Below are 57,671 nucleotides of genomic sequence, written 5' to 3'. Positions count from 1 at the left end.
CCCGCCACGATCCGGGTCTCGCCGCAGATCTCGCCGTTCAGGTAGACGTTCTGGATCTCCTTGCCCATCCACGTGTGGTTGAGCACCCCGTGCGGCACACCGGCCCGGGCGTGGTAGCCGGCGAAGCAGGCGGCGTCCAAGCCGGCGACGAGGCCCTGCCCCATGCGGTGCGGCTTGCCCGGACCCCTGATCAGGGTGGCCCGCTCGTCCAGCAGGTCGATCCTGAGGTTCTTGGTGGACCCGTGGGCGTCGTTCACCAGCACGGACGCGGCTCCCGCGTCGAAGGCGCCCTGGATCACCGCGTTGGCGTCCCCCGTCATCATCTCGCAGCCGCGCTCGTAGCCGCGGCCGCCGTGGTGCATCTCCTCGGGGTCGGTCAGCCCGGTGACCCCCTCCATGTCCACCGACAGGTAAATCTTCATCGTGACCCCCACGTCTCCACCCGGCGTGCCTCGTCCTCCGTCATCAGCCCGATGTTCTCATCGACGTACGCCTCGACCCGGGCGCGCCAGGGCTCGGGGATCTCCCGGAGCGCGGGCGGATAGCAGTGCTCCAGCCACCGTACGGACTCGGGCGTCGCCCGAAGATACTCCGCCGCCTTGGCGAAGGGGGTGTCCTCGATGCCCGGGACGTGCGCGCACCCGTACTCGATGGTCTCCTGGCCACCGTACGGCGGGGGCTCCTGCCACTTGCGTGCGGCGGGCATCGCGGCGGTGATCGGCGTGTCGAGAGGCCGCCGCTCCACGGCCGCCAGGATCAACTCCTTGCGCAGGCACTTCGCGCACTTCGCGCAGGGGCCGTCCATGTCCCCCCGCAGGCACCAGCGGACCAGATGCGCGAGGTCGGACTCCATGGCCATCCGCATGGTCACGGGCTCGCTCAGGCCGCCGACGGGGAGGACCATCGCGACCCCGGCCGCGGCGAACAGGCGGCCCCACGGACCGTCGGCCGCCCACATGGGGTTGTCCGGGCTGTAGCGGTGGGTGTAGCGCTCGCCGCCCAGCCAGCGCGACCCCAGCTCGTGTCCGAAGGCGACGCCGCCGAGGTCGAGGTCGTCGGCGAGCAGGAGCGCGCCCGCCGTCACCGCGTGGTGCTCGGGGAAACCCGGCCGGGGCCGGCTCAGCACGAACTCCAGGTCCGACTGGACGACGTGGACCTCCCGTCCGGTCTTGTGGACGAGCTGTGCGAGCACCTCGGATCGGTAGTGCGTCCACCGGTTGGGCACCCGGGGGTGGCTCACCCGCTGGAAGTGCACGAACGGCGCGTCGGGGAACATCGCGGCCACGGCCATCGAGTCCGCGCCCCCGCTGTAGGAGACGGCCAGACGGGTGCCGCTCCTGGCGTCCGCCCCGACCGGCCCGGCGTCCACTCCCCACCCCGTACGCACGCGCCTCGGCGAGCCCGGCGGAGATCGGCCGGTCGAACGTCACCCGCCGCCTGACCCACGGCGCGACGACGGTCCACGCGGCGACGGCGAGCAGGTCGGGATGCGGGGACGCACCGGCGTCCCCGGTCCGGATGTGGCAGGAGTTGGTACGCAACTCGATGGGGTGGCCGTCGGTGCAGGCCCCCGTGGTCTCGTCCTCCGCGTCGAGCAGGAAGACCAGCCGCCAGACGTCCGCGTCACGCGTCCACCGCACCCGCACGACCGGTCACCCCGCCCGTCCGGGAGCGCCCACCCGCGCCGACAGATCGTCGATCGCCTGCCAGATGCGCATCTCGTTCTGCAGCAGCGTGTCCACCGCCTCCGCGGTCTCGGTCGCCAGCCGGTGCGCCTCGGCCGCCTTCGGGTCCGCCGTCACCCGGGGCTCCGGCGCCGCCTTGACGGGCGTCACGGTCGCCCGCCGCAGCCGGTCGACCTCGCCACGCAGCGCCACGATCTCCCGGCGGAGCATCTGGACCTCCCAGAGGGCGTCCTTCAGATCCTGCCGATGGTCGGGCTTGGTGACGTATCGAGAGTCGAGCCGGGACAGCAGCGCCCGGCGCAGCCGTGACAGGCCCAGCACTCGCAACCGCATCATGAGCCGCCACGATAGCGGCATTTTCGAGCGATTCTTGACGCAAAGTACAGAGTTGCTCAAAGGTCGCTGAGAAACGGCCCTCCGTCCCTCTCCCGGGACGGGGACGTCGGACGCGACCTAATCACGCAATACAGTCTGCGGTTGTGCTTTACGGCAGATCGGCGGAAATGGCCGCAATCGACGACCTGATCGATCGGGCCGGGAAAGGCTCCGGGGGCGCGCTGGTGCTGCGCGGTGAGGCCGGTGCCGGCAAGACGGCGCTGCTCGACCTGGCGGCCTCCCGGGGTGGGCCCATGCGGGTGCTGCGGACCACCGGGGTCGAGGCGGAGGCCGATCTGGCGTTCGCCGCCCTGCACCAGTTGCTGCTGCCGGTGACCGGGCTGCTCGACGCGCTGCCGGAACCGCAGGCCGAGGCCGTGTGCGGCGCGCTCGGGCTGGCCCCGGCCGGTTCCGGCGATCGGTTCCTGCTGGCGGCAGGAGTGCTGTCGCTGCTGGCCGAGGCCGCCGCGCCGGACGGCCTGATCTGCGTGGTCGACGATTTCCAATGGGTGGACCGGCCTTCGGCCGACGCCCTGCTGTTCGCCGCCAGGCGGCTCGGCACGGAGCCGATCGCGATGCCGCTGGCCGTACGCGGCGACATGCCGGTGAAGGGCCTGCCCTCGCTGGAGATCGCCGGGCTGGCCGAACCGGCCGCCGCGGAACTGCTCGACGCCGGCTTCACGCTCGCGGCGCCGGTCAGGCGAGACCTCGTGACACTGACCGGGGGCAATCCACTGGCGCTGCGCGAGTCGGCCCGGCTGCTCACCCCCGCCCAGCGGGCCGGCCGGGAACCGCTGCCCGACCCCCTGCCGGGCGGGAACCGGCTCTTCGGCGACCGGGTGGCCGCGCTGTCCGAAGGGGCACGGCTGACGGCCCTGCTGGCGGCGGTCGAGAGCGATCTCGGCCTGGTGCTGCGGGCCGCCGACCGGCTGGGCGCGGGTGAAGCGGCGCTGCCCGAGCTCGAGTCCGCCGGGCTCGCGGGCGTGGCCGGGACGCACGTGCGGTTCCGCCATCCGCTGATCCGGTCCGCCGTGTACGAGGCGGGCTCCCCCGCCCAACGCCGCGAAGCCCACGCGGTGCTGGCCGAGCTGTCCGACGGGGACCGGCGAGCCTGGCACTTGGCCGGGGCCGCGCTCGGACAGGACGAATCGGTCGCCGCCGCGCTCGCGCGGGCCGCGGAGCTGGACCGGGACCGGGGCGGATACGGCGCCGCCGCCACCGCCCTCACCAGGGCCGCCGAGCTCACCCCGGAACCGCTCGTGCGCGCCCGGCGGCTCAAGGACGCCGCCGTGGCCGCCTGGCTCGGGGGGCGCCCCGGCCAGGCGGAGTCCCTGCTGGCCGAGGCCTGCGAGTTCGCGGGGGCGGACGCCGCGCTGCACATGGAGATCGCCCAGCTACGTGGGCGGTTCGAGCTGAACTCGGGCGACGCAGCCGAGGCCGTACGGATCCTCGCGTCCGGCGACACCCTGGAGATGCTGGCCGACGCCTCGGAGGCGGCGGCGTACGTCGGCGACACGGAGGCCATCATCGAGATCGGGCGGCGGGCGGCCGCCTTCCCCGAGGGGTTCCTGCGCGACGTGGTCGCCGGCATCGGCGCGGCGCTCGCCGACGGCAGCGGGCACGACCTGCTCAGGCGGGCCCTCGGCCGCACGGGCGAGCTGCGCGAGGCGGCCGAGTTCCTGTGGGCGGCTGCGGCGGCCAGCCAACTGGGCGAGGTGGACCTGTCCGCCGAGCTGGCCGAGCGGGCCGGGCGGGTGGCCAGGGTTTCCGGGATGACGGGCCAGCTGCCCGTGGTGCTGGAGTTCGTCGCCACCGCGGAACGGCTGGCCGGGCGCCTCGCGGAGAGCCGGGCCGTCTCCGAGGAGGCGCTGGAGCTGGCTCGCGAGGCCGGATACGCCAACACCGTGGCCGCGCATCTGGCCAACCTCGCGGCCGTGGCGGCCCTGCGCGGCGAGGAGGAGGTCTGCGCTCAGTACGCCAGGGAGGCGCTGGCCATCGCCGTGCCGCACCGGGTGGGGCTGCGCGCCGGGGTCGCGGCGTACGCCCTGGCCATGCTCGACCTGTGCCTGGGCCGGTTCGCCGCGGCGCACGACCGGTTCACCGCGATCGCCTCGGCGGGGCCGGGCGCCGGGCATCCGGCGGTGGTCTGGCGGACCACGCCGACCGGATCGAGGCCGCCGTGGGGCGCCGGCGACCCGGACGCCGCGCGCAGGGCGCTGGAGGCGTACGAACGCTGGTCGGCCCACGCGGGGACGGCCGAGTCCCGGGCACTGCTCGCCCGGTGCCGCGGCCTGGTCCTGCCGGACGACCAGGCGGTCGAGGCGCTCCTGGAGGCGTCGCGGCTGCACGCCAACCCGTTCGAGGCGGCCAGGACGGGGCTGCTGCTGGGCGAGCGGCTGCGCCGTACGCACCGGCCGGGTGAGGCCAGGGCGCACCTGCGCGCGGCGTTCGAGACGTTCCATCGGGCGGGAGCCGCGCCGTGGGCGCGGCGCGCCCACGGGGAGCTGCGCGCGGCGGGCGAGAGCATGCGAACGGGCGCGGACGCGGCCGCGGTTCCCGAGGCGATCCCCGACGTAGGGGGGACGGCGCTGGACACGCTCACCCCGCAGGAGCTGCGCATCGCCACCCTGGTGGCGGGCGGCGCGACCAGCAAGGAGATCGCCGCCCGGCTGTTCCTCAGCCCGCGCACGGTCGAATACCACCTGTACAAGATCTATCCGAAGCTCGGCATCACCTCACGTACGGAACTGGCGCGACTGGTGGTTCTGCAGGCCCAGTAGTTCTACGGAAGGCGGCGGCGACCGCGGACGACATGCTTTAGCCCATGCCAAACATCTGGAGTGAAGAGTTCGGGGCCGCGGCCGACGCGCCGATCGTGCTGGTGATGGGTTCGATGTCGCAGGGGATCCTGTGGCCCGACGAGTTCGTGGGCCGGCTCGCCGCCGGCGGCCGGCGCGTGATCCGCTACGACCACCGCGACACCGGGATGTCCGACGTCATCGACTTCTCGAAGGATCCGTACACATGGGACGACATCAAGAACGACGTGCTGCGGGTGATGGACGCGCACGGGCTGGACAGCGCACATCTGGTCGGCCATTCGGCGGGCGGGCTGCTCGGGCAGCTGATCGCGGTGGAGCGGCCGGAGCGCGTGCGGACGCTCACCGTCATCGGCTCATCGCCGCTCGGCGGCGGTGAGGGCGCGGTGCTCATGCGGGCGCTGATGGGCGAGCCGCAGCCCGAGGGCAGCCTGCCCGAGCCCACGCCGGAGTTCGTCGCGTTCTACCGCGAGCTGATCGCCGCGCCGCCGCCGCGCGACCGGCGGGAGCGGATCGAGCGCATGATCGCGGAGGACCGCGTGCTGCACGGCACCGGGCTGCCGTTCGACGAGGACGCCTCGCGCAGGCTGCAGGAACGCCTGTACGACCGGGCGCGTGACCTCGACGCGGCGGCCAACCACCGGCTCGCCGCGGCGGCGAAGCCGGACTTCGAACCGGTGGGCGTCCTGCACCGGATCAAGGCGCCCACCCTGGTCGTCGAGGGCACGCACGAACCCGCCAAGCCGGGCCACGGCGCCCTCATCGCCGAGCAGATCCCCGGCGCCCGGCTGGTGACGGTCAAGGGCATGGGCCACACCCTGCCGCCCGAGGTGCACGCGGAACTGGCCGACGTCATCCTCGCCCACACGGCCTGACCCGCGAGGGGCGCGGCCGTGTCTGGACTGAGGAGCGCCCGCAGCGAGGAACGAGCGAGCACGCACCGAGGGAAGACAGGGCCTTTGGGCGCCCCGAGCCGCCGCGCCGAAGGCGCGGCAAATCAACACAGGGAGGCGCGGCGATGTCACTGGCCCGTGAATTTGGGGCGGCGCTTCTCGGCGAAGGCCGTCATGCCCTCCCGGGCGTCCTGCGTGGCGAACAGGCCGGAGAACTGGAGCCGCTCGATCTCCAGGCCGGTGTCCAGGTCGGTCTCGAGGCCGTGGTCGATCGCGAGCTTGGCCGCCCGGACCGCGGCGACCGGCCCCTCGGCGAACGTCGCGGCGAGTTCGAGCGCCGCCGTGTAGACCTCGCCGTCGGGCACCACCCGGTCGACCAGGCCGATGGCGAGCGCCTCGGCGGCGTCCACGTGCCGCCCGGTGAAGATCAGGTCCTTGGCCCGGGCGGGCCCGACGAGCCGGGGCAGGCGCTGGGTCCCGCCCGCGCCGGGGATGATCCCGAGGGTGATCTCCGGCTGGCCGAGCTTCGCGCTCTCTCCGGCCACCCGGAAGTCGGCGCACAGCGCGAGCTCGCAGCCGCCCCCCAGGGCGTACCCGGTGATCGCCGCGATCACCGGCTTGCCGATCCGCGCGACGGCGGTGAAGCACTCCTGCAGAGTGCGCGAGTGCACGGCCATGTCGGCGTAGGACATGACCGCCATCTCCTTGATGTCGGCGCCGGCCGCGAAGACGCGCTCGCCGCCATAGACGATGACCGCGTGCGTGTTCGGATCGGCGTCCACGAGCCGCGCGGCCTCCGCGATCTCCTCCTGGACCTGCCGGTTCAGCGCGTTCATCTTCGGCCGGTCGAGCCGGATCGTGGCGATGTGCTCGGAGATCTCCACCCTGACGAATTCACCCATGGCCCCACGATAGAGGGGAGATCAGCGGCGGACCTGGAGGGGCCGCCGGGGAGCGGCCGGCGTCGCGGCCGTGACGCCGTGGTAGACCTGCTCGTAACCCTCGACCATCACGGGCACGTCGAAGTGCCGGACCACGCGGTCGCGCACCGCGTGCGGGTCGAGGGCGGAGACCGCCTCGATCGCGGCGGGAAGCTCGTCGGGCGTGTCGCGGACGTAGCCGGTCACCCCGTCCGCCACGATCTCGGGGACCGCGCCCCGCCGCAGCGCCACCACCGGCGTGCCGCAGGCCATCGCCTCGATCATGACCATGCCGAAGGGCTCGTCCCACAGCAGCGGGAGCACCAGGCACCGGGCCCGGGAGAACAGTTCGTTCTTGAGCGGGCCGTCCGCCTCTCCCAGGTATTCGACGCCGGGCCCGATTAGCGGCTCCACCCACTCGCGGAAGTAGGCCTGCTCCGCCCGCTCGGCTCGCCTGCCGACCAGGAGAATGCGCCGCCCCGCCGCCCGCGCCGCCTCGATCGCGAGATGCGCGCCCTTGTCCGGGCTGAGCCGCCCCAGCCACAGCACCCAGTCGTCCTTGCGCTCCCGGAACGGCCACGCCGCGACGTCCACGGCGTTGTGCACCCGCCCCACCCAGTTCAGGTCGGGCGCGTGGGCGCGCTGGGCCGAGGAGATGGCCACGAGGGACACGTCCGCGCCGAGGCTCCGGTAGTAGCTCCCGAGTTCCCCGCTCACGTCGTTGTGGCAGGTGACGACCGTCGGCACGAGCCGCCCCGCGGCGGTGAGCGGCCCGGCCAGCGAGTGGTCGTGGACGATGTCCACGTCCAGTCCCCGCAGGAGGCGGGCCGCCTCGGCCGCGTGCACCACCTCCGGGAACGGCTCGCCGATCCGTGCCGAGGGCGGCTCGTCGTAGGTCCGCAGATCCACGTCTCGGCCGGCCCCGATGACGGTGACCTGGTGCCCGCGCCCCCGCAGGCCGCGGACCAGGGCGGCGGTCACCGCCTCGATGCCGCCGTACGCGCGGGGCGGGATGTCGTACCACGGCGGCGCGACCATCCCGATGCGCAGGGCCTGTGCCATGGTGCTGGTCTACCCCTCTCACCTGCCGCGGAAGCGGGCGAGAGGGGTGGACCGGACCGTGCGCCCCCTAGCGCAGGGTGCCGTTGGTCATGCCGACCGGCTCCTCCGGGACGGCGACGAGGCCGAGCTCCGCCGCGGAGGCCATCAGCGGGTGGAACGGGACCACGCGCACGCTGTAGCCGAACGCGCCGGTGCGGTCCAGCGGCACGACGCCGGTGTAGTGGGCCCGGCCGTCGTCGCCCACCGAGTCGACCTTCAGCGTGACGTAGCCGGGCGACAGCAGTTCGTCGTGCGCGCCCACCCGGCCGTAGGCGGCCTGGACCTGGACGTCCTCGGGCGACAGCTCGCCGAGGGCGATCGTGGCCCGCAGCTCCAGCCGTGCCCCCAGCTCGGGGGTGTCCCCCACGCCGGTCGCCTCGACGTGCTCGACCCGTACGCCCGGCCATGCCTTGGCCACGCGCAGCTTCCAGGCCGCGAACAGCCGGGCGTTGGCGTGGCCGTCGGCCGCGAGCGACCGGGCGGAGGCCGCCGCCGGGGTGTACAGGTCGGTGACGTAGTCGTGCAGCATGCGCCCGGCGAGCACCTTCGGCCCGAGCGAGCTCAGCGTGTGCTTGACCATCTCCAGCCAGCGCCGCGGCAGGCCGTCGGCGGCCCGGTCGTAGAAGCGGTCGGCGACCTCGCGCTCGATGAGGTCGTACAGCGCCGTGGCCTCCAGCTCGTCGCGGCGCTCGGGGTCGTCCACGCCGTCGGCGCTGGGGATCGCCCAGCCGTTGTTGCCGTCGTACCACTCGTCCCACCACCCGTCGCGGATGGACAGGTTGAGGCCGCCGTTGAGCGCCGCCTTCATGCCGGACGTGCCGCACGCCTCCAGCGGGCGCAGCGGGTTGTTCATCCAGACGTCGGAGCCCGTCACCATGAGCTGGCCGAGCGCCATGTCGTAGTCGGGCAGGAAGACGATGCGGTGCCGCACGTCCTCGGAGTCGGCGAAGCGGACGATCTGCTGGATGAGCTTCTTGCCGCCCTCGTCGGCCGGGTGCGCCTTGCCGGCGATGACGATCTGCACCGGCTTGTCCGGATCGAGCAGCAGCCTGCGGAGCCGGTCGGGCTGGCAGAGCATGAGGGTCAGGCGCTTGTAGGAAGGCACCCGCCGGGCGAAGCCGATCGTCAGCACGTCCGGGTCGAGCGCCTCGTCCACCCAGCCCAGCTCGGCCTCGCTGGCGCCGCGCTGCCGCCACGACTTGCGCAGCCGCCGGCGCGCCTCCTCGACCAGGCGGGCGCGCAGCTTGGCGCGGATGCCCCAGATGTCGGCGTCGGAGAGCTTGTGCACGCCCTCCCAGCCCTGCGCCTTGTCGATCAGCGAGGGCAGCTCCCTGCCGGCGAGCTCCATCATCTCCCGGCCGACCCACGTCGGGGCGTGGACGCCGTTGGTGATCGAGCCGATCGGCACCTCGTCCACGTCGAAGCCCGGCCACAGGCCCTGGAACATCTCCCGGCTGACGTGGCCGTGCAGCTCGGACACGCCGTTGACCCGCTGGGCCAGCCGCATGCCCATGACGGCCATGTTGAAGACCGACTTGTCGGCGTCGGGGCCGTCCGGCTCGGCGCCGAGCTCCAGGATGCGGTCCACCGACACGGTCGGCCAGGCGTTGGACCCGCCGAACTGCCGGGCGATCATCTCGGCGGGGAACCGGTCGATGCCGGCGGGGACCGGCGTGTGGGTGGTGAAGACCGTCCCGGCGCGTACGGCCTCCAGGGCCTCCTCGAACGACAGCCGGGCCTCGGTGAGCTCGCGGATGCGCTCCAGGCCGAGGAAGCCGGCGTGGCCCTCGTTGGTGTGGAACACCTCGGGCTCCGGGTGGCCGGTGATCCGGCAGTAGGCCCGGATGGCCCGCACGCCGCCGATGCCGAGCAGCAGTTCCTGCATCAGGCGGTGGTCGCCGCCCCCGCCGTACAGGCGGTCGGTCACGTCCCTGGCGACCGTGTCGTTCTCGGCGACGTCGGAGTCGAGCAGGAGGAGCGGCACCCGGCCGACCTGGGCCACCCAGATCTGGGCGTGCAGGATGCGCCCCTCCGGCAGGCCGATCTTGATGCGGGCCGGCGCGCCGTCCTCCTCCTTGAGGAGCGTGAGCGGCAGGCCGCCGGGGTCGAGGGAGGGGTAGTGCTCGAGCTGCCAGCCCTCGGCGGACAGCGACTGGGTGAAGTAGCCGTGCCGGTAGAGCAGGCCGACGCCGAGGATCGGCACGCCGAGGTCGCTGGCGGCCTTCAGGTGGTCGCCGGCGAGGATGCCGAGGCCGCCGGAGTACTGCGGCAGGGCGGCGGAGATGCCGTACTCGGGCGAGAAGTAGCCGATCGCCTTCGGCGCGCCCTCCAGCGACTGGTACCACCTGGGGGCGGTGATGTACTCGCGCAGGTCGTCGGCGGCGTCGGCCAGGCGGCGCAGGAAGCGCCGGTCCTGGGCGAGCTCGCGCAGCCTGTCGGCCTCGACCGCGCCGAGCAGCGCGACGGGGTCGTGATCGACACGCTCCCAGACCTCCGGATCCACCTCGGCGAACAGGTCCATGGTCTCGGGGTGCCACGACCATCGGAGATTTTGGACCAACTCGCCCAGAGGTGCGAGCTGTGAGGGAAGAACGGTTCGGACAGTGAACCTGCGGATAGCTCTCACGGGGCCAGACCCTAGTTACTCAGCGCCACGACGCGCGACCGAATCAAACTTGTCGTACTGCGATGCCAGTTCTCGAACGCTCTCACCACCATCAAACCGGTTCAAACCTCACCAAAGTACCCTTGACCTGGTGATGTGCGCGCCCGACGACAGTGGCGGGCACGCAATGATCGATCTCCCGGGGACGCCATCCCAAACACGGCGAGCGGTCTTTCGTCCGACAGGGGTAAGAGTGGACTATTAGGGCAACCCCTGTATGGACGAGGAAGGACCGCGGCCAGCGGATCCTGTCTCCCGTGCTGCCCGCCCGACCACAGCTGTTCCCGCCCCGCAAGCCCCCGGCGGCACCCGGTGTGCCGCCCCCCGAATACGAAGTGACGATGATCGGACGCATTCCCATCCAGGACATCCAGCCCGTCGTCGACTGCGGCCAGTGGCCCGCCAAGGCCGCCGCGGGAGAGACCTTCGAGATCAGCGCGACGGTGTTCCGCGAAGGACACGACGCGGTCGCCGCCGGAGTGGTGCTGATCGACCCCAGCGGCACGCCGGGCCGGATGCTGCCCATGCGCGAGGTCGCGCCCGGCACCGACCGGTGGAGCGTGGAGGTGACGCTGCCCACCGAGGGCCTGTGGCAGTTCCGGGTCGAGGCCTGGAGTGATCCGATCGCCACGTGGATGCACGACGCGGGCATCAAGATCCCCAGGAACATGGACGCCGACCTCATGTGCGAGGAGGGCGCCCGGCTGTTCGAGCGGGCGGCCAAGGGCGTGCGGGCGGCGGACTGCGCGGCGGCGGAGGCGGGCGGCACCTGCGGGCACCGGGCCGCGCTGCTGGCCCTCGCGGCCCGCCTGCGGGACGAGGCGGTGGACCCCAGGGCGCGCTTCGCGGCGACCCAGATGCCCGAGACGGCCGCGCTGATCGCCGCGCACCCGCTGCGCGACCTGCTCACCCGGTCCGGCCGCAACCGCGTACGGGTGGACCGGCGGCGGGCGCTGTTCGGCTCGTGGTACGAGTTCTTCCCCCGCTCCGAGGGAGCCGTGGTGGGGCAGGAGGGCGTCGCGCCCAAGTCGGGGACGTTCAGGACGGCGGCCAAGCGGCTCCCGGCGATCGCCCAGATGGGCTTCGACGTGGTCTACCTGCCGCCGATCCACCCGATCGGGACGCAGTTCCGCAAGGGCCGCAACAACACCCTGACCCCCGACCAGTACGACCCCGGGTCGCCCTGGGCCATCGGCTCACAGGAGGGCGGGCACGACGCCATCCATCCCGATCTGGGCACGATCGAGGACTTCGACGCGTTCGTCGCCAAGACCCGCGAACTGGGCATGGAGGTCGCGCTCGACCTCGCGCTCCAGTGCTCCCCCGACCACCCCTGGGTGAAGGAGCACCCCGAGTGGTTCAACATCCGGGCCGACGGCTCGATCGCGTACGCCGAGAACCCGCCGAAGAAATACCAGGACATCTACCCGCTGAACTTCGACAAGGACCCCGAGGGGATCTACGCGGAGATCAAGCGGGTGGTCCGGCACTGGATGGACCACGGCGTGCGGATCTTCCGGGTGGACAACCCGCACACCAAGCCGGTCCGGTTCTGGGAGCGGCTGCTGTCCGACATCAACACGACCGACCCCGACGTGCTGTTCCTCGCCGAGGCGTTCACCCGCCCGGCCATGCTGCGGACCCTCGCGAAGATCGGGTTCCACCAGTCGTACACGTACTTCACCTGGCGCAACTCCAAGCCCGAGGTGGAGGAGTACCTGCGGGAGCTGTCCCACGAGACCTCGCACTACCTGCGGCCGAACCTGTTCGTCAACACGCCCGACATCCTGCACGAGTACCTCCAGCACGGAGGCGTGCCGGCGTTCAAGATCCGGGCGGTCCTCGCGGCGCTGATGGCGCCCACCTGGGGGGTCTACTCCGGGTACGAACTGGCCGAGAACGTCCCGGTCCGCCCGGGCAGCGAGGAGTACCTCGACAGCGAGAAGTACCAGTACAGGCCGCGTGACTGGGCGGAGGCGGAGCGTGAGGGCCGCAGCCTTGGCCCGTTCATTACCCAGCTCAATTTGTTGAGAAGAGCACACCCGGCGCTCCAGGAATTGCGTAACCTACGGTTTCACAACGTCGACCAGCCGGACGTGATCTGCTTCTCCAAGCGGCTGCCCGGCGCCTATGACACGGCCTCACGACGGCACGGACTAGGCGATCTCGTGCTGGCCGTCGTCAATCTGGATCCACACAACACACACGAGGCGACGGTCTGGCTCGACATGCCCGCCCTCGGTCTCGACTGGCATGCCGAGTTCGTCGTGGACGACCAACTGTCGGGCGAGTCGTACCGCTGGGGGCAGGCGAACTACGTGCGCCTCGACCCGCACGTCCATCCCGCACACATTCTCACGCTCCGCCACGGGTCAGCGCACCGCCCGTGAGCGCAGCTCGGCACATCCGGGGAGTCAAAAGGTGAGCTCGACGACACCTCAGCCCAGTCACTCGCAGCCCAGTCACACACAGCCCGTCCCGAACACCTTCACGGAGGAGGAGCCACGGGATCGGCGCTGGTACAAGCGGGCTGTCTTCTACGAGGTGCTTATCCGGGGCTTCGCCGACTCGAACGGCGACGGCACCGGCGACATCCGCGGCCTCATCGAGAAGCTGGACTATCTCCAGTGGCTCGGCATCGACTGCCTCTGGCTGCTCCCGCTGTACGAGTCCCCCCTCAAGGACGGCGGGTACGACATCTCGGACTACATGAAGATCCTTCCGGACTTCGGTGACCTGGGAGACTTCATCAAGCTGGTCGACGAGGCGCACAAACGGGGCATCCGCGTCATCGCCGACCTGGTCATGAACCACACCAGCGACCAGCACCCGTGGTTCCAGGCGTCCCGGCACGACCCCGAGGGCCCGTACGGCGACTTCTACGTGTGGAGCGACACGGACGAGAGGTACAAGGACGCCCGGATCATCTTCATCGACACCGAGGCGTCCAACTGGACGTACGACCCGGTCCGGGGGCAGTACTACTGGCACCGGTTCTTCCACCACCAGCCGGACCTCAACTTCGAGAACCCGGCGGTGCAGGACGCGATGCTGGAGGTCATCCGCTTCTGGCTCGACCTCGGCATCGACGGGTTCCGGCTCGACGCGATCCCCTACCTGTTCGAGCAGGAGGACACCAACTGCGAGAACCTGCCGGCGACCCATGCGTACCTGAAGCGGGTGCGGGCCGAGGTGGACCGCCTCTACCCCGACCGGGTGCTGCTGGCCGAGGCCAACCAGTGGCCGGCCGACGTGGTGGAGTACTTCGGCGACCCGGTCACCGGCGGCGACGAGTGCCACATGGCCTTCCACTTCCCGCTGATGCCCCGCATCTTCATGGCGGTGCGGCGGGAGTCGCGCTACCCGATCTCGGAGATCATGGCCCAGACGCCGAAGATCCCCGAGAACTGCCAGTGGGGCATCTTCCTGCGCAACCACGACGAGCTCACGCTCGAGATGGTCACCGACGAAGAGCGCGACTACATGTACTCCGAGTACGCCAAGGATCCCCGCATGCGGGCCAACGTCGGCATCCGCCGCCGGCTGGCGACACTGCTGGACAACGACCGCAACCAGATCGAGCTGTTCACCGCGCTGCTGCTCAGCCTGCCCGGCTCGCCGGTCATGTACTACGGCGACGAGATCGGCATGGGCGACAACATCTGGCTCGGCGACCGGGACGGCGTCCGCACGCCGATGCAGTGGACGCCCGACCGCAACGCGGGCTTCTCGAACTGCGACCCCGGCCGCCTCTACCTGCCGGTGATCATGGACCCGATCTACGGCTACCAGGCGATCAACGTCGAGGCGCAGCAGAAGAGCGCCAGCTCACTGCTCCACTTCACCAAGCGGATGATCGAGATCCGCAAGCGTCACCCGGTGTTCGGCCTCGGCGAGTTCACCGAGCTGAACTCGTCCAACCCGAGCGTGCTCGCGTTCGTGCGCGAGCTGGGCGACGACCGGGTCCTGTGCGTCAACAACCTGTCGCGCTTCCCCCAGCCGGTCGAGCTCGACCTGCGCAGGTTCGAGGGATCCACGCCGGTCGAGTGCATGGGCGGAGTTCCTTTTCCTCCGATCGGTGAGCTTCCGTATCTTTTGACGCTCCCTGGGCATGGGTTCTATTGGTTCACACTGCCCGTCACGCACAGGACGGCCGGCACGAAGGAGGAGTGACGACTTCACTTCAGGGACTCCTGGCCGGCTGGATCACCGGACAACGGTGGTTCGCCGGCAAGGGGCGCGCCATCGACGACCTGTCCATCGAATCCGAGATCGAGATCGCCGCCGGCGACCCCGCGCTGCTCCACCTGATCGTGTGCGTGCGGCAGGGGGAGCGCCGCACGCGCTACCAGATCCCGGTCGGGCTGCGCGAGCACCTGCCCGACCGGCTCGGGCACGTGCTCGTCGGCACGTGCCGCCGCGACGGCCGCGAGGTGAACGTCTACGACGCGCTGCACGACTCCGCCCTGACCGGGCACCTGCTGGAGGGGATGGCCGCCGACCGCCGGTTCGACGGCCTCGGCTTCCACCCCGCGCACGGGGCGGAGATCGACACCTCGCTACGCAGCCTCGTGCTGACCGCCGAGCAGTCGAACACCTCGCTGGTGTACGGCGACAAGTACATATTCAAGCTGTTCCGCCAGCTCAACCCGGGGGTGAACCCCGAGCTGGAGATCATCACGGCGCTCGCGGACGCGGGCTCGGCCCACGTGGCCAGGCCGTACGGCTGGATCGAGACCGAGCTCCAGGGCGAGCCGACCACCTTGGCGATCATGCAGGAGTACCTGCAGAACGCCAACGAGGGCTGGTCGATGGCGCTGACCAGCGTGCGCGACCTCTACGCGTGCCCCGAGGGCATGCCCGCGGAGGACGCCGGAGGCGACTTCGCCGCCGAAGCGCAGCGGCTCGGGCTGGCCACCGCGCAGGTGCACCGCGAACTCGCGCGGGCCTTCCCCACGGGGACGATCGAGCGCCCGAGATCAAGCGGATGACCGAGCGGTTCCGCCGCCGGCTGGACAAGGCGGTGGCCGAGGTGCCGCGTCTCGGCGAGCACGCCGCCGTGGCCGCCGAGGCGTTCGACCGGCTGTCCGACGTCGGCCACGAGATCCCGGTGCAGCGGGTGCACGGCGACTACCACCTCGGCCAGGTCATGCGCACCATGACCGACTGGGTCGTGCTCGACTTCGAGGGCGAGCCGGGCCAGCCGCTGGCCGAGCGGCGGGCGCTCGACTCGCCGCTGCGCGACGTGGCGGGCATGCTGCGCTCGTTCGAATACGCCGCACGGCACCTGCTGGCCGGGCACCCGAATGCCGACGGGCTGGAGAGCCGGGCCAGGGAGTGGTCGGAGCGCAACCGGGCCGCCTTCCTGGCCGGCTACTCCGAAGGCGGCGGGCGCATCCGCGGTGACGACGCGGTGCTGCTGCGCGCGCTCGAACTGAGCAAGGCGGTGTACGAGGTCGTCTACGAGGCGCGCAACCGCCCCTCGTGGCTGCCCATCCCGCTCGCGGCCTTTCGCTGACAAGATCAGGGTGTTCGGAGGGATATATCTAGGGCAGGTTGGGCGACATGGACTTGGACCGGCTGGCGGGGGGCGCGCACCACGACCCCCACTCCATATTGGGGGCCCATCCCGGGCCCGACGGCGTCACGATCAGGGCCCTGCGCCCCTTCGCGGAGAAGTCGAGGTGCTGGCCGACGGGTCGGCACACGAGATGGGCCACGTCGCGTTCGGGGTGTTCGAGGTGACGTTGCCCGGCGTCGACAAGATCCCCGACTATCGCCTGCGCATCACCTATCCCGACGCCCCGCCGTACGAGACGGACGATCCGTACCGGCACTGGCCGACGCTGGGCGAGCTGGACCTCCACCTGATCGGTGAGGGCCGGCACGAGCGGCTGTGGGAGGTGCTCGGGGCGCGGGTGATGCGCCACGAGGACGTGGACGGGACGGCCTTCTCGGTGTGGGCGCCGAACGCGCAGGGCGTGCGGGTGATCGGCGACTTCAACCACTGGAACGGGGCCGCCCACCCCATGCGCTCGCTCGGCCGGTCGGGCGTGTGGGAGCTGTTCCTCCCGGAGGTCGGCGAGGGCACGCGGTACAAGTTCCAGATCCTCGGCCTCGACGGGATCTGGCGGGAGAAGGCCGACCCGATGGCCCGCCGCACCGAGGTGCCCCCGGCGACCGCCAGCATCGTCGAGAGGTCCACGTACGAGTGGCGCGACGAGGAGTGGATGGCCGCCCGGCCGTCGCACGACGCCCTCGCCGAGCCGATGAGCACCTACGAGGTGCACCTGGGCTCCTGGCGGCCCGGCCTGTCCTACCGCGACCTCGCCCGCGAGCTGGTCGCGTACGTCAAGGACATGGGGTTCACACACGTGGAGTTCCTGCCGGTCGCCGAGCATCCGTTCGGTGGCTCGTGGGGCTACCAGGTGACCTCCTACTACGCCCCGACCTCGCGGTTCGGCTCCCCCGACGACTTCCGCCACCTCGTCGACGAGCTGCACCGGGCCGGCATCGGCGTGATCGTCGACTGGGTGCCCGCGCACTTCCCCATGGACGAGTGGGCGCTGGCCCGCTTCGACGGCACGCCGCTCTACGAGCACGCCGACCCCGCCCGCGGCACCCACCCCGACTGGGGCACGTACGTCTTCGACTTCGGCCGCAACGAGGTGCGCAACTTCCTGGTGGCCAACGCGCTCTACTGGCTGAAGGAGTTCCACGTCGACGGCCTGCGGGTGGACGCGGTGGCCTCGATGCTCTACCTCGACTACTCGCGCCGCGAGGGCGAGTGGACGCCCAACGTGTACGGCGGCAGGGAGAACCTCGACGCGATCGAGTTCCTCAAGGAGATGAACTCCGTCGTCTACCGCGAGGAGCCGGGGATCGTGACGATCGCGGAGGAGTCGACCGCCTGGCCCGGCGTGTCGCGGCCCGTCCACCTCGGCGGGCTCGGCTTCGGCTTCAAGTGGAACATGGGCTGGATGCACGACTCGCTCAGCTACATGTCCCGCGAGCCGATCTACCGGCAGTATCACCACCACCAGATGACGTTCTCCCTGATGTACGCCTTCTCGGAGAACTTCGTACTGCCGCTGTCGCACGACGAGGTCGTCCACCTGAAGGGGTCGCTGCTGGGCAAGATGCCGGGCGACGAGTGGCAGCGCTTCGCCAACCTGCGCGCGCTGTACGGCTTCATGTGGGCCCATCCCGGCAAGCAGTTGCTGTTCATGGGCGGCGAGTTCGGCCAGGGGGCCGAGTGGTCGGAGGCGAACGGCCTCGACTGGTGGGTGCTGGACTTCGACTTCCACCAGGGCGTACGCCGCCTGGTGAAGGACCTCAACCGCGTCTACCGGGAGTCGCCCGCGCTGTACTCGCGTGACAACACCCACGAGGGCTTCCGCTGGATCGACGCCGACGACGCCTCGGGCAACGTGCTGTCGTTCCTGCGGTACGGCGCGGACGGCTCGGTGCTGGCCTGCGTCGCCAACTTCTCCGGCGCCCCGCACGAGGACTACCACCTCGGCCTGCCCACCCCCGGGCGGTGGGAGGAGATCCTCAACACCGACGCGTACGAGTACGCCGGGAGCGGCGTCGGCAACATGGGCGCGGTCGAGTCGGTCGAGGAGCCGCGGCACGGGCTGCCCTGCTCGACCCGGCTGCGCGTGCCGCCGCTCGGCGTCGTGTGGCTGCGGCCGGTGGAGAGCCCGACGGCCGTGAGCCCGGAGATGGAGGAGCGGGCCGAGGAGCCGGAGGCGGCGCAGGCCGAGCCCGAGGGCCTGGTCGCCGAGTCCTGAGCCCCGCCCGAATCCCGGGGTCTACCCCGGGATTCAGGCGGAGCAGGTCAGGCGCGCCCTCGGAAGAACTCCCGCAGGTCCTCCACGAGCAGGCCGGGCGTCTCCAGGGCGGGGAAGTGGCCGCCCCGGTCGAACTCGGTCCAGCGCACGATGGTGTGCGTCGCGTCGGCGAACTTGCGGATGGCGAAGTCCGTGGGGAAGACCGCCACGGCCGTCGGCACGCTCGATCGCTCGCGCGGCGCCCACATTGATGGATCGTTGAACCGCTCGAAGTAGGTGTGCGCGGCCGAGCCCGCGGTGCCGGTGTACCAGTAGAGGCTGACGTCGGTGAGGATCCGGTCGCGGTCCACGGCGTCTTCTGGCAGATCGGCGGCCGGGTCGGTCCACTCCTGGAACTTCTCCACGATCCAGGCGAGCTGGCCGGCCGGGGAGTCGTGCAGGGCATGCGCGATCGTCTGCGGCCGGGTGCCCTGGATCTGCATGTACGCGCTCGACCGGTCCTGCCAGTCCTTCATCCGTCCCAGCCGCTCCCGTTCGGCCTCGGTGAGCGCGGCCATGTCGGCCGGGTCCCCCGTCGGGAAGGTGACCAGCGCGTTGAGGTGGACCCCGATGACCCGGTCGGGCGCCGTCCGGCCGATCAGCGGGGCGATGAAGGCGCTCACGTCGCCGCCCTGCACGCCGTACCGGTCGTAGCCGAGCCGGTCCATCAGCTCCGCCAGCGCCGCGGCGGCACGTCCGTCGGTCCAGCCGGCAGCGGGGAGCGGGCCGGACAAGCCGTACCCGGGAAGCGACGGGATCACCACGTGGAAGGCGTCGGCGGCGTCGCCACCGTGCGCCACGGGGTCGGTGAGCGGGCCGATCACGTCGAGGAACTCCACGATCGAACCGGGCCAGCCGTGCAGCAGCATCAGCGGCGTGGCGTCCGCCACGGCCGAGCGGACGTGCAGGAAGTGCAGGTCGACGCCGTCGATCGTGGTCGTGAACTGCTGATGGGCGTTGATCGCCGCCTCGTGCGCCCGCCAGTCGTACTTCTCCGCCCAGTACACCGCCAGGTCGCGCAGGTAGCCGGTCGGCACGCCGCGCTCCCAGCCGGTTCCCGGCAGCTCGGGGGCCCAGCGGGTGCGGGCCAGCCGGTCGCGCAGGTCGTCGACGTCGGCCTGGGGGGATCTCGATGCGGAACGGACGGATCTCGGTGTTCGTCATGCGATCACCGTAGGAACGATCGGTGTCAGCTTCGGTCACCAATGGCAGGCACAATTGCGGCCATGCTGGAAACCTCGGCACGACTGCTCCGGCTGCTGTCGCTGCTCCAGTCGCGCGGCGACTGGCGGGGCGCCGACCTGGCCGGACGACTCGGCGTGGGCCTGCGTACGGTGCGGCGCGACATCGACCGGTTGCGCGACCTCGGTTATCCGGTGGACGCGACCCCGGGAGTCGCGGGCGGTTACCGGCTCGGCGTCGGCACGGCGCTGCCGCCGCTGCTGCTCGACGACGAGGAGGCGGTGGCGGTCGCGATCGGGCTGCACACGGCGGCGACCGGCAGCGTGGCCGGGCTTGAGGAGAGCTCGGTGCGGGCGCTGGCCAAGCTCGAGCAGATGCTCCCGGCCCGTCTCAGGCACCGGGTGACCGCGTTCCGAGCGGCGGCCGTGCCGCTGACCGGGCCGGTGCCGGTCACCGAGACGGTCGACCCGGGCCTGCTGACCGCGCTCGCGGCGGCCTGCCGGGACCACCGGCGGCTGCGGCTGCGGTACCCGGGTGGGGACGGCCTGTCGGTCCGTACCGTCGAGCCCCACCGGCTGGCTCACACGCACCGCCGGTGGTATCTGCTGGCGTGGGACGTGGACCGCGACGACTGGCGGACCTTCCGGGCCGACCGGATCCAGGGACCTGTGGACCCGCCCGGCGCCCGGTTCACCCCGCGCACGCCTCCCTCCGGTGACGTGGCGGCGTACATCTCCCAGGCGATCTCGTCGGCGCCCTACCGCTACCGGGCCCGGATCCTGTTCGAGGCCCCGATCGAGGCGGTGGCCCGGCGCTCCTCCCCCACGCCGGCCGACTGGAGGCGCACGGCGCCGACGCCTGCCTGTTCCACACGGGCTCCGACTCACTGGAGACGCTGGCCCTGCACGTCGCGGCCAAGGGATTCCCGTTCCGGGTGCTGGACCCGCCCGAGCTGATCCCGGTCCTGCGCGACCTGGCCGATCGGCTGAGCGTGGCGGCCGAAGCAGGCCCCGGAGGGCCGGTCAGACCGTGATGACGACCTTTCCGGAGGCGTGCCCCTCTTCCACGTATCCGATGGCCGCCGGGATCTCGCCGAACGAGTAGCCGCGGTGGACCACCGGGGTGACCTTGCCGTCCTCGATGAGCTCGGTCAGCCGCATCAGGTCGCCCCGGATGTTGCCGCCGTCGGTCACCCGGGTCACGGCCACGCGCTGGGACACGAACGGCGACACCGCGAGCGTCGCGATGATGTGGCCGACGGGCTGCAGCCACCGCCCGGCCGGCCCGCCGACGACGACGTGGGTCCCCCGGGGCTTCAGCACCCGCGCGCAGGCCCGCAGCGAGCGGGTGCCCGCGATGTCGAGCACCAGGTCGTGGCGCCGCCCGCGCCGGGTGAAGTCCTCCTTCGTGTAGTCGACGACCTCGTCCGCGCCGATCGACCGCACCAGGTCCGCGTTCCGGCCGCTGCACACACCGGTGACCTCGGCGCCGAACGCCTTGGCGAGTTGCACGGCGAAGGTCCCCACGCCGCCCGAGGCGCCGTTCACGAGGACGTCGTGCCCCGCCTGGACCCCTCCCTGGTCGAGCGCCATCAGTGCGGTGACGGCCGCCATCGGCACCGCGGCCGCCTGCTCGAACGACAGGTTCTCCGGCTTCCGGGCCAGCGCGCTCTCCCGTACGCACACGTACTCGGCGAAGCCGCCCTGCGTGAGCAGCGCGAACACCTCGTCGCCCGGGCGGAAGGCGGTGACGCCGGCGCCGACCGCCTCGACCTGTCCGGCCACGTCGGCGCCCAGGATGCGGATTCGCGGCCCGCGCGGCGAGCGTGCCGCCCATCAGGCGCGCGACGTACGGCTCGCCTCTCATGTGGTGCCAGTCGTACGGCTGGACGGAGGTGGCGCGCACCCGGACCAGCACCTCGCCGGGGCCGGGCACCGGCGTGCCGACGTCGGTGAGCTCCAGGACGCCGGGCGGACCGTACGAGCCCAAGACGTACGCCTTCATCGCATTCTCCTCGTCGCCTCGGCGGTGGGGAGTGCCAGCGTAAGAAGCGCCGGACGCAGGGCGTATCGGCCGAAAGTACGCCCGATCGACAGCCGATCGGGCGGTGCCGATCCGGCCGTTGTGCCGATGAACCGCCGCCCTCTCGCGGACCACGATGGGCGCATGACCGAATCGACGAAAGCGCCCACGCTCGCACCCCGGTGGCTCGTGCCCGCCGCGCTGATCGCGCTCAGTGCCGTCCCCGTGATCGCCGGCGCCACCCGGCTGGGCCAGTTGGCCGGCGGCGGGCCGGTCACGCACGACAGCGTCCGGTATTTCGCGGTGCCCGCGCCCGTCGTCGCGCACATCATCGCCGTCACGCTCTTCAGCGTCCTGGGGGCCCTCCAGTTCGCCCACGGATTGCGCCGCCGCATGCCCGCCTGGCACCGCGCCGCCGGGCGGCTCGTGGTTCCGTCCGGGCTCGTCAGCGCGCTCACGGGTCTGTGGATGACGTTGTTCTATCCCCACCTGCCCAACGACAGCGCCCTCCTTGTGGGCCTGCGGCTGGTGTTCGGCACTCTCATGATCGTGTCCCTCGTCCTCGGCTTCGCGGCGATCCGGCGCCGGGACGTCGCCCGTCACCGCGCCTGGATGACGCGGGGCTACGCGATCGGCATGGGCGCGGGCACCCAGATCCTGACCGTCGGCCCCTGGATGGCGCTGGCCGGCGAGCCCGGCCCGCTCCCCCGGGCGCTGCTGATGGGCGCCGGATGGGTGATCAACCTCGTCGTCGCCGAGTGGGCCGTCCGCAAGGCCCTCCGAACTCCCCGCTCTGTCCCGAGGGGCGAAGCGCATCGTAGCCGTGCGCGTTGACAGGCAGCCATCCGGCTGCCTAAATTAAAGGCAGCCGTTAGGTTGCATATCGACAGGCGACCCGGGTACGAGGGCGGGCATGGACGAGGTGTTCAAGGCGCTGGCCGATCCGAGCCGGCGCGCGCTGCTCGACTCGCTCAACGCCCGCAACGGGCAGACGCTGCGCGAGCTGTGCGCCGGACTCGACATGGCCAGGCAGTCCGTCAGCAAGCACCTCGCGGTGTTGGAGGAGGCCGGGCTCGTCGCCACCGTGCGGCGGGGCCGGGAGAAGCTGCACTACCTCAACGCCGCGCCCGTACAAGAGATCGCCCACCGGTGGATCAGCCGCTACGATCGGGCCAGGGTCGAAGCCCTGGCGGACCTGAAACTCGCCCTGGAGGAGACCCCGATGGACGCGCCGACCTTCGTCTACACCACCTACATCCGCACCACCCCGCAGAAGCTCTGGCAGGCGCTGACCGAGCCCGCCTTCACCCGCCGCTACTGGGCCACGGAGTTCACCACGGACTGGTCCGTCGGCTCGCCGATGACCTGGGACAACCACGGCGTGCTGATCAGCGACCCGGAGCAGGTCGTGCTGGAGGCCGAACCCTACAGCCGGCTCTCCTACACCTGGCACGCCATCACCCCGGAGCTCGCCAAGCGCTTCGGCTGGGACGAGGAGATGCTCGCCCGGCTGTCCGGCGAGGCCCGCTCGAAGGTCACCTTCACGATCGAGGAGGCCGCCGCGCAGGTCGTGAAGCTCACCGTCGTGCACGACGGCTTCGAGCCCGGATCGAGCCTGGCCGAGATGGTCAGCCACGGCTGGCCGAACGTGGTGGCGAGCCTGAAGTCGCTGCTGGAGACCGGCGAACCGCTGCCGGAAGACGCGTGACCTCGGCGACGGCGCCGGCCACCCGTGCCGGCAGCGCTGGGTGAATGAGATCGCGGTGACGGCCGTGGCGGCCCGTCAGGCCCGGCTCGGTGCCGCCTCGGGCTGGTCGAGGGGCGCCGCGGCGCGCCGGGGAAGCAGCAGCGGGGTCGCCAGCAGGAGCACGCCGGCCAGGCCGATGGCCGTACGCGGGCCGATCAGACCGCCCAGCACTCCCCATGCGGCCGTCAGGAGCGCGGTCGAGGCCTTGGTCGTCACCGACCAGGCGGACAGCGTGCGGGCGACCCGATCGGTGGCGGTGCGCTCGAGGCGGTAGGTGGCGCAGACGGGGTTGAAGATCCCGCAGCAGAAGATGAGTCCGAGTTCGACGCCCATCACCAGCAGCAGCCCTCCGGTGCCCGGCCCCAGGAAGGCCAGGCCGACGGGCCAGAGCGCGCGCAGCACCCCGGTCACGACCAGGACCCGGTGCTGCCCGAACCGGGTGACGAGCGGCCGGGCCAGCCGCGAACCGAGCAGCCCGCCGATCGCGGGCGCGGCGAAGGCGAGGCCGTACTGCCACGGCGCGAACCCGAGCCGGCCGAGCATCAGGACGGCCAGCAACGCGTCGGCGGCCATCAGCAGGCCGTTGAACACGGCGGTGTTGAAGAACAGCGGGCGCAGCGTCGGGTCGGCGAGGATGTACCGCCAGCCGTCGAGCAGGTCCCCCGCCCGCGTGCGTGCGGCCTCGCGGCGCTCGGGCCGCGGCTCCTGGCCGCCCGTCGCGCGGATGCCCAGGGCCGAGAGCAGGTAGCTGACCGCGTCGGCCACCACCGTCGCCACCGGACCGAGGAGCCCGATCGCGGCACCGCCGAGCGGCGGTCCGATGATCGTGGTCGTCCAGGACGTGGACTCGAATCGGGCGTTGGCCACGAGCAGGTCCTCGGCCGGCAGCAGCGTCTTCAGGTACGCGCCGGAGGCGGCGCGGAAGGTGATGTCGGCCGCCGCGACGACGACCGAGACCAGCAGGAGCTGGACGAAGGAGAGCACGCCGAGCGCGAACGCGGCGGGGATCGTCAGCAGCGCCGCGAACCGCACCAGGTCCATCCCGATCAGCACCGGCCGCTTGCGGCGGAACTCCACCCACGGGCCCAGCGGCACCGCCACGGCCGCGCCCACCGCGGCCCCCACGGCGGACAACGCCGCGACCTCCACCGGCCCGGCGTGCAGCACCTGGACCGCGATCAGCGGGAACGCGCCGAAGGCGAGCCATGTGCCGAGCGCGCTGGTCCCGTACGCTGCCCAGAGCCATCCGAACCGCCGTCCCAGCCGGTGCCCGTTCCCCATGTCCGACGCCCCCGTCACTCACCCGCACAACCGATCCGCGATGGGAAGCATCAAAGCGAGCGCCATGCCCCGAGATCAAACAACCACTGGGCCACCCGGCCACAACCGGCGGTTGTGTCCCTAGGGTGTCCCGCATGGACCTCGACACCGTCCGGACCTTCGTCGCCGCCGTCGACGCGGGGCAGTTCCAGGAGGCCGCCGCCGAGCTGGCGGTCACCCAGCAGGCCGTCTCCAAGCGCATCGCCGCGCTGGAGCGCAACCTCGGCGTGCGGCTGTTCACCCGCACGCCGCGCGGCGCCGAGCTCACCATCGACGGGCAGGCGTTCCTGCCGCACGCCCGGGAGCTGCTGCGCGCCGCCGACCGGGCCGTCGCGTCCGTACGCGCCGGCCGCCGTCCACTGCGCGTCGACGTACTCAACTCGCGCGGCGCGGCCTCGGGCCTGATGCGCGGCTTCCACCGCGCGCACCCCGAGATCGACCTCGACGTGGTGATGCTGTTCGACATCGAGAGGGCCGTCGCCGCCGTCCGATCCGGCGCGATCGACGCGTCCTTCCGCGCGGTCGGCATGCCCGGCCGGCCCCTTCCCGAGGACATCGCGTCCGTGCGGGTGCTCGACGAGCCGCTCCAGCTCCTCACCGGTCCCGCCCACGCGCTGGCGGGCGCCCGGTCGGTGACCGTCGCCCAGCTCGCCGGGCACCGGATCTGGATGCCCGGCCTCGTCCCCGGCACCGAGTGGGCCGCCTACTACGACGACCTCGTCGCCGAGTTCGGCCTCACCATCGAGGCGACCGGTCCCAACTTCGGCTCCGACGCGCTCCTCGACACCATCGCCGACACCCCGGCCCTGGCCACCTTCATGGGCGGTCAGACCCGCGTCGTCTGGCCCGCCGGCCACGGCCTGCGCCGCATCCCGGTGACCGACCCCATGCCGGTCTATCCGCACTCGCTCCTGTGGCACCGCGACAACCCCCACCCCGCGCTGGCCACCCTCCGCGCCCACCTCGCCGCCACGGCGGCCGGCCACGACGCGGCCGGGACGTGGGTGCCGGACTGGGCGGTCCCGCGCTGAACGCCCACCGCCCCGGCGGCGCGCCGATCGGCCGAAGGCGCGGGGGCCGGGACCCCGGTCAGCTCCCGACGCGGCCGGTCTCGTAGGCCCAGATGGCGATCTCCACGCGGTTGCGGGCGCCGAGCTTGGCCATCAGGCTGGCGACGTGGGTCTTGACCGTGCTGAGCGAGATGTGCAGCTCGGCGGAGATCTCACCGTTGGTCCGGCCGCGCGCCACGGCGGCGAGGATCTGCTCCTCCCGGTAGGTGAGCGCCTCGATGGGCTGCGCGGGTGACGGGGCGGGACCGGTGCGGGCGAAGGTCCCGAGCAGCCGCGCGGTGACGCTCGGGGCGATGAGCGCGTCGCCGCCGGCGGCGGCGTGCACGGCCTGCGCGAGCATGTCGGCGCCGGCGTTCTTCAACAGGAAACCCCGGGCCCCCGCTCTCAGCGCGGCGTAGACGTACTCGTCGAGGTCGAACGTGGTGATCACGACGACGGCGAGGGGGTCGGCGACGTCCGGACCGGCGAGGGACCGGGTCGCCTCGATGCCGTCGGTCCCGGGCATGCGGATGTCGAACAGGCACACGTCGGGGCGCAGCCGCCGCGCGAGCTCGACGGCCCGCCGCCCGTCGGCGGCCGTGCCAACGACCTCGATGTCCGGCTGGGCGTCGAGGATCATCGAGAGCCCGGTGCGGACGATCTCCTGGTCGTCGGCGATCAGCACCCGGACGGTCATGACGCGACGCCGGCCCGGGGAAGCACCGCGGTCACCGTCCACCCCCGATCGCGGTCGGGGCCGGCCACGCAGGTGCCGCCGAGCAGGTTCGCCCGCTCGCTCATGCCGATGATCCCGTATCCCGGCGACGCGGCCGGGCGCGCGGAGCCCCCGCCGCCGTCGTCGCGCACGCACAGGCGCACCGCCGTCTCGTCGGCGGCGACGCGCACCTCGACCCGGGTGGCGCGGCGCGCGTGCCGTACGGCGTTGGTCACCGCCTCCTGGGCGATGCGGTAGACCGCGGACTCGACCGACGGCGACAGGCCGTCCAGGTCGCCCGATATCTCCACCTCGACCGCCGGGTGGTGGGAGCCGCCCCGGCTCGCGAGCCGTTCGATCTCGGCGATGCGCCGGCCGGGGGTCAGCTCCGCCGGCCGGTCCCGGCGCAGGACGCGGACGATGCCGCGCATCTCGTCGAGGGCCCGTGCCGCCTCGGCCTCGATCACGCGGAGGGCCTCGGTCGCGGCGTCCGGCCGCGACGCCGCCGTGGCGAGCCCGGCCTGTGCGCGGATGGCCATCGCGGAGACGTGGTGCGCGACCGTGTCGTGCAGGTCGCGGGCGAGTTGCTCGCGCATCATCAGCTTGACCTGGTCCAGCTCGCGCATCCTCGCCCCGGCCCGATAGCGGAACACGCCGCCCAGGCTGGTGGTGGCGAGCATGACGGCGAACGGCCCGACCACGTCGGTGGGGGCGGCGTGTTTGACGAGCACGGAGAGACCGGCGGCGGCGAGCATGATTCCCAGGCCGGTCACGATCTCCCGGCCCGATCCCCACCGGAACAACGCGTACGGCAGGACCAGCATGTATACCAGCGTGTACATGTCGAGGGTCGTGCCGGTCACGAGGATCGGGATCACGCCCGTGGCGACGAAGCAGATCGCGAGCATCGCCAGCGGCCGGGTCCGCCGCCACAGCAGGGTGGGCGCAAGCCCGACGGTGACGGCCACCTCGAAGAGCCGCCAGGGAAGGTCCGGCCGCAGCACCCCTTCGAGCACCGCGAGCGGCACGAGCATCCCGACGAGCGCCCAGTCCCGCCACACCCGTACGGGTGCATCGGGGGGACGGGGCTCGGACCACACGGAGCGGGCGAAGCCGTACACCGACCCATGGTACGAGAGCCGGTGCCCGCCGCGCCCGCCCCGGAGTGGAGACTCTCCTGTCGCCCGGGCCGGCGCCGGCGACCTTAGCGGAGGCTTAAACGACGCTTAGAGGGGTGCGAGGGCGTTGACCCCTTCGCAGTCTGTGCTTACTCTCCTAACTAATAGGAAACTTTCCTGTCCTTTACCCCCCAAGAGCAGGAGCTCCGTTGCGAAAGATCCTCCTGGGGTCCGTGATCGCGGGCGCCGCGTTACTCGCGCCGATCGCGCTCGGGACCGCCACCGCCGCCACCCCCGCCACCGCCACGTACGCCGTCGACTCCGACTGGGGCTCCGGCTTCCAGGGCAAGTTCACCGTGAAGGCCGGGTCGGACGCCCTGCCGAGCTGGACCGTCGAGATCGACATGCCCTCGGGCGCGACGATCAGCTCGGCCTGGGACGCCACCATGACCAAGAGCGGCAACCACTACACGTTCAAGAACCCCTCCTGGAGCGGCGGCCTCGCGGCGGGCGCCTCGGCGAGCTTCGGCTTCGTCGGCGCGCCCGGCGGCTCGACCCCGCTGAACTGCACCCTGAACGGCGCGCCCTGCACCGGCGGGCCGACCGCCTCCCCCTCGGCCAGCCCGAGCAAGAGCCCGAGCCCCAGCCCGTCCGCCTCGCCCTCGGCCTCGCCCTCGGCCTCGCCGTCCGCGTCGCCGTCCGCGTCGCCGTCGCCCTCGGCGAGCCCGAGCTCGCCCCCGCCGCCCGGCGGCAAGAAGGTGATGGGCTACTTCACCGACTGGGGCGTCTACGGCCGGCAGTACTTCGTGAAGAACATCGTGAGCAGCGGCTCGGCCGCCAAGCTCACCCACATCAACTACGCCTTCGGCAACGTGACCAACGGCCAGTGCGCGATCGGCGACTCCTACGCCGACTACGACATGGCCTACACGACGGCCAACAGTGTGGACGGCAAGGCGGACACCTGGGACAACCCCAACGCGTTGCGCGGCGCGTTCAACCAGCTGCGCAAGCTCAAGGCGATGTACCCGAACATCAAGATCCTCTACTCCTTCGGCGGCTGGACCTGGTCGGGCGGCTTCGGGCAGGCGGCGGCCAACCCCACCGCGTTCGCGAACTCCTGCTACAACCTGGTCGAGGACCCGCGCTGGGCGGACGTGTTCGACGGCATCGACATCGACTGGGAGTACCCGAACGCCTGCGGCCTCAGCTGTGACAGCAGCGGCCCGGCGGCGTTCAAGAACCTGATGGCCGCGCTGCGCGCCAAGTTCGGCAAGGACTACCTGATCACCGCGGCGATCACCGCCGACGGCAACTCCGGCGGCAAGATGGACCTCGCCGACTACGGCGGCGCGGCGCAGTACGTCGACTGGTACAACGTCATGACCTACGACTTCTTCGGCGCCTGGGACGCCAAGGGCCCGACGGCTCCGCACTCGCCGCTCACGTCCTACTCCGGCATCCCGGTGGCGGGCTTCTACACCGACAACGCGGTGCAGAAGCTGAAGAGCCTGGGCGTGCCGTCGAACAAGATCCTGCTCGGCATCGGCTTCTACGGCCGCGGCTGGACCGGCGTCACCCAGGACGCCCCCGGCGGCACCGCCACCGGCGCCGCGCCCGGCACGTACGAGGCGGGCATCGAGGACTACAAGGTCCTCAAGACCAGCTGCCCGGCCACCGGCACGGTCGCCGGCACCGCCTACGCCAAGTGCGGCTCGAACTGGTGGAGCTACGACACCCCCGCCACGATCGGCGGCAAGATGACCTACGCCAAGAACCAGGGTCTCGGCGGGGCCTTCTTCTGGGAGTTCAGCGGCGACACCTCCAACGGTGAGCTGATCACTGCGATGTCCAACGGACTCAAGTGACGCCGTCCAACGGCCTGAAGTAACCGCTTCGCGCCGGCCAGGGCCCCCGTGCGTCTCGCACGGGGGCCCTGATCATCCGGCCATCCTGGCGAAACCTTCGCTTATGGTGGCATTTATGGACGCGACGAGGACGATCGTAGAAACGGTCGGCAAGCTGCGGCAGCGCCGCACCGCGCCGCTCGTGCTGGAACTGGACCTGACCGAGGGGCTGTCGGAAGGCCCGCCCGCCGACCCCGTCACCGCCCTGCTGTCCATGCGCAAGACGCGCCTCACCGAGGTGCTGTCGGGCCTGCGCCGCGCCCGCAAGGACCCTCGTGTCACCGCGCTGATCGTCAAGATCGGCGGCAACCCCCTCGGCCTCGGCATGGTGCAGGAGCTGCGCACGGCCGTGGTCAAGCTGCGCGCCGCGGGCAAGCGGACCGTCGCGTTCGCCGAGACGTTCGGCGAGTTCGGCGCCGGCACCGTCCCCTACTACCTGGCCAGCGCCTTCGAACGGGTCTACCTCCAGCCCTCCGGCGACGTGGGCCTGACCGGGGTGGCGCTGGAGCAGCGGTTCCTGCGCGACGCGCTCGCCAAGGCCGGGGTGGAGTATCAGATCGGCCAGCGGCACGAGTACAAGACCGCCGCCAACACCTTCACCCAGAACCACATGACCGACGCCCACCGCGAGTCGGCCGGGCGCATCGCCGAGTCGGTCACCGAGCAGATCGTCGCCGGCATCGCCGAGGCCCGCGGCCTCGCCCCGGAGCGGGTGCGCGAGCTGATCGACCAGGGCCCGTTCATCGGGTCGGAGGCCGTCGAGGCCGGGCTCGTCGACGGGCTGAAGTATCGCGACGAGGTCTACGCGGAGACCGTCGAGGACGGCGCGCACCTGCTCTACGTGTCGCGGTACGCCAAGAGCGCGCTGGCCGACAGGCTCCCCCGCCCCGGAGCGGACACGGTCGCCCTGGTGCACGGCAACGGCATGATCCGCCTCGGGCGCAGCGGCCGTTCCCCGCTGGGCGGCGGGGGCGCGATGGGCTCCGACACCATCTGCGCCGCCCTGCGCTCGGCCCGGCGGGACGAGAAGGTCAAGGCCATCGTGTTCCGCGTGGACAGCCCCGGCGGGTCGTACGTCGCCTCCGACGCGATCTGGCGGGAGGTCGTGCTGGCGCGCCGGGCGGGCAAGCCGGTCATCGTGTCGATGGGCGACCTGGCGGCCTCGGGCGGCTACTTCGTGTCGATGGCCGCCGACGTGATCGTGGCCCAGCCGGGCACGCTGACCGGCTCGATCGGCGTGTTCGGCGGCAAGCCCGTCGTCGGCGAGCTGCTCGGCAAGCTCGGCGTGGTGACCGAGTCGGTCGCCGAGGGCGCCAACGCCGGGATGTTCTCGCCGTCCACCGCGTTCTCCGACGCCCAGTGGGAGCGGGTGAACGCCTGGCTCGACCGCATCTACGACGACTTCGTGGGGAAGGTGGCACAGGGCCGCGGCCTCACCAAGGAGCGGGCGCACGAGCTGGCCAGGGGCCGCGTGTGGACCGGCGCAGACGCCAGGGCGGCCGGTCTCGCCGACGAGCTCGGCGGCCTGGAGGACGCCCTCGCCCTGGCCCGCCGCCGGGCCGGGCTGGCCGGCGACGCCCCCGTACGGACCTATCCCCGCATGCACCCGCTGGAGCGGCTGCGCCCGCCGGAGTCCAGCGAGGACAAGTCGGCCGCGCTCGCCCGGGTGCGCCTGGAGGCGTGGGGGCCGCTGGCGCGGATGGCCGGGCAGCTCGGCCTCCCCGCGTACGGCCCGCTCGTGCTGCCGGGCTGGTGGACGATCAGATGACCGGACGGTAGCGGGAGCGCAGCCGTACGAGCGGGGCCTTCGACGCGTCGACGTAGTCGACGCCGAGGACCTCCCCGATGAACAGCGTGTGATCGCCGGCCGGGACGACCTGCGTCGTCTCGGCCTCGATCGCCGCCACCCCGCGCTCCACGACCAGCGCCTCGCTGTGCGCGCCGCGATGATGGGCGACCCCGGCCAGCAGGAGCCGGGCGCCCGGCCGTCCGGCCGTGGCGAACCTGGAGGCGACCGTCTGCTGGCCGTCCGCGAGGACGCTCGCGGCCCACCGGTCCCTGCGCAGTAGCACCTCGGCGAGGTATCCGGCCGAGTCGAGGCTGATCAGCACGAGCGGCGGGTCGAGCGACACCGACATCAGGGTCGCGACCGTCGTGCCCAGGTCGTCGCGGTCGTCCTTGACCGTCACCACCGCCACGCCCGCGGCCACCTGCCCCATGGCCTCGGTGAACAGTCCCACGTCCGCGCTCCTTCCCCTCCGGTGTGCGACTGTGCCATCGAGGGTCCAGGACGCGCAACCGAAGTTCTGGTGAATATGTCATGACATAAGGATGACCTATTGCATTGGTGTTAATTGGTCATTACGGTCGAGGCGACATCATCCCCCAACCGAGGAGGCGCGATGCGTCCCCTGTCCGGGCTGTTCCTTGCCACCCTGACGATCTCCCTGATAGGCGGGGCGGCGGTCCCCGCGTCGAGCAGCGGAGTCGCCACCGTGTACCCGCAGGTGGAGACCCCCGCCCTGTACGACGACGAGGCCGGCGGCAACGCCAACGGCGACGACCCCGCCATCTGGGTGGACCCCCACGACTCGGACGACAGCGTGGTGATCGGCACCGCCAAGCAGGCCGGGCTCTTCGTCTACGACCTCGACGGGCGGGAGGTCCAGCACCTGCCCGCGCCCGCCGCGCCGGGCCCCGACGACGAGGTCGGCAGGTTCAACAACGTCGACGTGGCCTACGGTTTCGACGGCAGGGACCTCGCGGTGGTCTCCGACCGGGGCCGCGACCAGCTCAGGATCTACGCCATCTCCCACGGCCGGCTCACGGACGTGACCGACCCGGCCGCGCCGTTCGTCTTCAACTCCACACAGGAGCAGGTCAACGACAAGGAGACGGCGTACGGCCTGGCCACCTGGACGGACTCCACCGGGACGTACGCGCTGGTCAGCCGGCGGCACCGGACCTCGGTGGGGCTGGTGAAGCTGCTGCCCAAGCCGGGCGGGAAGGTCGGCTACCAGCTCGTCAGGACGCTCGACCTGCCCGCGTCGTTCGCCCTGCCCAACGGCCAGACCTGGGCCCCGTGCGACGAGCCCGGAGTGCAGCCGCAGGTCGAGGGCATGGTCGTGGACCAGGAGAAGGACGTGCTCTACGCCGCCCAGGAGGACGTCGGCATCTGGCGGATCCGGGCCGACCTCACCGGCACGCCGGTGCTGGTGGACAAGACCAAGGAGTTCGGCGTGCCCGGCACGTACGACGCCGAGGCCGACGAGTGCACGCCGGGCGCCGACCCCGGTTACGGCGGCAAGCACCTGGCGGCGGACGCCGAGGGCCTGACGATCTACTACCGCGAGGACGGCAAGGGCTACCTGCTGGCCTCCAGCCAGGGCGACAGCACCTTCGCCGTCTACCGCAGGGAGGGGTCCAACGCCTACCTCGGCCAGTTCCGCGTGGGCGAGAAGAACGGCCGCGACGGCGTCGAGCACAGCGACGGCTCGACCGTGCTGAACGTCCCGCTGGGCGACTTCGACGAGGGCCTGTTCGTCGCGCACGACGGGGAGAACACCCCCGCCGAGCCCGACCGGGAGATCACGAACTTCAAGTTCACGAAGTGGGACGACATCGCGGACAAGCTCGGCCTCGACGTGGACACCGACGGCTGGGACCCGCGCGACTGACGCGGACAGAGCGGACGCATCAGAAGGCCCCCGGGGGTTCCCGGGGGCCGTTCCGTTCACCGGGTCAGCCGTGGTTGACGCGCCAGAAGTCCGAGACCGTCTGCCGGTTGCGCAGGTCGCCGAGCAGCCCCGCGGGGTCGGTGTGGAAGAGCTGGCCCTTCCAGTCGCTCAGGCCGGCCGGGGTGACCAGCGGCTTCACCGTGCTGTTGCCGGAGACGCCGCCCTCGCCGATCTCGTGCTTCACGCCCTCCTCGGTCATGATGAAGTGGACGTACAGCTTGGCCGCGTTGGGGTGCTTGCTCTTGGCGGCGATCGCGACGTACTTGGGGTAGCTGAAGCCCACGAACGGTGCCATCCCCTCGCAGGTCGCCTGCGCGTATCCCTTGTCCTCGTTGTTGCGGAACTTCGAGATCGACATGAAGCCGATCTTCTTGTCGGTGGCGTTCGGCGCGCCCACCGCCGCCGAGATGTCCTCGTCGGAGCCGGTCAGCACGGGCTTGTTGGCCGAGATCCGCTTGACCCACTCGTAGGCCGCGCTCTTCTCCTGGGTCTGCAGCGGCTTGCCGTACTTCGCCTGGTATGCCTGCTCCAGTGCCTGGTTGCCGTGCGCGTCGAGCTGGGTGAAGAACGACAGCACGGTGGGCTTGCCGAGCGGGTCCTGCATGACGAGCTTGCCCGCCCATTCCGGCTCGGTCAGGTCCCACACGTTCTTGATCGGGCATCCGCCGGGCGAGAGCTTGGTGTTGTACGCGAAGACCGTGGCCTTCGACAGCGCGAGCAGCGGGTTCCGGTTCTCGGCCGGGATCTGGTCCTTCAGGTCGGCGGGCACCCACGTCCGGGCGACGCCCTGCGGGATGAGCTGGCCGACCAGCACCCCGCCGTCCTCGTACATGGCCGCGTCGATGGTGACGTTGCCGGCCGCGTGCTCCCTCGTCATCTTCTCGGCGGTCTGCGGGGTGTCGGACTTCACCCCCTCCATGGGGATGCCGTACTTGGCGGTGAAGGCCTTGGCCACCTCTTCGATGTCGCCGCTGGAGTCGTAGACGAGCAGGCCGCCCTCCTTCTTCGCGGCGGCGACCAGCGCGTCCAGGTCGAGGGACGCGTCGATCGAGGGGCCGGGCAGCGGCTGCTCTGCGCTCGTCGCGGAGGACGGCGCGTCCGGGCCAGTGGAGGGCGCGCAGGCGGCGACGGCGAGCGCGAGCAGTGCCAGGGGAACGATCTTCCGGGTACGCCTCAAGGTGGCGTCACTCCTCTTGCCTCTCGGGGGTCGTCGGGCGCCGCCCAGAGCCCCGATCCGGCGCCGCGGTGTGCTCCACGATGAACGTCACGTGAATAGTTTGTCAAGACATAATGACCGCAGTTGCGAACTGGACATCTCTCGTTAATCGGGCCACGGCGGCATTGGTCAAGACATTCTGATGTCAGCTACCGTCGAGTCGTGACAGTCACCAGATTGGACATCGACCTCGACAGGTCGAGCCCCGTGCCCCTCTACTTCCAGGTGGCCGAGCGGATCACGGAGGCCATCCAGGCCGGCAAGCTGCCCCCCGGCTCCCGGCTGGACAACGAGATCCAGCTCGCCGAGCAACTCGGCCTCTCCCGCCCCACCATCCGCCAGGCGATCCAGTTCCTCGTGGACAAGGGCCTGGTCGTCCGCAAACGCGCGTCGGCACCCAGGTCGTGCACGGCCAGGTGAAGCGCGCGGTCGAGCTCACCAGCCTGTACGACGACCTCCGCAGGGCCGGGCAGGAGCCGGAGACCCGGGTGCTGTCCCTGGACACCGTACCGGCCGAGGAGGAGGTCGCCGCGGCCCTCGGCGTCGAACCGGGCACGGAGGTGCTGCGGCTGGAGCGGATCAGGTTCGCCATGGGAGAGCCGCTCGCCCTGCTGCACAACTGGCTGCCGGTCGGGCTGGCCCCGCTGACGGCCGAGTCGCTGATGGAGCGCGGGCTCTACGAGATGCTCCGCCAGACCGGCATCCGGATGCGGGTGGCGCACCAGCGCATCGGCGCCCGCGCCGCCACTCCGGCGGAGGCCCGGTTGCTGGAGGAGCGGCGCGGCTGCCCGCTGCTCACGATGGTCCGCACGACCTACGACGACCAGGGCCGGGCGGTCGAGCACGGCTCGCACGTGTACCGGGCCTCGCACTATTCCCTCGAGGTCACCCTCGTCGAGCGCTGAGTCACGCTTTTCTCATCGGGATGATAGTTCATCCGAATGTCAGGACAAACTCTTGACCTTTACCTTCCGCTCATCTAGAACTGGAGGCCCCTGGACGAGGAGCTGACACATGCGTGTGGGTTTGCTGGGCCTTGGCCGCATAGGCGTGTTCCATGCCGCCACCCTTGCCGGTCTCGCGGACGAGCTGGTGGTCTCCGACGTGGACCGCAGCCGGGCGGAGGAGGTGGCGGCACGCTTCTCCGCGACGGTCGGCGACCCCTTCGAGGCGGACGCGGTGGTGATCGCGACCCCGACGTCCACCCACGCGGAGGCGCTCGAACACGCCTGTGAGCTGGGCGTCCCGGCGTTCTGCGAGAAGCCGGCGGCGCCCACGGTGGAGGAGACGCTGCGGGTCGCCGAGACCGTCGAGCGCACCGGCGCCGTCGTGCACATCGGCTTCCAGCGCCGCTTCGACGCGGGCTACCTGGCCGCCCGCGACGCGCTGCGCTCCGGCGATCTGGGTGTGCTGCACCGCGTCCACCTGATGACCGCCGATCCCGCGCCTCCGCCCGCCGGCTACATCCCGTTGTCCGGCGGCATCTTCCGCGACTGCCACATCCACGACTTCGACATCCTGCGCTGGGTCACCGGGCGCGAGGTGGACACGGTCTACGCGACCGGCGCCAACCGCGGCGAGCAGTACTTCGCCGAGGCGGGCGACGTGGACACCAGCGCCGCGATCCTGACGATGGACGACGGCACGCTGGCCACCCTGCAGGGCTCGCGTTACAACGGCGCGGGCTACGACGTGCGGATGGAGCTGGCCGGCACCCGCGGCGCCTGGGCGGCGGGGCTCGGCGGGCGCACCCCGCTGCGCTCGGCCGAGGGCTTCGCGCCGGACGGCGACCCCTGGCCGGACTTCCAGGCCAGGTTCGAGGAGGCGTACGTCGCGGAGATGACCGCCTTCCTGGAGGCGGCGCGGGGCGAGCGGGAGAGCCCCTGCACGGTCCGCGACGCCCTGGCCGCGCTGTACGTGGCCGAGGCGGCGGACCTGTCCCGCCGGACCGACCGTCCCGTCCGCGTGGTGGAGGTGACCAAGTGAGGATCGCCGCCGCCCCCATCTCCTGGGGGGTCTGCGAGGTGCCCGGCTGGGGCCACCAGCTCGCCCCGAAGCGCGTGCTGGCCGAGATGGCCGCACTCGGGCTGACCGCCACCGAGCTGGGCCCCGACGGATTCCTGCCGCCGGAGCCGGACCGCCGCGCCGCCCTGCTCGACGGCTACGGCCTGCGCGCGATCGGCGGCTTCGTCCCGGTCGTCCTGCACGACCCGGCGCACGACCCACTGCCCGCCCTGCGGGACACGGTGGCCGCCTTGGAGGCGGACGCGGTGGTCGTGCTGGCCGCCGCGACCGGGGTGGACGGCTACGACGGACGCCCGCCCTGGACGACGAGGGCTGGCGGACGCTCCTGTCCAACCTCGACCGGATCGACCGGGAGATCTCCCACCTGGTCACCCTGCACCCCCACGTGGGCACCATGGTCGAGACCGGCGAGGAGGTGGAGCGGGTCCTGGAGGGCGCGGCCGTCTCCCTCTGCCTGGACACCGGGCACATGCTGGCCGGCGGGGCCGACCCGCTGGACGTCGTCAGGAAGGCCCCCGAACGGATCGCCCACGCGCACCTCAAGGACGTCGACGCCGGCCTCGCCGGGCGGGTCAGGGCGGGCGAGCTCACCTACACCGACGCGGTGCGGGCCGGGATGTACCGGCCGCTCGGCCGCGGCGACGTGGACGTGGCGGGCATCGTCTCCGGTCTGACGGCCGCCGGGTACACCGGCTGGTATGTCATGGAGCAGGACGTGATCCTCACGTCGGCCGACGCCGATCCCGTGGAGAACGTGCGCGCGAGCCTGGCCTACCTCACGGGCCTGGCCTCCCCGGAGGACGCGTGACCGGCACTGAGGCAGACACCGCGGCGGCCGCGCCGGAGGTGCTGACCATGGGGCGGGTCGGGGTCGACCTCTACCCACTGGAGGTCGGGGTCTCCCTGCGGCAGGTGACGACCTTCGGCAAATACCTGGGCGGCAGCCCGACCAACGTGGCCGTGGCCGCCGCCCGCCTGGGCCGCCGCGCCGCCGTGATCACCCGCACCGGCGCCGACCCGTTCGGGCGGTTCGTGCACGACGCGCTGCGCGAGTACGGCGTGGACGACCGCTACGTCACCGCGGTGCCCGGCCTGCCGACCCCCGTGACGTTCTGCGAGATCCGGCCGCCCGAGGACTTCCCGCTGTTCTTCTACCGCTGGCCGAAGGCGCCCGACCTGGAGATCCTCCCCGACGAGCTCGACCTGGCCGCCGTCACCGGCACCGCGCTGCTGTGGACGACCGTGACGGGCCTGTCGGACGAGCCGTCGCGCGGCGCGCACCTGACGGCGCTGAAGGCCCGGGGACGCGCCCCGCACACCGTGCTCGACCTCGACTACCGGCCGATGTTCTGGCCCGACCCGCGTACGGCCCGGCGGCACGTGCGCGAGGCGCTCGAACACGTGACGGTCGCGGTCGGCAACCTCGACGAGGCCGAGGTGGCCACCGGCCTGCGCGATCCCGAGGCGGCCGGCCGGGCCCTGCTCGACGCCGGGGCTCGAACTCGCGATCATCACGACAGGGATCGGGCCGGGGTGCTGGGCATGACGGCCGGCGAGACGGCGGTGGTGCCGCCCGTCGACGTCGAGGTCGTCAACGGGCTGGGCGCCGGGGACGCCTTCGGCGGAGCGCTGTGCCACGCGCTGCTCGCGGGCTGGCCCCTGGAGCGGACGCTGCGCTTCGCCAACGCCGCGGGCGCGATCGTCGCCGGCCGGCTGGCCTGCGCTCCGGCGATGCCGGCCCTCGGCGAGATCGAGACCGTCGTGACACGGGGTTCCGCGCGGGGGCTGCCCCCGGAGCCGGGGAACGTCATCCAGGGGGACGTCCCTCATGGACGAGCAGGAAGGGGGGGACGCCGGGCATGCGTGAGGAGGACTACCGCCGCCTGCTGGACGACCGGGCCTGGCACCCGGAGCGGGTGGCCCAGGCGGCCGCGGTCCGCAGGCGCCGTCCGCTGCTGAGCGGGCGCGGCCGGCTGCTGATCATCGCGGCCGACCATCCGGCCCGGGGCGCGCTCGGCGTGGCCGGGCGCCCGATGGCGATGGAGAGCAGGATCAGCCTGCTCGACCGGCTGACGACCGCCCTGGCCCGGCCCGGCGTGGACGGGCTGCTCGCCACTCCCGACATCGTGGAGGACCTGCTGCTGCTCGGCGCCCTCGACGACAAGATCGTGATCGGCTCGATGAACCGGGGTGGCGTCCAGGGCGCGGCGTTCGAGTTCGACGACCGCTTCACCGCCTACGACGCCGACTCGCTCGCGGCGATGGGCTTCGACGGCGGAAAGATGCTCTGCCGGATCGGGCTGGAGGACCACGCGACCGCCGCCACGCTGGCGAGCTGCGGGCAGGCCGTCACCCAGCTCGCGCGGCACAGGCTGATGGCGATGATCGAGCCGTTCTGGTCCCATCGTGTCGGGGGCGTGGTGCGGCACGACCTGTCGCCCGAGGCGATGATCCGCGCCATCAGCGTGGGCCAGGGGCTGGGGGCGACCTCCGCCCACACCTGGCTCAAGCTCCCGGTGACCGAGGACATGGAACGCGTCCTGGAGGCCACGACGCTGCCCGTGCTGCTGCTCGGCGGCGAGCCCGGTTCCGACGAGATCTGGGACTCCTGGAGCAAGGCCCTGCGCCTGCCGGGCGTGCGCGGCCTGGTCGCCGGCCGGGCGCTGCTCTATCCACCGGACGACGACGTCGCGGCGGCCGTGGACGCCGCGGTCAACCTGCTGGAGACCACATGACCTACATTCCCCACGGCACGGCCGCCTCCGGCCCCTGGGACGTCGAGATCACTCCCGAGGCCGCGGGCTGGACGTACGCCGGGCTGCGGGTCGTGGACCTGGCGGACCGGCCGGTGGAGCTGTCCACCGGCGAGGAGGAGATGCTCGTCCTGCCGCTGTCGGGGGCGTGCGACGTCGTCGCCGACGGCCTGAGGTTCTCGCTGACCGGACGCCTCTCGGTGTTCTCCGGGCCGACCGACTTCGCGTACCTGCCGATCGACGCCCGGGTCACGATCACCGGCAGGGGCAGGGTCGCGCTCCCGGCCGCCCGGGCCACCCGCCGCTTCCCGATCAGATATGGCCCGGCGGACGCCGTGCCGGTGGAGATCAGGGGCGCGGGGCAGGCGACCCGGCAGGTCAACAACTTCTGCTCCCCGGAGGCGTTCGACTGCGACAAGCTGGTGGCGGTCGAGGTGATCACGCCGGGCGGCAACTGGTCGTCGTATCCGCCGCACAAGCACGACACGCCGTCGGAGCACGAGGCGGTGCTCGAGGAGATCTACTACTTCGAGGGCGGCCCCGGCTACCAGCGGGTGTACGGCACCCACGAGACGCTGGCCGAGGTGTCGGCGGGCGACGTGGTGCTCGTCCCGCACGGCTACCACGGCCCTTCGATGGCCGCGCCCGGCTACGACCTCTACTACCTGAACGTCCTGGCCGGCCCGGCGGACAAGCGGTCCATGGCCTTCTCCGACGATCCGAGGCACGCGTGGATCCGCGACTCGTGGGCCGATCAGCCCGTCGATCCCCGGCTCGGAGGTGCGTCATGAGGAACACGACGAGGCTCACGGTGGCGCAGGCGCTGGTGCGGTTCCTCGCGCAGCAGTGGACCGAGCGCGACGGCGTGGAGCACCGGCTGATCGCCGGGTGCGTGGGCATCTTCGGGCACGGCAACGTCGCGGGCATCGGCCAGGCCCTGGCCGAGCAGGGCGCGGGCACCCACGACCCGCTGCCCTACTACCTGGCCCGCAACGAGCAGGCGATGGTGCACACGGCCGTCGGCTACGCCCGGCAGTCCGACCGGCTGTCCACGCTCGCCTGCACCAGCTCGATCGGGCCGGGCGCGACCAACATGGTCACCGGGGCCGCGCTGGCCACGATCAACCGGCTGCCGGTGCTGCTGCTGCCCGGCGACCTGTTCGCCACCCGGGTCGCCTCGCCGGTGCTGCAGGAGCTGGAGGACCCCCGGTCGTACGACGTCAGCGTCAACGACTGCCTCAAGCCCGTCAGCCGCTTCTGGGACCGGGTCAACCGGCCCGAGCAGCTTCCGGCGGCGCTGCTGGGGGCCATGCGGGTGCTCACCGACCCGGCCGAGACCGGCGCGGTGACGCTGGCGCTGCCGCAGGACGTGCAGGCCGAGGCGTACGACTGGCCCGAGGAGCTGTTCGCGCGCAGGGTCTGGCACGTGGCCCGGCCGGTGCCCGAACCCGCCGCCCTGGCCAGGGCCGCCGAGTTGCTGCGCGGCTCGCGCCGCCCGCTGATCCTCGCCGGGGGCGGGGTCAGGTACAGCGGCGCCTGCGCCGAGCTGGCCCGTTTCGCCGGACGTCACGGCGTGCCGGTGGCCGAGACCCAGGCGGGCAAGGGCGCGGTGCCGTACGACCATCCGTGCGCGGTGGGCGCGATCGGGCACACCGGGACCCGTGCCGCCGACACCCTGGCCCGCGAGGCCGACCTGGTCATCGGGATCGGCACCCGCTACAGCGACTTCACCACCGCCTCGCGGACGCTGTTCCGGCAGGCCAGGTTCCTCAACGTCAACGTGGCGGCGTTCGACGCGGCCAAGCACGCGGCCGAGACGCTCGTCGCCGACGCCCGCGAGGCCCTGAAGGCGCTGGACACGGCTTTCGACGACGTGGACTGGCGGGCCGACCCCGGCTGGACGAGCCGGGCGGCCGAGCTCGCCGCCGCGTGGCAGGCCGAGACCGACCGGTTCTACGGCGGGACCGAGCTGACCCAGCCGGTCGTGCTCGGTGTCCTCAACGAGGTCGCCGCGGGCGGGGTGGTGGTGAACGCGGCCGGGTCGATGCCGGGCGACCTGCACCGCCTCTGGCGGGCCTCCGACCCGGGGCAGTACCACGTCGAGTACGGCTACTCCTGCATGGGCTACGAGATCGCCGGAGGGCTGGGGGTGAAGCTCGCCGCCCCGGAGCGCGAGGTGTTCGTGCTCGTCGGCGACGGGTCCTACCTGATGATGGCCCAGGAGATCGCCACCGCCGTGCAGGAGGGCGTCAAGCTCGTCATCGTCCTGGTGGACAACCAGGGCTTCGCCTCGATCGGCGCACTGAGCGAGTCGGTCGGCGCGCTCCGGCTCGGCACCGCCTACCGCAGGCGCGGCCCGGACGGCCGGCTCGACGGGGAGCGGCTGCCGGTGGACCTCGCCGCCAACGCGGCCAGCCTCGGCGCCGACGTGCTGACGGCGACCGATCCGCAGACCCTGCGGGCCGCGCTCGCCAAGGCCGTCGCGTCCCCCCGCACGACCGTGGTCTACGTCGAGACGGTCCCCGGCCCCGCGCCGGGCGCCGAGGCGTGGTGGGACGTGCCGGTGGCCGAGGTGTCCGGGCTCGCCGAGGCGCGCGCCGCGCGCGAGCGCTACGACGAGGCCAAGCGTGACCAGCGGCCCTACCTCTGATGGGGTGGACGCTCGCGTTCGCCGCGGCGGCGGTGCTCTTCACGGTGATCAGCGGGGCGAACGACGGGGCGACCCTGATCGGGCTCGGGCTGCGCTTCCCCCCGCTCCCCGGGCTGGACGGCCGCCGCCCTGCTCACCGCGACCCTGTTCGCCGGGCCGTACGTGCTGGGCGTCACGGTCGCGCGGACGTTCACCGAACGCCTGGCGGGGCTGGACACCGGTCAGGGGGCGGCGGCCTTCCTCACCGGAGTGGTGGTCGCCGTGACGGTGGTCGCGATCCTGACCGGCCGCGGCCTGCCCACGAGCCTCACACTCGCCGTGATCGGCGGCATCACCGGCGCCGGGCTCGGCGCGGGGCTGCCGGTGTCGTGGCGGGGGGTGGCCGACCGTCCTCGCGGTCGGGGCCGGGGCGCCCCTGGCCGGGCTGGCCCTCGGCTACCTGCTCGGGACGCGTCCCGCCGGGTGCCGTCCTACCAGCGGATGCCCCGGCTCGTGGGGGCCGCCCACCTGCTGGCGTACGCGGCCCAGTGCCTCGCGTACGCGGTGAACGACGGCCAGAAGATGATCGCGGTCGCGAGCGTGGCGATCGGCGTGGGCCGTGGCGGGCTCGGCCGGGTGGGCCCGGTCGACGTGCCGCCGGTGTGGATGGCCGTCCTCGCGGCGCTCTTCCTCGCCGGGGCGCTGGCGGGTCTCCCCCGGGTCGGCGCCCGGCTCGGCCGCGGCCTGGTCATCACCCGGCCGCTGCACGTCGTCTCGGCGGAGACGGCGGCCACCGGCGCCGTGCTCGGCAGTTCGGCCCTCGGCAGCCCGGTGAGCATGACCCAGTCCATCACGGCCGGCGTGGTCGGCGTGGCGGCAAGCGAAGGAGCCAGGAGGGTGCGATGGCAGGCAGTGGTGAACATGGGAACGGCGTGGCTGGTCACGCTGCCGTCGTCGCTGGCGCTGGGCTGCCTCGCGGGGCTGGCCCTCAGGCTGCTGTGACCGGCGCGCGCGGGCGTGCCCGCCGGTTCGCGCGGGCCTGGGACGACCTGGCGGGGGCGGTCGGCACGGCGGGTGGTCGGACCCGTGGTCCGGGGCAGATCGGCGGTCGTGCGGGACGGGGCGGGGCTCGCCCGCGCCACCGCCACCGGCGCAACGGACCGGTCGGCCGCGCGGGCCCGGATGGCCGAGGTGGAGCACGAGGGGGACGCGGCGCGGGCCGAGCTCGTGGAGACCCTGCGCCGGGTGCTCGCCACGCCGATCGACAGGGAGGACCTGTTCCGGCTCTCCCGGTCCATCGACGACGTCCTCGACCACCTGCGCGACTACGTACGCGAGACCGACCTGTTCGGGCCGGAGGACCTCGGCTTCGCGGTCGAGCCGCTGCAGGCGGTGATCGACGGCCTGGCCGAGCTGGACGCGGCCGTGCTGAAGATGCTCGACGACCCCGGCTCGGTGACCGTCGCCGTGCTCGCCACCCGCAAGTGCTGCAACCGCCTGCGGCAGCTCTGCCAGGCCAGGCTCGCCGAGCTGTTCAGCGGCCCGCTGCGGATGGAGACGCTGCGCGAGCGCGAGTTGCTGGCCCGCCTCGACGCGGTGGGCCGGCGACTCGGCGAGGCCGCGGACGCGCTCGCCGACGCCATGCTCAAACGCAGCCACTGAGCGGCGTCCCACCAGGCGGAAACCCCGCTCCGCCGCGCCCAGAGACCCGACGGCCCGATCCCCGCCCCTTCCCGACATCCCGGCAACGCTGAAAGCGGGGCCCCGCACCCCGGCGGTCCCCGACCTCGAAGGAAGTACCCCCCATGGCTGTTGTGACCAAGGCGGAGACGCCGCCCCGACCACCCAGATCGCGCAGGCTGCTCTATCGGCTGCGCGTCCTGCGCCACGACCCGACCGCCGCGCTCGGGCTGATCCTCGTCGTCCTGCTCGGCTATCTCGTCGTGGCGCCGCTGGTCGCCGTGCTGTCCGACGCCTTCCGCCTGCAGTACGGCGACGACGTGCACGCCGGGCAGGCGGTCGGCGAGTGGACCGGCTACTACCTCTGGCGGGTCTTCCGTTCCCAGATCAGCGGGCTGCTGTTCTGGCAGCCGCTGCTCAACACGCTGGTGGTCGCGCTGGGCACCGTGCTGTTCGCCCTGGTCCTCGGCGGCGGCATGGCGTGGCTGGTGACCCGCACCAACGTGCCGGGACGCAAGTGGCTGGCCGGCGCGCTGGTGATCCCGTACATGCTGCCGTCATGGACCTTCTCGCTGGCGTGGCTCACGCTGTTCAAGAACGAGCGCGCCGGCGGTCAGGTCGGGTTCCTCCAGGCGCGGGGCGTGCACACGCCCGACTGGCTGGCGTACGGCGCGCTGCCGATCATCGTGACCCTCGGGCTGCACTACTACCCGTTCGTGCTGCTCCTGGTCGGCAACGCGCTGCGGCGCATCGACGCGCAGCTCGTGGACTCGGCGCGCATCCTCGGCGCGCCGCAGCGCACGGTCGTGCGGCGCATCATGATCCCGCTGATGCTCCCCGCGCTGTCGTCGGCCGTGCTGCTGGTGGTCGGCCGGGTGCTCGGCACGTTCGGCACGCCGTACGTGCTGGGGCTGCCGGCCGACTTCCGGGTGCTGTCGACGGGGCTGTTCCAGTCGATCCGCGACCGCAGCACGGGCGTGGCCTCGGTGCTCGCCACGGTCATCGTGATCATCGGGGTGGTGATCGTGCTCGCCGACACCCGGATGACCCGCGAGCACCGCCGGTTCGTCACGGTCGGCGGCAAGGGCAGCATGGACCGGCTGAGCGACCTGCGCCGCCTGCGCTGGCCGGCGTTCGCGCTCGGCCTGGTGGTCTTCGGCGTGAGCGTGCTGGTCCCGGTCTTCACGCTGCTGCTGTCCACGGTCACCCGTACGCCGCTGGACCTGTCGACCTTCACCCTCGACTACTGGTTCGCCGAGCGACTGCCAGGCGCGGTCGGGTTCCCGCACGGCGTCTTCCGCGGCTCGGAACTGTGGGCGGCGGCGTGGAACTCCCTGCGCATCGTCGGTCTGGCCTCGGTGATCTGCGCGGTCGCCGGGCTGCTGGTGGGGTACGTCGTGGTGCGCGGGACGGCCCCGCGCGTCGCCTTCTTCCTCCGCCAGGTCTCCTTCCTGCCCTACCTCGTCCCCGGCATCGCGTTCGCCGCCGCATCGCTGTCGCTGTTCGCCGTGGCCCGCGGCCCGATCCCCGCGTTGTACGGCACGACGTTCCTGCTGATCCTGGTCATGGCGGTGACCCACCTGCCGTACAGCTCGCGCTCGGGCATCGCGGCGATGACCCAGCTCGGCCGCGAGCCGGAGGAGGCGGCGCAGATCGCCGGCGCCCCCTGGTTCCAGCGGATGGGGCGGATCATCTTCCCCATCCAGAAGGGCGCGCTCGTCACCGGGATCGTGCTGCCGTTCATCTCCGGGCTCAAGGAGCTCAGCATCGTGGTCATGCTCACCACGACCGGCACGGAACTGCTCACGACGCTGTCGATCGGCCTCGTGGACTACGGATACACCCAGCTCGCCAACGCGGTCGTCCTCGTCATCGCGTTGGTCTCCTTCACCATGACGTACCTGACCCAGCGGCTGACCAAGAGCAGCCTGGCGTCCGGGCTAGGAGGATAGATGCCAGCCATCACGTTGACCGGAGTCGCCAAGAGCTACGGCGGCGGCGAGCACGCCGTGAAGAACCTCGACCTCACCGTCCCCGACGGCGCATTCATGTGCCTTCTCGGGCCCTCCGGTTGCGGCAAGACCACGACCCTGCGCATGATCGCCGGTCTGGAGCAGCCCACGGCCGGCACCATCGCCGTCGGTGACCGGGTGCTCGACTCCGTCGAACGCGGCCTGTACGTCCCGCCGGAGAAGCGCGGCATGGGCCTGGTCTTCCAGAACTACGCGCTGTGGCCCCACCTGTCCGTACGCGACAACGTGGAGTTCGGCCTGCGCATGCGCAAGGTGCCGGCCCCCGAGCGCAGGGCCAGGGCCGAGGCGGCGCTGAAGATGGTGCACGTCGACGCCGCCATGGACCGCTACCCCTCCCAGCTGTCCGGCGGCCAGCAGCAGCGCGTCGCGCTCGCCCGCATGCTCGCCGTCAACCCCTCCGTGCTGCTGCTCGACGAGCCGCTGTCGAACCTCGACGCCCGGCTGCGCCTGGAGATGCGCGCCGAGCTCAAGCGCATCCACGAGGAGTCGGGCGCGACGATCGTCTTCGTCACCCACGACCAGCTGGAGGCCCTCACGATGGCCACCGACGTCGCGGTGATGAACGAGGGCGAGCTACAGCAGGTGGCCGCGCCGATGGACATGTACGACCGGCCCGCCAACCGCTTCGTCGCCGAGTTCGTCGGCAGCCCGCCGATGGCGATCGTCGACGTCGGGACGTCCCCCGCCGGCCTGGCCGGGTCGCTGCTGCGCTTCACCGAGTCCCGCCTCCCGGAGTGTTCCCCCGCCGCCGTCGGCATCCGGCCCGAAGCGCTGCGCCTCGGCCCGCCGCCCGGCGCCACCTGGTGCGAGGAGGCCGTCGTCGAGGCCGTGCTGCCGGCCGGGTCGTCCTGGACCGTACGGCTGCGCGTGCTCGACACCGAGCTGTACGCGGTGTCCTACACCCCGGTCGAGGCGGCCCCCGGCGACGTGGTGACCTGCTGGACCGAGCGGATGCACCTGTTCGGCGCGGACGGCGCGCGGCTGTCCGCCTGGGACGGAATGGGAGCTGTGGCGTGACCAGGCCCGTGGCGTTGCTGCTGGACTTCGGCGGCGTGATCGCGGAGACCACCCGCCGCCCCTCCTGGGCGGCCGAGCTCGCCGCCGAGGTGCACGGACTCCTGCGCCGGGCGGGCTTCGACGGCCTCACCGCGGAGGAGGTCGAAAGCGACATCCGCGCGGGCGCGCGCGCCGACAAGTACTGGAAGGACTCGACCTCCCGGCGGTTCGCGCCCGAGGAGATGACACACCGGGAGTTCTGGGCCGACTACGTCGCTGGCGACTGGCCCGAGCAGGCCCGCACCCTGGTGACCGCCGAGGCGACCCCGCTGTGCCGCCGGATGGGCGAGCTGCGCAGCGGGCGCAAGCTGCGGCCGGGGATGGAGGAACTGCTCGATGCCTGCTGGGCGCACGGCGTCACCCCGGCGATCGTCAGCAACGCGCTGTGCGGCGCCGTCCATCGCGACTTCATGACGACGGCCGGGCTCGACCGCCGGGTGGCCGTGCAGGTCTACAGCGACGAGGTCGGCGTGCGCAAGCCCAACCCCGAGATGATCTGGATCGCCTGCCGGGCCCTGGGCACCGACCCCGCACAGGTCTGGTACGTCGGCGACAACTACGACCGCGACGTGGTGTGCGGCGCCAGGGCCGGAGTCGGGGCGACCATCCTGATGGTCTCCGGCAGCACCGACAAGATCCCCTACCGGGTGCGCCAGAGCCCCCAGGCGACCGTGGAGGACCCGCGCGGCCTGCTGACCCTTCTGGAGGAGACATGGACCTGAACACCTCTCGTGAGCTGGCCGCCATCGCGGTCAGGGCGGCCAGATCGGTCGGCGACCTGCTCTGCCACGCCTTCCGCTCCAGACCCGAGATCACCACGAAGCGCGACTTCCACGACCCGGTGACGGAGCACGACAAGGCGGCCGAGGCCCGCATCCGGGAGGTCATCGACCGCCTGTGCCCCGGCAGCGTGGTGGTCGGCGAGGAGGGCGGCGTACGCGGCGAGGGCGAGGTCCGCTGGTACGTCGACCCCATCGACGGCACCGCGAACTTCGCGGCCGGGCTGCCGTTCTTCTGCACCTCGATCGCCGCCGCCGTGGACGACGAGGTGGTGGCGGGCGTCGTCTACGACCCGGTGCGCGACGACGAGTTCACCGCCTCGCTCGGCGGGGCCTTCTGCAACGGCGTGCCGCTGCGCAGCTCCGGCGCCCGCACCGACCGGGAGGCGGTGCTGCTGTCCAGCTACCCCACTCCCCGCGACCTCACGGCGGAAGGCGACGACGCGCTGCACCGGTTCGCCCGCATCCAGCACGCCTTCGCCACCACCCGCCGGCCAGGCAGCGCGGCGATGAAGCTCGCGCACGTCGCCGCCGGCTGGTCCGACGTCGCGCACGGCACGAACATCAACGCCTGGGACGTGGCGGCCGGGTCGCTGTTGGTCCGGCAGGCGGGCGGCGTGTTCGTCCCGCTGTCCGGCAGCGTCTTCACCCCCGGCGGTTACGTGGCGTGCGTCGGGGGGTTCGACCTCGCCGGGTCGGTGATGGCCAAGGTCTTCCCGGACATCTCGGCCGCGGTGGCGGCGGGGGCGGCCTCGGGACAGGCGGCCTCGTGATCCGCTGGATCGTGACCGACCTGGACGGCACGCTCGTGGGGCGCGACCTCGCCATGGTGCCGGCCAGCAGGGACGCGCTGCGCCGCTTCCGCGCCGCGGGCGGGGAGGTCGTCATCGCGACCGGGCGGATGGAGCTGTCGGCCCGGCCGTTCTACGACGAACTCGGGCTCGACGGGGCGGCGATCCTCTACAACGGCGCCCGTACGGTGGACCTCGGCACGGGAGCCGTGCTGCGCTCCCGTCACCTGCCGCCGCGTGCGTGGCGGACGCTGCTGGAGATGTTCGGCGACCTGCCCGAGGGCGTCTATCCGGTGGCGTTCTGCGGCGGCGAGGCGCTGGCCGTGGACGACGTGCCCGAGCTGCGGGACTACGCCCGGCGCGACGGCATCGACCTGCGGGATCCCGGCGACTGGTCGGCCCTGCCGCCCGGTGGGATCACCAAGTGCATGCTGATCGGCGATCCGCTCCCCGACCTGGCGATCCCCGGCACCGTGACGGTCCGGTCCGAGGCCACCTACCTGGAGGTGCTGCCGGAGGGCGCGACCAAGGGCACCGCGCTCCGCGCGCTGGCGGCGTCCCACGGCGTGCCGCTCGACCAGATCGCCGCGGTCGGGGACAACCCCAACGACATCGACATGATCGCGGTGGCCGGGCTCGGGGTGGCGGTCGGCGACGGCCACCCGGACGTCCGGGCCGCGGCGGACGTCGTGGTCGGCGCGTGCGCCGACGGCGCCGTCGCCGACGTCGTCGCACTCGCCCTCTCCGGCTGAACGAGGCACGCCGGGCGGCGAGCCGGTGGGCCGGCGGGGCGCGGTCTTGACGATCAGGGCGGGGGCGATCACTCTGCACTCGGCGCCGGCCCGGGGAGCGTTTCCGGTCTCGCCGGCGGCCTCGTCCGATCCGACGCGAAGGGTGGGCGTTGACCCCCACGTCATCCGCGCCCCGGCCGAAGATCCGCGGCCAGGCGGCCCGTCGTGCCGCCGCGCCGCGGTCGCCATCGGCACCCGTCGCCGCACCCGCGTCCGTGAAACGTTCAGTGCCGCCCGCACGAGGCCCGGCCGGGTGTGACGGCCCGCGGCGCGCGGGCGGGGAGAAGGAGAGACCGTGCGACACACGCTCAAGGCGGCGCAGGCCGTGCTGGCGCTGACCGCCGCGCTGCTGCCCGCGGCCGCCCACGCCACCACCTCGCCCGAGACGACGGCGGTAGGCAAACCCGCGCCTGCCCTGTCGGCCACGGCGCACACCGCCGGCAGGGTCGAGGTCGTGGGGAACTCGGTGCGGTACAGCTGGCCCGGCGTCTACTTCGAGGGCCGCTTCCGCGGCACCGGGGTCGGGATCGTGATCGACGACGCGGTGAACGACTACGACGTCCAGATCGACGGCGCCACCGTCGCCACCCTGGTGACCCCCGGCCGCACCACGTACTGGGCCGGGAACCTGAGCCGCGGCGTGCACAGCGTGCGGCTCGTCAAGCGCACCGAGAGCCCGTGGTCCACCGGTGAGTTCGGCGGGTTCGTCGCCGCCCCCGGCGGCGCCGTCCTTCCCCCTCCGGCCGATCGCCGCCGGCAGATCGAGTTCATCGGCGACTCCTACACCGCCGGTTACGGCAACATGTCCGACACCCGCGACTGCCCTGCGCCGGGCCAGATCGACAGGAACACCAACAGCGACCTCAGTTTCGGCGCCCTCACCGCGCGCCGCCTCGGCGCCGACTACCAGATCAACGCCTTCTCCGGCCGCGGCATGGTGCGCAACTACAACGGTCTCGAACCGGGCACCGACTACCGCACCTACTACGACCGGGCCCTGATCGGCGTGCCCGGCGACGTCTGGAAGAACCCGGGCACCTGGCACCCGCAACTGGTCGTGATCGGCCTCGGCATCAACGACTTCTCCACCGCGATCAACCCGGGCGAGCCGTGGACGCCGGAAACCCTGGTCGCCGCGTACAAGACCGCCTATCACGGCTTCATCGACAAGCTCCGGGCCCGGTACGGCAAGCGCGCGGTCATCGTGGTCAGCGCCACCTACATGTACAACACGACGGCATTCGCCGACGCGGCGCGGCAGATCGTCCAGGAACGCAACGAGCGGGGCGACGACCGGGTCCGCTACTGGTACTACGACAATTCGGAACTGGACTACGGCGGCTGCGACTGGCACCCCTCGGCCCACGACCACCGGATCATCTCCCAGCGGCTCGACGACTTCATCGCCACGCTGCCGCTGAACTGGTGAGCGGAGCGGGGGCCCGGAGGACTCGGGCCCCCGCTCACGTCACAGCAGGCCGTTCTGGGTCAGCCAGTCCTTGGCCACCACGGGCGGGTCGTCCTTGTCGACGGAGATCCGCTTCATCAGGGAGACCAGCGTCTGGGTGTCCAGCTTGGCGGAGACCGCGTTCAGCGTGGAGGTCACGGTGTCGTTCACCCCGGCCTTGTAGACGAGGGGCGTCACGTTCTCCGAGCCGAAGGCGTTCTTGTTGTCCTGCAGCGGCACGAGGCCGTTCAGCACGATCTTGGGGTCGGTGGTGAACACGTTGCCCACCTGGACCGTGCCGCTCTTGATCGCGTCAGCGGTGGTGTCCCCGGTCGGCTTCCACTGCTTGAACTCCAGGCCGTAGACGTTCTTGAAGTTCTCCTCCTGGCGCTGCTTGAACTCCGGCGGCCCGCCGACCACGAAGTCCTTCGCCACCTTGGCCAGGTCCTCGATGGTCGTCAGCTTGTACTTGTCGGCCGTGGCCTTGGTGACCGTGAGGGAGTTGTTGTCCTCGGCGCCGCGGGCTCCAGGATCTCCAGCTCCGGGGGCAGCTTGGCCTTCAGGCCCGAGAGGATCTCGTCCTTGGTCCTGGCCGTGCTGGACTTGTCGACGAACGCCAGCAGCGACCCGGCGTACTCGGGCAGCACGGTCAGGCCGCCGCTCTTGATCTGATCGTAGACGACCTCGCGGCTGCCGATGTTGGGCTTCTCCTCGACCGTGACCCCCTTGGCCTGCAAGGCCTGGGCGTAGATCGAGGCGAGCAGGACGCTCTCGGGGAAGTTGAAGGAGCCGACCACGACCTTGGCCGCGGCCGCGCCGCCCGAGCCCGACTCCGACGGTGCGGCGGACGCGGTCGTGGAGAGCGGGTCGGAGCCCCCGCAGGCCGATAACGAGAGCGCCGCGGCCAGGGCGACCGCCGCGACGCCGATAATACGCCTCATACCAGAAAATCCCTTCATTCTAGGGGGATAATATCGAGATTAGCGGACCTGGCGGACACCGGGCGAGACGACCACCCGGTCGAGCAGGACGAAGGCGAACTGGACGGCCAGGGCGAGGGCGGCCACCAGGACCGCTCCCCCGATCACGTCCGCGTAGGTCTTGGTGGCCAGGCCGTCGATGATGAACCGGCCGAGCCCGCCCAGCCCGACGAACGCCGCGACCGTGGCGGTCGAGACGACCTGGATGGCGGCGAGGCGCAGGCCCAGCAGGATCAGCGGCAGCGCGACCGGGGTCAGCGTCTGGAACAGCACCTGACGCCCGCGCAGGCCCATGCCGTACGCGGCGTCGCGCAGGTCGGCGTCCACCCCCCGCACGCCCTCGTACGTGTTCACCAGGATGGGCGGGACCGCGAGCACGATCAGCGGGATCAGCACCGGCAGGACGGTCCCCACGCCCGCCAGCAGCACCACGAGCACGAGCAGGCCGAGCGTCGGCAGGGCCCGGGCGGCGTTCGCCGCGACCACGACGAGCAGCGCGCCGCGGCCGGTGTGGCCGATGAGCAGGCCGAGCGGCACGGCGATCAGCGCCGCGACGAGGAAGGCCGCCGCCGAGAACTCCAGGTGCTCCAGCAGCCGGACCGGGATGCCGTCCGGGCCCGACCAGTGCGCAGCGTCGCCGAAGAAGTCGGCCAGCCAGTTCACGCCGTCCTCCTCGCCCGGGACCAGGGGGTCAGCAGCCGCTGGGCGAGCACGAGCAGCCCGTCGGCGAGCACGGCGAGCACGACGATGAGCACGATCCCGACCACGATGGGCGTGTAGAACTGCCGCTGCCAGCCGTCGATGAACAGGTTGCCCAGCCCGCCCTGGCCGATCAGCGCGCCCACGCTGACCAGGCTGATGCTGGACACGGTCGCGACCCGCAGCCCGGCCAGGACCACCGGCACCGCGACCGGCAACTCGACCCGGAGCAGCCGGCGCACGGGCCGGAACCCCATGGCCACCGCCGACTGCCGTACGGGGTCGGGCACCGAGGCCAGGCCGTCCACCACGGCGGGGATCAGGACCGCGAGCGCGAAGAACGTGAGCGGGATGACGACGGTCGACCGGGTGAGCCCGGTGATCGACAGGAAGATCGAGAACAGCACGAGGGACGGCAGCGAGTAGGTGACGTTCATCAGCGCGACCGTCGGCTGGTAGAGCCAGCGCCAGCGTACGCAGGCCAGGCCCAGCGGCAGGGCCACGACCAGCCCGAACAGCACGGGCAGGAAGGCCATCACGACGTGGTTCTCCAGCAGGGCGCTGATCGCGGTGGGGCCGCCGTTGGCCCAGTTGCGCGCGATCCAGTCCCAGCGGACCAGGGGCTCCTCGGTCACGCGGGCGCCCCCTCGGAGTCGCCGGCGCCGGAGGAGGAGCCGCCGCCCGAGCCGCTTGCGCCGCCCCGGGCGGGGCCCGCGGCGGGCGGCGCGTATTCGGCGAGCAGTTCGTCGATCGCGTCCCGGCCGGCCACACCGCGCACGCGGCCCTCCTCGTCCACGGCGACCGCGGTGCCGTTGGGCGACAGCAACGCGGCGTCGAGCGCCACGCGCAGCGAGTCGGTCTCGGGGTTGAAGGTGCCGTACGCCGCGAGCCCGTCCGCGGTCCGCCAGCCGAGCGGCCCGCCGTTCTCGTCGGTCTCCAGGTCGGACGCGCCGGGCTCAGCCGCACCTCCTTGGCCGAGATGAACGACAGCCGCCGGATGCCGCGGTCGCGGCCGAGGAACTCGCGGACGAAGTCGTCGGCGGGCTCGGTGAGCAGCGTGGCCGGGCCGGCCATCTGGGCCAGCCGCCCGCCGACGCGCAGGACGGCCACCGTGTCGCCGAGCTTGACCGCCTCGTCGATGTCGTGGGTGACGAACACGATCGTCTTGCGCAGCTCCGACTGCAGCCGCAGCAGCTCGTCCTGGAGGCTGGCCCGCACGATCGGTCGACGGCGCTGAACGGCTCGTCCATGAGCAGCACCGGAGGGTCGGCCGCGAGCGCCCGGGCCACACCGACACGCTGCTGCTGCCCTCCGGAGAGCTGGAAGGGGTAGCGGCCGGCCAGGCCGGGGTCGAGCCCGACCAGCTCGAGCAGCTCCATCGCGCGGGCGCGCGCCTTCTTCTTGTTCCAGCCCAGCAGGTACGGCACGGTCGCCACGTTGTCCACGATCTTGCGGTGCGGGAACAGGCCCGCCTGCTGGATCACGTACCCGATGCCGCGCCGGAGCGTGGCCGGGTCGATCTCGCGCACGTCCTGACCGTCCAGGGTGATGCGGCCGGAGGTGGCGTCGATCATCCGGTTGATCATCCGCAGCGACGTGGTCTTGCCACAGCCGGAGGGGCCCACGAACACGGTGATCGCACCCGTGGGCACCTCCATGCTGAGGTCGTCCACGGCCACCGTGCCGTCCCGGTAGCGCTTGGTGACGTCTTCGAACGTGATCACGCCGTCTCGCCCTTCGAAAGAGTGTGCGACCAAGGCAACGTCGGGAGGCCTACTCGCTCTTCCCCGTCAACCTCCCCGATATCCAAACGCGACCCGTTCCGGACACACCACCCGGCGGCCAGCCTACGGTGGGAACCTCCGATATCCGGGCCTAGATATCTATCAATAGGGCATCTCATGATGCGTGGCGCGGTGATGTGTTGGCATGATTACTCTCACGCCTCTCCCGTCCCTCCGCCGCGTCCCTCCGATAGGACCAGCCACGAAATACAGAGGAGCCGGTCGTGACTCCACCGCTCACCGGTCAGCGCTCCAGGAGCGAGCTGATCGCCGAGCTCTACGAGCGTCACGCCGCGGGGTTGTTCGCCTACTGCCACGACCAGCTCGGTGAGACCGCGTCCGCCGCCGACGCCGTGGTGGCCGTCTTCACCGCCGCTCCGACCGCCGAGCCGCCCTCGCGCGCCGCGCTGTACGCGCTGGCGCGCCGTGAGATCTACCGCCGGGACGTCAGTTACGCGCTACCGGCCGTCGACTCCGTCGCCGATCCCGCCACTTCCTTGATCGAGCGGGTGTTCCGGGACATCCGGCCGCACCAGCGGGAGGTCCTGCTGCTGTCGGAGGTGTGCGGCCTCACGGCGCCCGAACTGGCGCTGGTCCTCGACGTGGCGGCCGACACCGCCGAGGAGCTGATCGCGGGAGCGGCGCGCCGCTTCGCCCAGACGCTGGAGACGGCGGTCACCGCCGCGAGGTCGGCGCCGTTCGTGCCCGCCTCCGTCGCGGAGGTCTACGACGCCATCGGCGTCTCCCCCCTCGGCGACGTGCTGGCCCGGCTGCCCTGGCGGCGGCCGGGCGCGTCCGTACGCGACCGGGTGCTTTCCGCGCTGCCGTACGAGGAGCCGGGGAGCGCCACGACGGGCGGCGAGCAGTCCTCCGGGCTGGTCACCAAGAGGCTGTGGCCGACCACTCCGACCTGGCCGCTGCCGCTGAGCGACCCCGACCAGGTCACCAACACGTGCGTGGTCAAGACCGACGCCATCGCGCAGCCCCAGGGCTCGCGGCGCAAGGCCAAGCACGAGGCGACGACCGAGCCCATGCCCCGGCTGCGCGGTGCGCTGCTCAACTCGCTCGGCGAGAGCCGTCTGCGCAGGAAGCGCGCCGGGCGGCCCACGCCCGCGGAGCGACCGGCGGCCCTGGCCGCACCCGTGGAGCCGCAGCCGTCCGCGCAGGAGCCCCCGCAGACCGCGCCCGCCACGCCGCCGCCCGCCCCGGAGGTCCCGGAGACCACCGCCAAGCCGTTCGACGCCTTCGGCACCACCCGCGCCCCGCAGAACCGTCGACGCCTTCGGCGCCGCCCCGCGCCCGGCTGAGCCACTGGAGGCGTTGTTCGACACGCTCCGCTTCGCCGTGCCCTTCGACGCGTTCCGTACGGCCGAGACGGCGGGCACGCCGCGGCAGGCCGGGTCCACCGGCGCCTTGCCAGGGACCGAGGAGCCGTCCGACGAGGCCCCGCTGACGCCGCCCGCCGAGTCGCTTCTCCCGGCCGCTCCCCCCGTGGACGCGTTCGCGCCCGCGCCCCGGGAGGCCGAGCGACCCTCGGAACAGCTCGCCGAGCCTTTCCTCCCCGCCGAGGAGCCGTCGGCGGAGGCGGACGGCGACCGTGCCGTCGAGGAGCCTCCGGCGAAGACGGACACCCTGGTGCACCCGGCCGCCGCGGCGGTCCGCGTTCCCGCGCCCGCCGCCTCCCGCCGTCCGGGCCGCAAGCACACGGCGAGCAGGAACACGGCGAGCAGGAGCACGGGCAGGCCGTACGGCGAGAACGGCGCGGGCAGGGGCCGCCGGGGCAAGGGCGACCGGCACTACGACTGGCTGTGGGAAGTCGTCGGCATCCTGATCTGCCTGATCATCGCGCTGATCGTCTTCTTCAACGTGCCGACGGTGTTCACGCCCTGAGCCCGGAACGCCGGTAGCGCCGGGCGCGTCCTCATCGTGGCGGTTTGGGCAGCCCGAGCCCGAGCATGGCGATCAACTCGCGCTGGACCTCGTTGACGCCGCCGCCGAAGGTGAGCACGAGCGCGCCCTTGACGCCCCGGTCCACCCGCTCGATCAGATCGCGCGTCTCCTCGTCGTACGGATCGCCGAAGCGGGCCAGCGTGTCGCCGACGATCCGGCCGACGTCCTGCACCCGCTCGGAGGCGTAGATCTTGGTGGCCGACGCGTCGGGCGCGCCCAGCCAGCCGAGGTCCATCGACGCCGCGACCTGCCAGTTCAGCAGCTCGTTCGTGCGGAAGTACGCGTACACCTCGGCGACGGCCCGCCGTACGTCGGGGTGCTCCCACAGCGGCGCGCCGTCGCGTCCCCGGTTGGTCCTCGCCCAGCGGGCGAAACGGTCGAGAGTGTGCCCGATGTTGCCGGCGGGCCCGAGCGTGACGCGTTCGTGGTTGAGCTGGCTGACGATCAGGTCCCAGCCCTTGTCCACCTCGCCGACGACCATGTCGAGCGGGACGCGCACGTCCGAGTAGTACGTCGCGTTGGTGTGGTGGCGGCCGTCCATCGTGATGATCGGCGTCCAGGAGAACCCGGGGTCCGTGCAGTCGACGATCATCATGGTGATCCCGCGGTGCTTCTTCGCCGCCGGATCGGTGCGCGCCGCCAGCCAGACATAGTCGGCGTGGTGCGCGCCCGAGGTGAACACCTTCTGGCCGTTGACCACGTAGTGGTCGCCGTCCGGCACCGCCGTCGTCCGCAGCGACGCGAGGTCGGTGCCCGCCTCCGGCTCGCTGTAGCCGATCGCGAAGTGGCACTCTCCGGCCAGGATGCGCGGCAGGAAGAACTCCTTCTGCGCCTGTGTGCCGTACCGCATCAGCGTCGGGCCGACCGTCTGCAACGTGATCAGGGGGTACGGCACCTCGGCCCGGGTCACCTCGTTGGTGAAGATCTGCTGCTCGACCGGGCCGTAGCCGCCCCCGCCGTACTCCTTCGGCCATCCGAGGCCGAGCTTGCCGTCGCGGCCCAGCCTGCGGCAGTGCGCCATGTACGCCTCGCCGAACGGGTCGCGGCCGATCTCGGCGCGCTGCTCGGCGGTCAGGCAGGACGCGAAGTAGTCCCGCAGGTCGTCGCGGAGCCGCCGCTGCTCCGCCGTCAGTTCGATGAACATCAGACCAGGGCTCCGATCAGGTCGAGTTGGGCCTGCTCGCCGCCGAGCAGATGGGCGAGGTGCTTGCCCAGGCCGAAGTGACGATGCAGCGGATAGGTCAGGTCGAGCCCGATGCCGCCGTGCAGGTGCTGACAGGTGTAGAGCGCCCGTACGGCATCTGCGGCCGCGTTGTAGGCGGCGACGGCCAGGTCCCGCTCCGCGGGCAGCCCTTCGCCCAGCCGCCACACGCCCGTCCACATGGCGACGTCGAGCGCCCGTGAGGCGATGTAGACGTCGGCGATCTGCATGGTCACGGCCTGGAACTCGGCGAGCACCCGGTCGAACTGCCTGCGCGTGGCGATGTGTCCCTTGGTCAGCGCGAGCGCGCCCGCGAGGACCCCGGAGGCGGTCGCGGTCACGGCGGCCAGGGTGTTCAGCCGCAGCGCGGCGACGGCCGCGCCGCCCGGCTCCCCCACCATCTCCCCCGGCGCGTCCTCCAGGGTGACCACGGCCGCGGGCTCCCCCGTCGTCGTCGCCACCGGCCGCACCTGCGCGTCCCCAGGGCGTACGAGGAACAGCGCGGCCTCGCCGCCGGAGAGCGCGGGCACGAGGATGGCCGACGCCTCGGCGGCGTACGGGACGATTCCGGGCCGCCCGGTGATCCTGCCGTCCCTGGCGATCGCGGCCGGCGGGTCGCCGGGGCCCGCCCCGGCCTCGCGGAACGCGACGGTCAGCACCTCCTCCCCCTCGCCGAACGGCGCAAGCGCCCGCCGCTGCGCGTCCGTCCCGTGCCCGGCGACGGTCAGCGCGGCGATCAGGCCGGGCAGCGCGGGACCGGCGCGACTGCG

Annotated in this window: 45 protein-coding genes and 6 pseudogenes (1 of these 51 running past the window's edge); 31 read left to right on the top strand and 20 right to left on the bottom strand. The window is 72.1% G+C overall.

The features are described from left to right. The 3 genes from B1L11_RS25270 to B1L11_RS25260 all read right to left on the bottom strand — a co-directional run. Nucleotides 1-422, bottom strand: partial view of a M55 family metallopeptidase gene (locus tag B1L11_RS25270; RefSeq protein ID WP_079316785.1) — the 5' portion only. It extends 421 nt beyond the left edge of the window; the window shows 422 of its 843 coding nt (coding positions 1-422); the start codon lies at nucleotides 420-422; the stop codon falls past the left edge of the window. After that, complete coding sequence (locus tag B1L11_RS25265) at nucleotides 419-1,387, bottom strand: DUF6395 domain-containing protein (protein WP_256862868.1); 969 nt, start codon at nucleotides 1,385-1,387, stop codon at nucleotides 419-421. The genes B1L11_RS25270 and B1L11_RS25265 overlap by 4 nt, the downstream gene beginning before the upstream one ends. Before the next feature lie 265 nt (nucleotides 1,388-1,652). Beyond that, a complete protein-coding gene (locus B1L11_RS25260) occupies nucleotides 1,653-2,021 on the bottom strand; it encodes a hypothetical protein (RefSeq protein WP_256862867.1) in 369 nt (122 codons plus the stop codon). 143 nt (nucleotides 2,022-2,164) lie between these two features. Between B1L11_RS25260 and B1L11_RS25255 the strand changes: the two genes are divergently transcribed. Further along, nucleotides 2,165-4,840: a helix-turn-helix transcriptional regulator gene (locus B1L11_RS25255; protein WP_143737521.1), complete on the top strand. Its 2,676-nt coding sequence runs from the start codon at nucleotides 2,165-2,167 to the stop codon at nucleotides 4,838-4,840. 44 nt (nucleotides 4,841-4,884) lie between these two features. After that, nucleotides 4,885-5,754, top strand: a complete 870-nt coding sequence (locus tag B1L11_RS25250) for an alpha/beta fold hydrolase (protein WP_079316777.1) — start codon at nucleotides 4,885-4,887, stop codon at nucleotides 5,752-5,754. A gap of 146 nt (nucleotides 5,755-5,900) precedes the next feature. Here B1L11_RS25250 and B1L11_RS25245 read toward each other — a convergent pair whose 3' ends face one another. The 3 genes from B1L11_RS25245 to glgP form a co-directional block, all read right to left on the bottom strand. Beyond that, nucleotides 5,901-6,674, bottom strand: a complete 774-nt coding sequence (locus tag B1L11_RS25245; RefSeq protein WP_079316776.1) for an enoyl-CoA hydratase/isomerase family protein — start codon at nucleotides 6,672-6,674, stop codon at nucleotides 5,901-5,903. A 21-nt stretch (nucleotides 6,675-6,695) separates the two neighbouring features. After that, nucleotides 6,696-7,754: a glycosyltransferase family 4 protein gene (locus B1L11_RS25240; RefSeq protein ID WP_079316775.1), complete on the bottom strand. Its 1,059-nt coding sequence runs from the start codon at nucleotides 7,752-7,754 to the stop codon at nucleotides 6,696-6,698. Between the two features lie 67 nt (nucleotides 7,755-7,821). Further along, a complete protein-coding gene (glgP, locus tag B1L11_RS25235; protein WP_079316774.1) occupies nucleotides 7,822-10,419 on the bottom strand; it encodes an alpha-glucan family phosphorylase in 2,598 nt (865 codons plus the stop codon). Between the two features lie 380 nt (nucleotides 10,420-10,799). Between glgP and B1L11_RS25230 the strand changes: the two genes are divergently transcribed. The 5 genes and pseudogenes from B1L11_RS25230 (at nucleotide 10,800) to glgB (ending at nucleotide 18,251) form a co-directional block, all read left to right on the top strand. Continuing rightward, on the top strand, nucleotides 10,800-12,848 hold the full coding sequence (locus tag B1L11_RS25230; protein ID WP_079316773.1) for an alpha-1,4-glucan--maltose-1-phosphate maltosyltransferase: 2,049 nt from the start codon (nucleotides 10,800-10,802) through the stop codon (nucleotides 12,846-12,848). A 31-nt stretch (nucleotides 12,849-12,879) separates the two neighbouring features. Next, entirely contained in the window at nucleotides 12,880-14,631 is a 1,752-nt protein-coding gene (gene treS, locus B1L11_RS25225) for a maltose alpha-D-glucosyltransferase (protein WP_079316772.1), read from the top strand. Further along, complete coding sequence (locus B1L11_RS54160) at nucleotides 14,628-15,449, top strand: hypothetical protein (protein WP_306291708.1); 822 nt, start codon at nucleotides 14,628-14,630, stop codon at nucleotides 15,447-15,449. The genes treS and B1L11_RS54160 overlap by 4 nt, the downstream gene beginning before the upstream one ends. Beyond that, nucleotides 15,446-15,976 (top strand): phosphotransferase, encoded by a 531-nt coding sequence (locus B1L11_RS54155; RefSeq protein WP_306291707.1) that lies wholly within the window; start codon nucleotides 15,446-15,448, stop codon nucleotides 15,974-15,976. Before B1L11_RS54160 ends, B1L11_RS54155 begins: the two co-directional genes overlap by 4 nt. Nucleotides 15,977-16,023: 47 nt before the next feature. Next, nucleotides 16,024-18,251, top strand: a pseudogene (glgB, locus tag B1L11_RS25215) (1,4-alpha-glucan branching protein GlgB). Nucleotides 18,252-18,298: 47 nt separating this feature from the next. On the opposite strand, the gene B1L11_RS25210 reads toward glgB, so the two are convergent. Then, on the bottom strand, nucleotides 18,299-19,381 hold the full coding sequence (locus tag B1L11_RS25210; RefSeq protein ID WP_306291710.1) for an epoxide hydrolase family protein: 1,083 nt from the start codon (nucleotides 19,379-19,381) through the stop codon (nucleotides 18,299-18,301). A gap of 135 nt (nucleotides 19,382-19,516) precedes the next feature. On the opposite strand from B1L11_RS25210, the pseudogene B1L11_RS25205 reads away from it, so the two are divergent. Further along, a pseudogene (locus B1L11_RS25205) lies at nucleotides 19,517-20,505 on the top strand (helix-turn-helix transcriptional regulator). On the opposite strand, the gene B1L11_RS25200 reads toward B1L11_RS25205, so the two are convergent. Continuing rightward, the gene (locus B1L11_RS25200; RefSeq protein WP_256862866.1) at nucleotides 20,495-21,256 is read right to left on the bottom strand and encodes an NAD(P)-dependent alcohol dehydrogenase; all 762 of its coding nucleotides are present in this window, start codon (nucleotides 21,254-21,256) and stop codon (nucleotides 20,495-20,497) included. The pseudogene B1L11_RS25205 and the gene B1L11_RS25200 sit on opposite strands and share 11 nt — an antisense overlap. Before the next feature lie 382 nt (nucleotides 21,257-21,638). Between B1L11_RS25200 and B1L11_RS25195 the strand changes: the two genes are divergently transcribed. Both B1L11_RS25195 and B1L11_RS25190 read left to right on the top strand, forming a co-directional pair. Further along, complete coding sequence (locus B1L11_RS25195; protein ID WP_079316771.1) at nucleotides 21,639-22,328, top strand: DUF2306 domain-containing protein; 690 nt, start codon at nucleotides 21,639-21,641, stop codon at nucleotides 22,326-22,328. 79 nt (nucleotides 22,329-22,407) lie between these two features. Then, entirely contained in the window at nucleotides 22,408-23,202 is a 795-nt protein-coding gene (locus B1L11_RS25190; RefSeq protein WP_079316770.1) for a metalloregulator ArsR/SmtB family transcription factor, read from the top strand. Between the two features lie 75 nt (nucleotides 23,203-23,277). On the opposite strand, the gene B1L11_RS25185 is transcribed toward B1L11_RS25190, so the two are convergent. Then, on the bottom strand, nucleotides 23,278-24,522 hold the full coding sequence (locus B1L11_RS25185) for an MFS transporter (protein WP_079316769.1): 1,245 nt from the start codon (nucleotides 24,520-24,522) through the stop codon (nucleotides 23,278-23,280). A gap of 134 nt (nucleotides 24,523-24,656) precedes the next feature. Between B1L11_RS25185 and B1L11_RS25180 the strand changes: the two genes are divergently transcribed. Then, the gene (locus B1L11_RS25180) at nucleotides 24,657-25,592 is read left to right on the top strand and encodes a LysR family transcriptional regulator (RefSeq protein WP_079316768.1); all 936 of its coding nucleotides are present in this window, start codon (nucleotides 24,657-24,659) and stop codon (nucleotides 25,590-25,592) included. Between the two features lie 58 nt (nucleotides 25,593-25,650). Here the strand turns inward: B1L11_RS25180 and B1L11_RS25175 are convergent, their stop codons facing one another. Further along, entirely contained in the window at nucleotides 25,651-26,307 is a 657-nt protein-coding gene (locus B1L11_RS25175) for a response regulator transcription factor (protein ID WP_079316767.1), read from the bottom strand. Further along, complete coding sequence (locus B1L11_RS25170; RefSeq protein ID WP_256862865.1) at nucleotides 26,304-27,446, bottom strand: sensor histidine kinase; 1,143 nt, start codon at nucleotides 27,444-27,446, stop codon at nucleotides 26,304-26,306. Before B1L11_RS25170 ends, B1L11_RS25175 begins: the two co-directional genes overlap by 4 nt. 206 nt (nucleotides 27,447-27,652) lie before the next feature. Between B1L11_RS25170 and B1L11_RS25165 the strand changes: the two genes are divergently transcribed. After that, nucleotides 27,653-29,311, top strand: a complete 1,659-nt coding sequence (locus B1L11_RS25165; RefSeq protein ID WP_079316766.1) for a glycosyl hydrolase family 18 protein — start codon at nucleotides 27,653-27,655, stop codon at nucleotides 29,309-29,311. Nucleotides 29,312-29,426: 115 nt separating this feature from the next. Next, nucleotides 29,427-31,118, top strand: coding sequence for a S49 family peptidase (locus B1L11_RS25160; RefSeq protein ID WP_079316765.1), 1,692 nt, complete (start codon nucleotides 29,427-29,429; stop codon nucleotides 31,116-31,118). On the opposite strand, the gene B1L11_RS25155 is transcribed toward B1L11_RS25160, so the two are convergent. Continuing rightward, complete coding sequence (locus B1L11_RS25155; RefSeq protein WP_204047236.1) at nucleotides 31,111-31,590, bottom strand: flavin reductase family protein; 480 nt, start codon at nucleotides 31,588-31,590, stop codon at nucleotides 31,111-31,113. The genes B1L11_RS25160 and B1L11_RS25155 overlap by 8 nt on opposite strands. 162 nt (nucleotides 31,591-31,752) lie before the next feature. Between B1L11_RS25155 and B1L11_RS25150 the strand changes: the two genes are divergently transcribed. Next, complete coding sequence (locus B1L11_RS25150) at nucleotides 31,753-33,027, top strand: phytase (protein WP_079316764.1); 1,275 nt, start codon at nucleotides 31,753-31,755, stop codon at nucleotides 33,025-33,027. A 64-nt stretch (nucleotides 33,028-33,091) separates the two neighbouring features. Here B1L11_RS25150 and B1L11_RS25145 read toward each other — a convergent pair whose 3' ends face one another. Then, entirely contained in the window at nucleotides 33,092-34,264 is a 1,173-nt protein-coding gene (locus B1L11_RS25145; protein ID WP_079316763.1) for an ABC transporter substrate-binding protein, read from the bottom strand. A gap of 201 nt (nucleotides 34,265-34,465) precedes the next feature. Here B1L11_RS25145 and B1L11_RS25140 point away from each other — a divergent pair. From B1L11_RS25140 to B1L11_RS25070, 15 genes and pseudogenes are all read left to right on the top strand, one after another. Then, nucleotides 34,466-35,208, top strand: a pseudogene (locus tag B1L11_RS25140) (GntR family transcriptional regulator). A 109-nt stretch (nucleotides 35,209-35,317) separates the two neighbouring features. Next, nucleotides 35,318-36,289 carry a Gfo/Idh/MocA family oxidoreductase gene (locus B1L11_RS25135; protein WP_079316762.1) on the top strand — a complete coding sequence of 324 codons (972 nt, stop codon included), beginning with the start codon at nucleotides 35,318-35,320 and terminating at the stop codon, nucleotides 36,287-36,289. Between the two features lie 22 nt (nucleotides 36,290-36,311). After that, complete coding sequence (locus tag B1L11_RS54150; RefSeq protein ID WP_306291709.1) at nucleotides 36,312-37,136, top strand: sugar phosphate isomerase/epimerase; 825 nt, start codon at nucleotides 36,312-36,314, stop codon at nucleotides 37,134-37,136. A gap of 47 nt (nucleotides 37,137-37,183) precedes the next feature. Further along, nucleotides 37,184-38,083: pseudogene (gene iolC, locus B1L11_RS25125) on the top strand (5-dehydro-2-deoxygluconokinase); the annotation flags it as partial. A 104-nt stretch (nucleotides 38,084-38,187) separates the two neighbouring features. Further along, the gene (locus B1L11_RS25120) at nucleotides 38,188-39,063 is read left to right on the top strand and encodes a deoxyribose-phosphate aldolase (protein WP_079316761.1); all 876 of its coding nucleotides are present in this window, start codon (nucleotides 38,188-38,190) and stop codon (nucleotides 39,061-39,063) included. After that, on the top strand, nucleotides 39,060-39,872 hold the full coding sequence (gene iolB, locus B1L11_RS25115) for a 5-deoxy-glucuronate isomerase (RefSeq protein WP_079316760.1): 813 nt from the start codon (nucleotides 39,060-39,062) through the stop codon (nucleotides 39,870-39,872). Before B1L11_RS25120 ends, iolB begins: the two co-directional genes overlap by 4 nt. After that, nucleotides 39,869-41,731: a 3D-(3,5/4)-trihydroxycyclohexane-1,2-dione acylhydrolase (decyclizing) gene (gene iolD / locus B1L11_RS25110; protein WP_079316759.1), complete on the top strand. Its 1,863-nt coding sequence runs from the start codon at nucleotides 39,869-39,871 to the stop codon at nucleotides 41,729-41,731. Before iolB ends, iolD begins: the two co-directional genes overlap by 4 nt. Before the next feature lie 162 nt (nucleotides 41,732-41,893). Continuing rightward, nucleotides 41,894-42,712: an inorganic phosphate transporter gene (locus B1L11_RS25105; RefSeq protein ID WP_079316758.1), complete on the top strand. Its 819-nt coding sequence runs from the start codon at nucleotides 41,894-41,896 to the stop codon at nucleotides 42,710-42,712. An 84-nt stretch (nucleotides 42,713-42,796) separates the two neighbouring features. Further along, on the top strand, nucleotides 42,797-43,372 hold the full coding sequence (locus tag B1L11_RS25100; protein ID WP_143737520.1) for a DUF47 domain-containing protein: 576 nt from the start codon (nucleotides 42,797-42,799) through the stop codon (nucleotides 43,370-43,372). A 143-nt stretch (nucleotides 43,373-43,515) separates the two neighbouring features. Continuing rightward, on the top strand, nucleotides 43,516-45,342 hold the full coding sequence (locus B1L11_RS25095; protein WP_079316756.1) for an iron ABC transporter permease: 1,827 nt from the start codon (nucleotides 43,516-43,518) through the stop codon (nucleotides 45,340-45,342). Next, a complete protein-coding gene (locus B1L11_RS25090) occupies nucleotides 45,343-46,440 on the top strand; it encodes an ABC transporter ATP-binding protein (protein ID WP_079316755.1) in 1,098 nt (365 codons plus the stop codon). Continuing rightward, the gene (locus B1L11_RS25085) at nucleotides 46,437-47,201 is read left to right on the top strand and encodes an HAD family hydrolase (RefSeq protein WP_079316754.1); all 765 of its coding nucleotides are present in this window, start codon (nucleotides 46,437-46,439) and stop codon (nucleotides 47,199-47,201) included. The genes B1L11_RS25090 and B1L11_RS25085 overlap by 4 nt, the downstream gene beginning before the upstream one ends. After that, nucleotides 47,192-48,031, top strand: coding sequence for an inositol monophosphatase family protein (locus B1L11_RS25080; RefSeq protein WP_079316753.1), 840 nt, complete (start codon nucleotides 47,192-47,194; stop codon nucleotides 48,029-48,031). The genes B1L11_RS25085 and B1L11_RS25080 overlap by 10 nt, the downstream gene beginning before the upstream one ends. After that, nucleotides 48,028-48,801, top strand: a complete 774-nt coding sequence (locus B1L11_RS25075) for a Cof-type HAD-IIB family hydrolase (RefSeq protein WP_218671288.1) — start codon at nucleotides 48,028-48,030, stop codon at nucleotides 48,799-48,801. The genes B1L11_RS25080 and B1L11_RS25075 overlap by 4 nt, the downstream gene beginning before the upstream one ends. A gap of 334 nt (nucleotides 48,802-49,135) precedes the next feature. Next, on the top strand, nucleotides 49,136-50,269 hold the full coding sequence (locus B1L11_RS25070) for an SGNH/GDSL hydrolase family protein (RefSeq protein ID WP_218671287.1): 1,134 nt from the start codon (nucleotides 49,136-49,138) through the stop codon (nucleotides 50,267-50,269). A 39-nt stretch (nucleotides 50,270-50,308) separates the two neighbouring features. On the opposite strand, the pseudogene B1L11_RS51865 reads toward B1L11_RS25070, so the two are convergent. The 5 genes and pseudogenes from B1L11_RS51865 to B1L11_RS25050 form a co-directional block, all read right to left on the bottom strand. Further along, nucleotides 50,309-50,752 (bottom strand): annotated as a pseudogene (locus tag B1L11_RS51865) (glycine betaine ABC transporter substrate-binding protein); the annotation flags it as partial. Further along, nucleotides 50,746-51,228, bottom strand: a complete 483-nt coding sequence (locus tag B1L11_RS51860; protein WP_256862864.1) for a glycine betaine ABC transporter substrate-binding protein — start codon at nucleotides 51,226-51,228, stop codon at nucleotides 50,746-50,748. The gene B1L11_RS51860 and the pseudogene B1L11_RS51865, both read right to left, overlap by 7 nt. A gap of 39 nt (nucleotides 51,229-51,267) precedes the next feature. Continuing rightward, nucleotides 51,268-51,930 carry an ABC transporter permease gene (locus tag B1L11_RS25060; protein WP_079316752.1) on the bottom strand — a complete coding sequence of 221 codons (663 nt, stop codon included), beginning with the start codon at nucleotides 51,928-51,930 and terminating at the stop codon, nucleotides 51,268-51,270. Next, a complete protein-coding gene (locus tag B1L11_RS25055) occupies nucleotides 51,927-52,601 on the bottom strand; it encodes an ABC transporter permease (protein ID WP_204047219.1) in 675 nt (224 codons plus the stop codon). Before B1L11_RS25055 ends, B1L11_RS25060 begins: the two co-directional genes overlap by 4 nt. Then, nucleotides 52,598-53,690 (bottom strand): annotated as a pseudogene (locus B1L11_RS25050) (ABC transporter ATP-binding protein). Before B1L11_RS25050 ends, B1L11_RS25055 begins: the two are co-directional and overlap by 4 nt. 284 nt (nucleotides 53,691-53,974) lie before the next feature. On the opposite strand from B1L11_RS25050, the gene B1L11_RS25045 reads away from it, so the two are divergent. Then, on the top strand, nucleotides 53,975-55,057 hold the full coding sequence (locus B1L11_RS25045; protein ID WP_079316751.1) for a hypothetical protein: 1,083 nt from the start codon (nucleotides 53,975-53,977) through the stop codon (nucleotides 55,055-55,057). Nucleotides 55,058-55,070: 13 nt separating this feature from the next. After that, nucleotides 55,071-55,640: a hypothetical protein gene (locus B1L11_RS25040; protein WP_079316750.1), complete on the top strand. Its 570-nt coding sequence runs from the start codon at nucleotides 55,071-55,073 to the stop codon at nucleotides 55,638-55,640. 31 nt (nucleotides 55,641-55,671) lie between these two features. Here the strand turns inward: B1L11_RS25040 and B1L11_RS25035 are convergent, their stop codons facing one another. Together B1L11_RS25035 and B1L11_RS25030 are read right to left on the bottom strand one after the other, a co-directional pair. Then, nucleotides 55,672-56,844: an acyl-CoA dehydrogenase family protein gene (locus B1L11_RS25035; RefSeq protein WP_079316749.1), complete on the bottom strand. Its 1,173-nt coding sequence runs from the start codon at nucleotides 56,842-56,844 to the stop codon at nucleotides 55,672-55,674. Continuing rightward, on the bottom strand, nucleotides 56,844-57,671 hold an 828-nt coding region (locus tag B1L11_RS25030; RefSeq protein ID WP_143737519.1), incomplete at its 5' end, for an acyl-CoA dehydrogenase family protein. The genes B1L11_RS25030 and B1L11_RS25035, both read right to left, overlap by 1 nt.

The sequence above is a fragment of the Microbispora sp. GKU 823 genome (genome assembly GCF_002027145.1).
Lineage (GTDB): Bacteria > Actinomycetota > Actinomycetes > Streptosporangiales > Streptosporangiaceae > Microbispora > Microbispora siamensis.
The sequence above is the reverse complement of the archived record's forward strand: the minus strand, read 5'-3'. Positions and strand labels throughout refer to the sequence as shown.

What these genes read in the sequence shown, in the direction of transcription:
- B1L11_RS25195 (WP_079316771.1), top strand. Translation starts at nt 21,639, where the DNA reads ATGACCGAATCGACGAAAGCGCCCACGCTCGCACCCCGGTGGCTCGTG.
- B1L11_RS25230 (WP_079316773.1), top strand. Translation starts at nt 10,800, where the DNA reads ATGATCGGACGCATTCCCATCCAGGACATCCAGCCCGTCGTCGACTGC.
- iolB (WP_079316760.1), top strand. Translation starts at nt 39,060, where the DNA reads ATGACCTACATTCCCCACGGCACGGCCGCCTCCGGCCCCTGGGACGTC.
- B1L11_RS25240 (WP_079316775.1), bottom strand. Translation starts at nt 7,754, where the DNA reads ATGGCACAGGCCCTGCGCATCGGGATGGTCGCGCCGCCGTGGTACGAC.
- B1L11_RS25160 (WP_079316765.1), top strand. Translation starts at nt 29,427, where the DNA reads ATGGACGCGACGAGGACGATCGTAGAAACGGTCGGCAAGCTGCGGCAG.
- B1L11_RS25095 (WP_079316756.1), top strand. Translation starts at nt 43,516, where the DNA reads ATGGCTGTTGTGACCAAGGCGGAGACGCCGCCCCGACCACCCAGATCG.
- B1L11_RS25175 (WP_079316767.1), bottom strand. Translation starts at nt 26,307, where the DNA reads ATGACCGTCCGGGTGCTGATCGCCGACGACCAGGAGATCGTCCGCACC.
- B1L11_RS51860 (WP_256862864.1), bottom strand. Translation starts at nt 51,228, where the DNA reads ATGAGGCGTATTATCGGCGTCGCGGCGGTCGCCCTGGCCGCGGCGCTC.
- B1L11_RS25250 (WP_079316777.1), top strand. Translation starts at nt 4,885, where the DNA reads ATGCCAAACATCTGGAGTGAAGAGTTCGGGGCCGCGGCCGACGCGCCG.
- B1L11_RS25185 (WP_079316769.1), bottom strand. Translation starts at nt 24,522, where the DNA reads ATGGGGAACGGGCACCGGCTGGGACGGCGGTTCGGATGGCTCTGGGCA.
- B1L11_RS25180 (WP_079316768.1), top strand. Translation starts at nt 24,657, where the DNA reads ATGGACCTCGACACCGTCCGGACCTTCGTCGCCGCCGTCGACGCGGGG.
- B1L11_RS25135 (WP_079316762.1), top strand. Translation starts at nt 35,318, where the DNA reads ATGCGTGTGGGTTTGCTGGGCCTTGGCCGCATAGGCGTGTTCCATGCC.
- iolD (WP_079316759.1), top strand. Translation starts at nt 39,869, where the DNA reads ATGAGGAACACGACGAGGCTCACGGTGGCGCAGGCGCTGGTGCGGTTC.
- B1L11_RS54155 (WP_306291707.1), top strand. Translation starts at nt 15,446, where the DNA reads ATGACCGAGCGGTTCCGCCGCCGGCTGGACAAGGCGGTGGCCGAGGTG.
- B1L11_RS25080 (WP_079316753.1), top strand. Translation starts at nt 47,192, where the DNA reads ATGGACCTGAACACCTCTCGTGAGCTGGCCGCCATCGCGGTCAGGGCG.
- B1L11_RS25190 (WP_079316770.1), top strand. Translation starts at nt 22,408, where the DNA reads ATGGACGAGGTGTTCAAGGCGCTGGCCGATCCGAGCCGGCGCGCGCTG.
- B1L11_RS25090 (WP_079316755.1), top strand. Translation starts at nt 45,343, where the DNA reads ATGCCAGCCATCACGTTGACCGGAGTCGCCAAGAGCTACGGCGGCGGC.
- B1L11_RS25260 (WP_256862867.1), bottom strand. Translation starts at nt 2,021, where the DNA reads ATGATGCGGTTGCGAGTGCTGGGCCTGTCACGGCTGCGCCGGGCGCTG.
- B1L11_RS25035 (WP_079316749.1), bottom strand. Translation starts at nt 56,844, where the DNA reads ATGTTCATCGAACTGACGGCGGAGCAGCGGCGGCTCCGCGACGACCTG.
- B1L11_RS25120 (WP_079316761.1), top strand. Translation starts at nt 38,188, where the DNA reads ATGCGTGAGGAGGACTACCGCCGCCTGCTGGACGACCGGGCCTGGCAC.
- B1L11_RS25150 (WP_079316764.1), top strand. Translation starts at nt 31,753, where the DNA reads ATGCGTCCCCTGTCCGGGCTGTTCCTTGCCACCCTGACGATCTCCCTG.
- B1L11_RS25245 (WP_079316776.1), bottom strand. Translation starts at nt 6,674, where the DNA reads ATGGGTGAATTCGTCAGGGTGGAGATCTCCGAGCACATCGCCACGATC.